We start from the raw sequence: 45,011 nt of genomic DNA on the forward strand, positions 1-45,011 counted from the left end.
CGGTAGAGCATCGCTGCCGGCAGAATGCGTTTGAGGATCACGCCGATCCTGGCCGGCACCGTTACCACATAATGCGGTCGCGGGCGCCGCGACAGAAGCGCATGGCGCAAGGCCACATGAACCACCTCCGGCCCGGGCTTCAGCCGTGATGTGCTGCCGCCGGCCCGCAGGCGCTGCAACTGCGCCTCGTAGGCGAGGCGGTGCACGGAATTCTCATGGTCGATATTCCTGAGAAACCACACAAGGCCGTTGCTGGCGATCTTCGATGTCACCGGCCCCGGCTCGATCAGCGAGACATGGATGCCGCTGCCCTGGAGTTCCTGACGCATGCACAGCATCAGCCCTTCGATCGCGTGCTTGGATGCCGAATAGGCGCCGCGAAAGCGCAGCGGCGCCAAGCCGAGGATCGAGGAGCAATGGACGAGACGGCCATGTCCCTGGCGGCGCATCACCGGCACGACACGACGGGTGAGGTCATGCCAGCCGAAGACATTCGCCTCGAATTGCTCCCTGAGTGCTGCGACCGGCAAGTCCTCGACGGCGCCGGGCTGTGCGTAGGCGCCGTTGTTGAACAGGGCATCGAGCCGTCCGTCCGTCCGCTCCAGCACCGACGCCACCAGCGTCTCGATCGATACGGGTTCGCGGTAGTCCAGATAGAAGGCCTCGATGCCATCGGCTTCGAGTGCAGCGATATCCTCTGGCTGACGCGCCGTCGCGAAGACCCGCCAGCCTTCCGCCTTCAGCGCCCGGGCGCAATAGGCGCCTATCCCGGAAGAAGCACCGGTGACGATGATGGTGCGCGACGCTTCTCCAGGAGGAAGCGTGGTTTGACCTAGGCTTGCCATTTGCCGCAATCCCTTCCCATATTCGCGGCGTCGAGACAATCGAAGGGAACGCGGTTCTTGTTGCGGAAGATCGTAGCCCTCAAACGCGTGCTCTATGACGCGCTCGGCCATTTCAACGCAGACGATGGCTGGGCGATGGCCAGTCATCTGGCGATCACGGCGCTGATGGCGCTTTTCCCTTTTCTGATTTTCGCCACGACACTGGCCAGCTTTTTCGGCGCACAGGCTTTTGCCGACACGGCCGTGCATCTCGTCTTCGATACCTGGCCCGAGCAGATCGCCAAGCCGATCGCGCGCGAAGTGCTCAATGTGCTTACCGTGCGGCGCACCGACCTGTTGACCTATGGCGTGCTGCTCGCCGCCTTCTTCGCCTCGAACGGCATCGAGGCGCTGCGCACCTCGCTCAACCGCGCCTACCGCGTCTCCGAAACGCGCGGCATCATCTATCGCCGGGTGCAGAGCATCGTCTTCGTGCTGATCGCCACGGCGGGTTTTCTGGTGATCAGCGTGCTCGTGGTCTTCGCGCCCTTGCTGGCGCGGCTGGCCGAGACCAATTTCGAATGGATAAAACCCTATATGGGCACGATCACGCTGTGGCGTTACATCATCGCCTCCGTCGTCATCGTCGGTGGCCTGTTCGCGGTGCATTACTGGCTGCCTGCGGGCAAGCGCCGCTTCGTCTCGATCATACCGGGCATCATTTTCACGCTGATTGCCTGGCTTATCGGGTCGACCATCTTCGCCGCCTATCTCGACCGTTTCTCGTCCTATGTGACGACCTATGCCGGCCTTGCCTCGATCATGATCGCGGTCGTCTTCCTCTACATCGTCTCGGCGATCTTCATCCTCGGTGGTGAGCTCAATGCCGCGATCAGCCGCTATCTGGAGGCACGCGCCCGAGTTGGCTGAGCGGTTGCCAGCCCGACGCCGAGCGTCGCGATCGCCATGCCGACGATCTGAACCAGGCTCAACTGCTCGTCGAACAATATCCAGGCGATGACCGCGGTGACGGCCGGGACCAGATAGAACAGCGAAGCGACTTTCGACATCTCGCCGTCGCGGATCATCACCATCAAGAGGAAGATGGCACCGATCGACAGAACCAGCACCAGCCATGCCATGGCAAAGATCAGCTCGCCATTGATGACGACGGTGCGTGTCTCGAAGGCGAGCGAGGCCAAGGCCATGACCGATGCACCGCCGACATATTGCCATTTGGTGGCCGCCACGAGATCGCCGCCGGAGGCGAAACGCTTCTGCCAGATCGTGCCGGCGCTCATTCCAAGCACCGAGACAAGCGCGGCAGCAAGCGTCTCAGTCGTCACGCCGCCGCCGAGTGCGCCGAGCTTCGGCCAGAGCACGATGACCACACCGACCAGGCCGATGCCGAGACCGGCCCAATGGCGCGGCAGGATGGCTTCGCCGAGGAATCTGCCGGCGAGCACCGCCGTGATCAGCGGCTGCAGCCCGACGATCAGGGCGGAAAGCCCGGCCGGCATGCCCTTGTGGATGGCCCAGAAGACGCCGCCGAGATAGACGCCATGCATCAGGATGCCCGCGCCCGTGGCGTGCAGCGCCTCGGCGCGGGTGGCTCTCTTCGAGCCGAGCACGATCATCAGAACGGCCAGCAGGATCGCCGCCAGCACGAAGCGCGCGGCGAGGAAGGTGAAGGGCTCCGCCCATGGCATGGCGTAACGCGCGCCAATGAAGCCGGTCGCCCACAGGACGACGAAAGAGGCGGGGATGAACCGCTTGATGCTGTGCATTTTCGGAAGGCTGCCGGTGTGGTCGGTGAGGGGTTGAGTGTCGCGATTGCTGTAAAGTGGTTCAACCTGGCAAGCAAAACCAAACGGTTGATCCATAGGCTCATTCGAATTGAAGAGGCGCTCGTATTTGTGAGCGTGTGCGCTGATCTACATCCCAATCAGCCGCCTGACATCGGCCGGAGATGTGCCGGCCTCGCGCAAGGCGGCAAGGCCGGTATCCGCAAAACTCTTCGACAGCTTTCGTCCGTCCGGGCCGAGGACGAGGCGATGGTGGAAGTAGCTTGGTTGCGGCAGGCCGAGAACCTCCTGGAGCAGGCGCTGCACGCCGGTGGCGGAATAGAGGTCCTGGCCGCGCACCACATGGCTGATGCCTTGCAGCGCGTCGTCGACGACGACGGCGAGATGATAGCTTGTCGGGATTTCACGGCGCGCCACGATCACGTCGCCCCAGTCCTGCGGTCGGGCGTCTACCGCGCGTGTTGCGGAAAGCCTCTCATTCGAAAATTCCAGCCATGACAGATCCGTGCCGATGCGCGCCATCGCAGCGCCAACGTCCAGCCGCCAGGCGAAAGGCGCATTCTCGGCGATCCGTCGCTTGCGTTCCCTGGTCGGCAATGCCTTGTCGATGGCGGGATAGAGCGGCACGCCGTCCGGGTCCCGCGGCCAGTCACGACCACGCTTTTCGCTGTCGGCAATGAAGGCTCTGATATCACCACGGCTCATGAAGGCGGGGTAGACGAGCTCTTCGCGAATCAGCCGATCGAGCACCACCTGATAGTCCGCGAAATGCTCGGACTGACGGCGCACCGGTTCTTCCCAGCCAAGCCCGAGCCATTTGAGATCGCGAAAAATGCCAGCCTCGAATTCCGGCGTGCAGCGCGTCGTGTCGATATCCTCGATGCGCAGCAACAGGCGTCCCCCCGTTGCCCTCGCCAATTTCTGATTGAGCAGCGCCGAATAGGCATGGCCAAGATGCAGTTCGCCATTCGGGCTCGGCGCGAAGCGGAATGTCAGGAGTGTCATCCTTGGGCGGCAATCGGGTTGTGCGGCGCTTTCGCCAGTTGCTATTTTGAGCCTGATTACGAATTGCCATTTTGCGCTGGGAACAAGCAAGCATGCAACGCATCGCCACGCTCGACGACATCTCACAAGGGCTTGACGCGCTTTGCCTGCTCGACCCGCGCCTCACAAAGGTGCGCGGCATGGCCGGCGAGGTGCCGCTTCGGCTCTCCGAGCCGGGGTTCAGAAGCCTTGCCTCGATCATCGTCTCGCAGCAGGTTTCCCGTGCCAGCGCCGACGCTATCTTCGGGCGGCTGACAAAACTCGTCGATCCGCTGACGCCACAAGCGATCCTTGCTGCGGACGAAGCCATTTTTCGCGAGGCCGGACTGTCGCGGCCAAAGCAGCGCGGCCTGATCGCCGTCGCCCAGGCGGTGGTCGATGGCCTCGACCTCGATCATCTCTGCTTGCTCGATGCCGCGGAGGCGATCACAGCCATGACCAAAGTGTCGGGCATCGGCCCGTGGACGGCGGAAGTCTATCTTTTGTTCGCCGCCGGCCACCCCGATGTCTTCCCGGCACGCGACGTTGCCCTGCAGAGCGCGGTCGGTCACGCGCTCGGCATCGACCCGCGTCCGCCCGAGAAAAGACTGATCCAGCTCGCCGAATCATGGAGCCCGTGGCGAGGTGTCGCATCGCGGCTTTTTTGGGCCTATTATCGCGAATTGAAGGGCAGGGACGCTGCACCCCCTGCCTAAATCCGCAAAAAAGCATGAAAATCATCCAGTTTTGGCACTTCGTTTGATCGACAAGCCGCTTCACATCCCTGTCATGTCGGGCTTACAGTATCCGCGCCGACCGGTTGTAGAGCCAAGGAGGTCAATGACGTGACGGTTGCCGTGTCTCCGGATGGGCTTCCAGCGCTGGTGCTGAACGCGGATTACCGTCCGCTCAGCTATTACCCCCTGTCGCTCTGGTCGTGGCAGGATGCCATCAAGGCGGTGTTCCTCGAGCGGGTGAATATCGTCGCCGAATACGAGCACGCCGTGTCGTCGCCGACCTTCTCGATGAAGCTGCCGAGCGTCGTCAGCCTGAAGGCCTATGTGAAGCCATCGCGGCATCCGGCCTTCACCCGCTTCAACGTCTTCCTGCGGGACCGCTTCCAGTGCCAGTATTGCGGCACGCCGGAGGATCTGACCTTCGACCACGTCATTCCCCGCCATCGCGGCGGCGCGACGACGTGGGAGAACGTCGTCGCCGCCTGCTCACCCTGCAATCTGAGGAAGGGCGGCATGATGCCGGCGCATGCCAAGATGTGGCCGCTGCAGAAGCCGTTTCAGCCGACGGTGCATGATCTGCACAACAATGGCCGCCTGTTCCCGCCCAACCATCTGCATGAAAGCTGGATGGATTATCTATACTGGGATGTCGAACTCGAACCTTGAGATCGTTCGATAATTCGGGAGGCTGGCCGCCTGAAGCGATTTTCTGCGCTTCCGATGCTCACGGACCCAAATGTCCGCTGCGCTTCGGTTCTCGACAATCACTCCATACGACTCAGCTTGCCGAATTCTTGGATGATCTCGCGCCGCGCTAGATTAATCCCGGGCAAAGGCTCCGCGGAACGCTATGACCGCCAGGACAAAGCTGGCGATGGCGTTCCAGCCGGCCAGTGACAGGCCAAGAATGCGCAGTGCCGCCTTGTCGCAGGAGGGCGGCACGAATTTGTCGAGCGCGTCGAGCACGCCCTTGCCGCCGGTGTCCACCGGTCCGGCAGCCGCCGCACAATCGGTCGGTCCCGGCCACCACGCCCATTCGACGCCGGAATGATAGACGCCGAGATAGACGCCGTAGACCATCAGCAGGCCGCCGACGGCCAGCAGGCCGCGTGTCAGCCAGGTAGGCCAGCGCAGCGCCGACGACAGCACTGCAAGCAGCATCAGCGGCACGCCGATGTAGTAAGGGGTGCGTTGCTCCAGGCAGAGCTTGCAGGGGATGTAGCCGCCGAGATGCTGGAAGGCCAGCGCCGAGCCGACGGTGGCGGCCATGGCGACGGCGAGAAACAAGGCCGTCCGCGTGCGCTGGCGTCCAGTGTCGGCATTCACGGTCGCTGTCATCGATCTACCGTCCATTCTCGCTCAGAGCAAAGGATGGTTCAATTTGAACATCCTTGCTCTAGAAGGCGTATTTGACGACGATATAGAGCGAAATCAGGGCGGCGGCAGCGGCGCCCGCGATCAGGCCAAGGCGCTTTTCGATGAACTCGCGGATCGGTTCGCCATAGCGGCGCAGCAGCCAGGCGAGAAAAAGGAAGCGGGCGCCGCGCGCCACGATCGCCAGCACGATGAACAGCAGGAGATTGACGCCGATCACGCCGGACAGGATCGTCACCACCTTGATCGGCGGCAGATGGGCGAGGCCGGAGGTGATCAGCATCAGGATGATGAAGCCGATGCCCGACGAGACGCGCAGCGCCTCGAAATCGTCATACTTGCCGTAGAATTCGAGGATCGGCCGCGCCACCGTGTCGTAGGCATAGTGGCCGATGTACCAGCCGGCGATGCCGCCCAGAACGGATGCCAGGGTGGCGATCAGCGCGTAGCGATAGGCGCGATCGGGCCGCGACAGCGCCATTGGCAGGTACAGCACGTCGGCCGGCACCAGGAACACCGAGCTTTCGACGAAAGCAATGAAGGCCAGCCACCATTCGGCGGATTTCTTTGCCGCCAGCGACAAGGTCCAGTCGTAAAGTCCGCGAAGCATTGGCACTCCTAATGCACGTCGCCCAAAATGCTCAGCGGTTTTGGGGTAACAATGCATAAAAACAAAGACCAAAAGCGCGCCACATGAATCTCTCCAGACGCGACGCGCTTTAATGCGCCGCCTGTCTAGAAAGATTTTTCGCGCCGCACAATGGCCGCAGCTTCACGAAATCGAAAGGCTGTGGTCGAGCGAAGGCCGCATGCCGGGAATTGGCCAGTTGACGAACAGGCCTCCGACCGTATAGTCCGCGCCCATCCAGGCCGCCCGGCCTGAGCCCCTATGGCGGAATTGGTAGACGCGCTCGACTCAAAATCGAGTTCCGCAAGGAGTGCTGGTTCGATCCCGGCTAGGGGCACCACCTTCCCATCCGAGGCACCTTGAAAGCTCGGTTGGATGTCATCCCAGCGCACCTGGGATAGCCACAGTCGAGGCCCGGGCCGATTCTCCCTGTCAACATCGGAATTCGTAGGCTAGGTCGCGATTACATCGGCCCCGGCACCATCTTGGTCGGCTGCTCCGGCATCGGAAACGCGTAATTTTCGCATTTCACGTCGGGGTTCGTCGGGCTGAACATTCCGAGCGGGTTGTCCTTGAACAGCCAGGCGTGAAGATCGTAATGATGGAACTCCGCCGGAATAAGCGGATAGTGCCCCTCCATCGGCCCCTGGAACGTCTGTCCAAAGAGTTTCGGCGGCTCTTTTGTGTCAGGCGTCAGCGGTACAAGCCATTCCACGGCCACCAGGCGCAAGCCGCCGTCGACCGGCTCATAGATAAGGACATTGGGGCGCGTCGGATCTGGTGTCGGACTGACGCTCGCGACGTTGACGAAATGAATGCCCATCGCGCCCTTCGGGTAATCCATAGCCCCAGCCACTTTTTCGCCGCTGTAATAAACGCATCCGACCGTCGACAGATAGAGGTCGCGGATGGCGGCCTTGTAGTCTTCGTACTTGGTTAGCGATTCTTTGAGAGCATCGATCTCGGCCTTGTCGGGCTCGGCGGCCTGAGCTGCGGCCGCGGTCAGACAGCCGCCAACAAGGCCGATCAAAGCGAGAACACTGCGACGCCTGAAGTGAGTTGCTTTCGTCATGCATTCCTCCCAGTTTTTTTGTTGGCCGTGCAGACCGAGGCGGCAATGATGCTGGTTGCGCAGCCGCGATTATCGCCGATGCTAATCCTTTCCGCTGGTTGGGAGAATTAACCCTCATGACCTAGGCCCTCAGCACAGTGGATTTGACAGCTCGGGCCGATCGGCCGCGAACGTCCACAGTCCCGCTCTGCGGCGAATTTCAGGGGTAGATCGCAAACCTTTGAGATTGGCCGAAACACCCCTCTTCGTTTCCCAAGGCGGAGCAAGGAGCGAAGCGACGCGGCGCAGACCCTGGGATCCATGCCGCTACCTAGCGGCAGTGCTCCTGCGGACCAGAACCGAACGCTCCTCCACCCCGTTCCGGTCGTGTTGGAAGGGTAGCTCGCACGTTGCGGATACAAGCGCCGTCCCGAGCCGCTGCATTCTTCGGCTAAGGAAACGGCATGGATCCTAGGGTCTGCGCGACGTCGCTTCGCTCCTGCTCCGCCCTGGGATGACGAAGGCATGGTGGCTCATAGCTAATCGCAAGCCTGGAGATTGGCGGCTGCAGGCCTACCGCCGGCCCAGCAAGCTCTTCATCCGGTTGCGCAGGATGCGCGCCATGTTGCGGGTTTCGCGGTAGAGGTGAAGCTGCGACGCCGCCTGGCGGGTGAGGCGGTCGGCGTCCGGCGTCAGGCCGATGACCAGAGTGCCGATCGGCCGGCGCTCCATCCATAGCCGGCTCATCACCGGATGGTCGGGCACGGCGCAGGAATCGGTCATCATGATGTTGGGATCGTCGAGATGCTGCCTGGTCACCTCGATCATCAGGAGCGTGCCCGGCGAATAGGCGGCGAGCGTCTCGTCATAGGCCGTCTTCCAGGTGTAGGCGACGCCGGCCTCGACGAAGACGACCAGGCAAGCGATGGTGCGGCCGTCGAGCGTCAGCGAATGGATGCGGCACAGATCCTGTTCGGCCAGCCGGTGCACGGCTTCGCGGGCAAAGGCGGCACGGTAGCGGTCGATGGCCATGGCGGTACGCTCGCGGCCCTTCCAGCCGGCAGCCTCGAGCGTCAGGAAACGTTCGATGGCATGGCGGATCTCGTCGGGTCCGCGCGCCACGAGATGCTCCAGCTGGCCCAGATCAGCAAGGCGGCGCTTCAGGCGGCGGAACTCGCGATAGTGGTGCGAGCGCAGCGAGGCCTTCAGATACTCATCGCCGTCGAGCTCGCTTTCGAGCATCGGGCGTTCGGCCTTGCCGGTGGTGACCAGCGTAAGGCCACGCGTCTCGGCGACCGTGGCCAGCAGGCTGGCCACCGGGCCGTCGAGCCGGATGTCGGGCAGGACAAAGACTTTCGGCAGCTTGAGGTGCGGCCGCGACAGCATCGAGAAGAAATCCTCGACGACGCCGACGGGATCGTCACGGTCGACCAGCGGCGTGCCGATCGGGCCGAACGGGCTCGACCATGTGCGCATGACCCGCACGCCGAGCGGCACCGCCGGCCGCTCCACCGAGAACGGCACCAGCAAGCGCAGCCGGTTGCGGTATTCGTCGCCGTCACGGATGACCGCCAGCCGCACCTCGCGGTCTTCCAGCCTCGGCATGGCGGGCGCCAGGAAGCGCGGGTTAAAGAAGACGTTGGGCTCGATCGTGCGGGTGCAGAGGTAGTCGAGCTCCTCGACCAGATCGAAGCCGGCGGAGGCGGGGTAAATGGCCAGTTTGCGCTCGGGCCGGTCGTTGGCCAAGAGTTCGATATGGGCGGGATCGGCTTCGCGGGCCAGCCCCGCGAGGCCGATCACCATGGCGCTGGCCGGGCCGCCGCTGGTTTCCTCGAGCAACGGGACAGCGGCCATCACGCGGCTCCTTCGGCGGCTACGAAAATGGCCATGACGATGCCGAGCTTGCGCCAGACCGTGAAAGACAGCGCGCCGGCCTCGAAGATCATGGCGAAGGCGGTGGCCATTGCCGCGCCCCACAGGCCGAAAAGCGGGATCAGCACCAAATTGAGACCGATGTTGAGGGCCAGCGTCATGGCGTACACGGCGGCGCAGATATTCTGGTTGCCGCTCATGGTGAGTAGGCTTTCGCAGGGGCCGACGGCGGCGCGGGCGACGACGCCGAACACCAGCAGGAACAACAGCGGATAGCCGGCGCTGAATTCAGGCCCGAACAAGCTCAGCATCGGCTCGCCAAGCACCAGCACCATCAGCGCCATGAACAGCGAAGGCCAGAAGGTCCAAGACACCGTTTCGCGGGCGAAGGCGGCGAGCTTTTCCGGCTCGCCATGGGTGAATTGCGCATAGCGCTGGGCGACGCCCGCCTTGACCGCGAAATAGACGAAATGCACCAGCGCCAGCGTCTTGACCGTGGCGAAATAGACGGCGACGTCGTTGGGGCTCATATAGGCGCCGACCATCAGCACGTCGGCATTGGTGAGCAGGAAGAAGAAGCCTTCAACCAGGAAGATCGGCAGCGACACGAGGAACCATTGCGCGAAATGCACTTTCCTCGGCCCGGCCGGGATATTCCTGTCCATGCGCGCCGTGACGCCGATGAGTTGACCGAGCGTGGTGGCGTAGGCGGCGGCAATCGAGGCGAAGATCGCGGTCCTGGCGTCGGGCGCAAAGCCCACCAGAAGCATCAGCGCCATGAGCGCCAGGATCAGCACCGGCCGCACCAGATAGGTCGGCGCCAGCGCAAACAGCGCCCATGAGTTGGCCCGCGCCAGCCCCTGCAGCAGATCGGACATCGCGATCATCGGCATGCAGATGAGGCCGAGGATGAACGGCACGACATAGTAGTTTTCGATGAAGGGCGAGAGCAGCCAGACGCCGAGCGCGCCGAGGCCGGCGATCGCCGTCGAGGCAACCAGCACGAACAGGCGGCTGGTCAGCACGATGCCGCGCAGCTCGGCCAGCATGTTGCGCTCGCGATATTCGGGAATGAAGCGGATGACCGAGGTGTGGAAGCCGAGGCAGGCGACATTGCCGAGGATGACCATCGTCACCCAGACGAGGACGAAGATGCCGTATTCGAACGAGCCCATCCAGCGTGCCATCAGCACCTGGCTGACGAAGGCGATGACGGCGCTGACGATGCGGATGGAAAAGGCGATGAGCGACATGCGGCCGGCCTCGCCGCGCTCGTCGGCGGTGAACAGCACGGCGTCGATGCGGCCAAGCAGCGGCTTTACGCGCAGCGCAAGGCGCTGCGGCAGGAACCGCCCGGCTGTCGTCGCCGCGGAAAAGCGCACCCACTACTCTCCGTTTTCCGCTTCTTTTCAGCGTATGCGTCTAGCGAAGACAGATTAAGAAACGGTTGGGTTGGGTCGCGGCGCGCGGCGCGCATCAGTCATCCTTGCCATGTCCGTTTTGGCCCGCCCCTACTTCCACGACCAAGCCGCCGCATTTGAGCACGTAGAAGGCATATTTGCGGGCGTATTCACGCTCCTCTTTGCGCCGTTTGGCGGCGAGCCTTTGATGGACCAAATAGCCGTAATTTGCAGGCGCTGTAATCGCTTATAACGAAAAAGGCCTCAGCCCTTTTGGGCGCGGGGCTTTTTCTTTGTCTTCGGTGCTGTGGCACGTTTTGGCGTTTTCCATTCGTTCTGCGTCTTCTTCACCACGGCCTGTGGGTCTGGAATCGCGAACGCGGCCTTCAATGCCTGCTCTGTGGAAAGCGGTGATAACCATACCGTATTCGGCTTCATTGCACTCTATTCCTTACGTCAATTGACGCCGTTGCCATACACCCATGAACGGGCGTATAACCGTGTAAAGCACGATTCGGACCCGTACCCCGGAGGATAACATGCCGACGACCGAGAATGCCGCCATCGCTTCGATGACTGCCCTTGTGGCCGAAATCGAAACCCGTCTGCTGAAAGATAGTCCCGACTACCGGGCTATGCTTGCGCTGAAAAAGGCCATCGCCGAGGTTTCTGGGCCAGTCATGCACTTGCGGCCCACCACTGAGCGCGCCGTCGCCCCGGCGCCGCCCGTTGCTTATGCCAGTGGTCGGGTCCCTTCGCAGCCCGATGCGGTCGCGGAAGTGCTCGATCAGTACGGACCGCTCCCGACCAGCGACATCCTGGCAATGGTTCTCGAGATGGGCGTTACTGTCGGCGGCACGGACAAGTTGATCAATCTGTCGTCGGCGATCTCGAAGTCCGGCAGATTCCGGTCCTTCCGCCTCAATGGCGTTCCGCACTGGTATTTCAAAGACCGCGAATTGCCGGTGGTTCGCACTATGCCGCCGACATGGGAGGCGATGGCAAACCAGAATCTCGGCGGAAAGACGGGCGTTGCCGCGCCCGCCGCCGAAGATAGCTCTAGTTCGGAAGGAGGTGAAAACGGCGATGCCGCCGCCTAAGAGTTGACCAGAGCGCCTCGAAAAATATCCGACTTGCGCATCTGGGTACCCGAGGGTCGGGGCGGACAAGTTGGGTGTGATGACCCTTCTTGTCCGCTGGGTAAACCCTTCTCCCTTTATGGCCGAATGGTGAAATTGGTAAACACGCCGGGTTTGGAACTCGGTGAGCGGTCCCTGAGAAGACCATGCGCTCTTGCGGGTTCGAGGCCCGTTTCGGCCACCACTCTTTTTACAACTATTTGATTTAGCGGTCAAATTTTTGCGCCAACTTCTGTAGTCAGAGTAAAATTTTGATTCAGATCAAAGAGTTAGCGCCTTTGCGGTACATCATCCGCCGACCGAACGCGGTGCCGATCGCGCCTAAAGTGCGACTACCGTCCGAATCGCGCCGCGTGTGCCAGCGATAATCGAACTCACTCAAATAGCGGCCAAGGTGTTTGGCGCTGACTTGATGGAATGCGCCGAAGATCCCGCGCTTGAAAAGCGAATGGTACGACTCGGCAAAACTGGTATGGATGAACCAACTCCGCACATATTCCTTGGAGTGGTCAACGCTGTGGTGCGAGTAGAAATGACCATTCAACTGCCGCCTACGAACTTCTCGTCCAGCTCCACAACGCCCCGGTCCTTGCCGAGCATTGAGGCAAATGGTTCTTGCATCATGGCATACCGTACGCGACGGCAAACGAACCATGCGGCCTTGTAGGAAATGTCGAGTTCGCGCTTCAACTGGTTAGCGCTGACACCCTTCTTGGAAGAACACATAATGAATAACGCATATACCCATTTCCCTAGGGAAACATGGGAGCCTTCGAAGATGCTCTTGGTGGTCACACTGAACTTCTTGCGGCAGTCAGAGCATTTCCATTGACGCCGATCCGGGTTCGGCCCTTCAACTCGTAAACTGTCCCATGGTCGCAATGGGCGCATGTTACGCCGGACGGCCAACGCAGATCGCGAATGAAATCACCGGCCTTGAGTTCGTCGGTGAGAAGCGGTGCCAAGTCTTTGATGGATTTTATTCTGCAGATTACATAGCACGGTTATGGTCCACGCAAGGTTATAATCGCCCGTTTGGCCGTTGATTGTTCAATGTGAAGCCAAAGAAGAAACCCGCCCTACGGCTTGGTAGTTGGTTTGACTGTCGCCAGAGCCTTCCCAAATGCCCTAATGGCCTCGTCTGGTGCCCCCTGTATCATTGCCTTCGCCAGAGCGGCGAAGCTGTCGGGTCTAATTTCAAGATCAAAATAGGCCGTGCCCCGTCCTACGGTTCGGCTGAAGGCAATGGTCACTCCGTAGCTGGCGTGGATAGTCGCCGCCGGTCCGGGCCAACTGCGCTTGCTGCGTTCTTCGTGGTGTCTCTGCCTGCTTATTAGGATTGTAATGCTGCCCTCCCTCACTTTTGAGGCCAGCATATCACATGCTTTGGTTTGTCAAATATAATCGCCAATCAACTCGACCTTTTTGGCGCCGAAGAACAGTCCGAGCTGTTCGACGAAGATGCGCCGACCGTTTACTATCATGGCGATCCGGACCGGGTACACGCGCGATTGCACAGGCTTATCGCCGAGGCACGCGGCGCGGAAACGCTGCCTTGGGATCAGGACAGCACTCGGCTCTACCGCAAGATCGTGCCACAGATGGTGCTTTGGCTGCCGGAGGAAGAAGCCGCGCAGTTGAGGTTCGAGTTCGAGGCCGAATTGGAGCGGATGAAGGCGGCGTAGACACGAATACGCCGGCGGGACAGCGCCCCCCTCCGCCCCTCCCGGCCATCTCCCCCACAAGTGGGGAGATTGGCTAATCGTCGACGCCAGCGCTGCCCCTCATCCGCCCTTTGGGCACCTTCTCCCCGTGAACGGGGAGAAGGAAAGCTGCGCCTTACGCGAACGCCCCGTGGCAATGCTTGTACTTTTTCCCCGAACCACACGGGCAGGCCTCGTTGCGGCCGACCTTGCCCCAGGTGGCGGGGTTGTTCGGGTCGCGGTTTTCGGGGGCGACGATGGCGTGGGTCTCCTGGCGAACCAGAAGCCCGGTCTCGCCGCCGTTAAAATCGTCCTCGCCGGTGGTGCCGTCGATATGGCTGCCGAACATGTCGGGCGCCTCGGGCGGTGGCGCTTCGGCGGCCTGGCGGACCAGCTCGACGCGCATCAGCTGTGCGGTGACGGCCTGGCGCAGATTGCCCAGCATTGCCTGGAACAGCTCGAACGCCTCACCCTTGTATTCCTGCAGCGGGTCGCGCTGGGCATAGCCGCGGAAGCCGACCACCGAGCGCAGATGGTCGAGGTTGACGATGTGCTCGCGCCACAGATGGTCGAGCGTCTGCAGCACCACGGAGCGCTCGACATAGGTCATCACGTCGGGGCCGAAACGCTCGGCGCGCTCCTTGGCGGCATTCTCGGCGGCCTGGGCAATGCGTTCGCGGATGTCGTCCTCGGCAATGCCCTCTTCCTTGACCCAGTCCTCGATCGGCAAATCGAGATTGAGGAATTCGGCGACCTCGGCCTTGAGGCCGGCGACGTTCCACTGCTCGGCATAGGCGTTTTCGGGAATAGCCTTGGCGACGATCTCGTCGATGACGCCCTCGCGCATCTCGGCGATGGTCTCGGACAGGCCTTCACCGTCCATCAGCTCGAGGCGCTGCTCGAACACCACCTTGCGCTGGTCGTTGGAGACGTCATCGTACTTCAGCAGGTTCTTGCGGATGTCGAAGTTGCGCGCCTCGACCTTCTTCTGCGCCTTTTCCAGCGCCTTGTTGATCCAGGGGTGGATGATCGCCTCGTCTTCCTTGAGGCCGAGCTTCTGCAGCATGCCGTCCATGCGCTCGGAGCCGAAGATGCGCATCAGATCGTCCTGCAGCGACAGGAAGAACTTCGACCGCCCGGGATCGCCCTGGCGGCCGGAGCGGCCGCGCAACTGGTTGTCGATGCGGCGCGATTCATGGCGTTCGGTGGCGAGCACGTAGAGGCCGCCGGCGGCCAGCGCCTTTTCCTTCAGCCGCTGCACGTCGTCGCGGATTTCCTTTTCCTTGGCTTCGCGCTCGGGACCGGCTGGCATGTCGCCAAGCTCCTCGGCGATGCGCATGTCGGCATTGCCGCCAAGCTGGATGTCGGTGCCGCGGCCGGCCATGTTGGTGGCAATGGTGATGACGCCGGGTTTGCCGGCCTGGGCGACGATCGCCGCTTCGCGCTCGTGGTGGCGGGCGTTCAGCACCTCGAAATCTTTGAAGCCTTCCTTGCGCAGGCGCTCGGCCAGTTGCTCGGATTTTTCGATGGAGGTCGTGCCGACCAGCGTTGGCTGGCCCTTGGCGCTCGCCTCCCTGATCTCCTTGACGATCGCCTTGTACTTCTCCTCGACCGTCCGGTAGACCTCGTCGTCCTCGTCAATGCGGACGACCGGCAGGTTGGTCGGGATCTCGGTGACTTCGAGGCCGTAGATGTTGCCGAACTCCTCGGCCTCGGTCAGCGCCGTGCCGGTCATGCCGGCGAGCTTCTTGTAGAGGCGGAAATAGTTCTGGAAGGTGACGGAGGCGAGCGTCTGGTTCTCCGGCTGGATCGCCACGTGCTCCTTGGCTTCGAGCGCCTGGTGCAGGCCTTCCGAATAGCGGCGGCCCGGCATCATGCGGCCGGTGAATTCGTCGATGATGACGATCTCGCCGTTGCGCACGATATAGTCCTTGTCCCTCTGGAACAGCTGGTGCGCCTTCAGCGCGTTGTTGACGTGATGGACGATGGCGACGTTCTCGACGTCGTAGAGCGACTCGCCCTTGAGCAGGCCGGCGTCGCGCAGAAGGTTTTCCAGCTTCTCGGTGCCCTCCTCGGTGAAGATCGAGGTCTTCTGCTTCTCGTCGATCTCATAGTCGGCCGGCTCGAGCTTCAGCATGAAAGCGTCGATGGTGTTGTACATTTCCGAGCGGTCCTCGAGCGGACCGGAAATGATCAGCGGCGTGCGCGCCTCGTCGACCAGGATCGAATCGACCTCGTCGACGATCGCGTAGCTGTGGCCGCGCTGGACCATCTGAGCGCGCTCGAATTTCATGTTGTCGCGCAGATAGTCGAAGCCGAGCTCGTTGTTGGTGGCGTAAGTGACGTCGGCGGCGTAGGCGGCGCTGCGTTCCTCGTCGGACAAGCCATGGACGATGACGCCGACGGTCAGGCCGAGGAATTTATAGACGCGGCCCATCCATTCGGAGTCGCGCGTGGCCAGATAGTCGTTGACGGTGACGACATGGACGCCTTTGCCGGCGAGCGCGTTGAGATAGACGGGCAGCGTGGCGACCAGCGTCTTGCCCTCGCCGGTGCGCATCTCGGCGATGCCGCCATTGTGCAGCACCATGCCGCCGATCAGCTGCACGTCGAACGGGCGCATGCCGAGCACGCGACGCGCTGCCTCGCGCACGGTGGCGAAGGCCGGCACCAGCAGATCATCGAGGGAGGCGCCGTTGGCGACGTCCTGGCGGAATTTTTCCGTGCGGGCCGTCAGCTCGGCGTCGGAGAGCGCCCGCATCTCGTTTTCCATGGCGTTGATCGCCTCGACGCGCGGCCGGGTCGATTTGACCCGACGATCGTTGGAGGAGCCGAAAACCTTACGGGCGAGACCGCCAAAACTGACCATTCAATGGCCCTTTCGATAGCATTCCAAGTCGTTGCGACGGGTGCCGGCCGGCCCCATCAAATCCACGTGAAACGCGGACAAACGCAAGTAGCGCCCGGAAAACGGTTCTGGACGCAAAGTCGTTGGACAGATAAGAGGGGGCTCAATCGATGTCAACGCCGCGCTCGCCCTGTCGACCGCGCCAAATTCCGCCACAATCTGGCTGGTCTTGAAGCCATCCCGCTCTAGCTATCCCCCATTGGAGTTAATCGTATGTCCTTATTGTTCCGCCGCGCGTCGCTCGCCAGCCTCGGCCTGGCATTCGGGCTGTCGGCCCTGTCGCTGTCGCCGCTGATGGCGCAGGACACCGCCCCCGCCCAACCGGCCGCCCCCGCCCAGCCGGCCGCGCCGGTCGATCCGAACGCCGTGGTCGCCACGATCAACGGCCAGACGCTGACCGAGGCAGACCTTGCGCTTGCCGAAGGCGAGCTGTCGCAGCAGTTCGCGCAGATGCCGCCCGAACAGCGCCGCGCGGCCGCGCTGTCGGCGGCGATCGAAATCAAGGTCATGGCAACCCAAGCGGTCACCACCGGCCTCGACAAGGATCCCGACTTCCAGCGCCGCATGGCGTTCCTGCAGCAGCGCGCCCTGCATGGCGAAATGGTCGAGAAGGATGTCGTCGACAAGGTCACGGATGCCGAGGTTCGCGCCCGCTACGACCAGGAAATCGCCAACACACCGCCGACCAACGAAGTGCATGCCCGTCACATCCTCGTGAAGACGAAGGAAGAGGCTGATGCGATCATCAAGCAGCTCGACGGCGGCGCCGATTTTCAGAAGCTCGCCAACGAGCACACCAGCGATCCGAGCGGCAAGACCAGCGGCGGCGATCTCGGCTGGTTCGGACCCGGCCAGATGGTGCCGGAATTCGACAAGGCGGCCTCCGCGCTGGCGGTCGGCAAATACACCGAGCAGCCGGTGCAAACGCAGTTCGGCTGGCACGTCATCAAGGTCGAGGACAAGCGGACCAAGCAGCCGCCGGCTTTCGACGCTGTCAAGGATCAGGCCCGTCAGGCGGTCATCCGCGACAAGTATATCGCGCTGGTCAAGACGCTGCGCGCCGACGCCAAAGTCGAGATTCCGGACGAAAAGCTGAAGAAGACGGTCGACGCGCTGGAAAACACCAAGTAGTCCAACGTGAGGCTAGGGTAAGCAGGGCCGTCGGTTTAGGGTTGAGTTGCCCGCCACCTTATGGGGCGTTGGCGTCAGGTCTTCCCTTCTCCCCTTGTGGGAGAAGGTGGCCGAGCGAAGCTCGGTCGGATGAGGGGTGTTCCAGCTTGGCACCAACAGCGCTCCGTCCAACACCCCTCAACCGTCTTGGCGCTGCGCGCCAATCCACCTTCTCCCACAAGGGGAGAAGGAAAGGAGCGCGGCGCCGAGATCGCTTTACCTATAGTGCGTCGACGCCTTGAATGCCGCCGGATCGCCGGCGGCGAGTGCGCCGGCGAATTCCGGGATCCGCACCAGAAGCATCATTGCCCAGAACAGCGGCCAGTCCGTCCATCGGCAGAACTCATTGCCCACGGCTTGCGCGGTCTGGCGGTTTTCCTTGAACGATGTCGCCACGGCGCGAACGGCCAGGCCGAGCCTTGAAAAGCGACGCTTCCTGCGCAGCAGCATCCGCGCGAACTGGTAGCCCTTGTTGCGCCGGACATCCCAGATGAACCCTAGTCCCTCATAGGCGTGGATCGAGACGGCTTGAGCGGCAAGCTCCATCGCCACGCCATCCCTCAGCATAGCGTGCTGGCGCAGATGCGAGCTGATGAAGGGTCCATGGTCGGCCTCGAAACGATATTGCTCAAGCACCGACCGTCGATAAAGCGCGCCATTGTTGCTGGCATGAATGATCTGGCCAAGTCTGTTGCGGCGCTCGATGAAGCCGCGGTCGAGCAGCGACATCACCCTTTTCATCATGCTCTCTTCGCCGTAGCTGGTCCGTCCTGAAACCGCGTCGAGCTTCGGGTTTTTCTCGACGGTCTCGTTCAACGCCGCCAACCATCCCGGACCGGGCAGGCAATCGGCCTCGACCACCGCAACGAGGTCATGGCGGCAATATGACAGCGCAGCGTCCTTCAGTTGCGAGGATTCGTCGCTGTCATGCGTGGCCACGATCACCGACGGGCAGAGATATGCCTTGCCGGCAAGCTCGGCCTCGATTGCGGAGGCATGTTCATTTTTTGAGGTAGGCCCGCTTTCTGAAGCAGGGCCGCTGGGCAGCATGATGACAATCTCGGCCGGCACGCCGCGCGTGTCCTGCGCGTAGGCGCGCAGCGAGCGCCGCAATTCCGCGTCGCCGTCGGCCGTCAGATAGTCTGACACGATGATCAGGCTGACGGGCAGCACTGGAGATGTTCTTTCAAGCAAGCCGCCGATCCCCCTGTCAACGCTTGTGAGCGATGCCTTGTATCACATAGCGGACCGCTTTGCGTATGGTCGTTTCGTCTTCGTCGAGGCGATTGGTCAAAAGATGCGTCCAGGCAAAGGAGGCGACCAGGTCGGCGACGAGCATGGGATCGACGTCGGCCGCCACTTCGCCTCTTGCCTTGGCGCGTTCGATCATCCGGCCGGTATGCGCGTGACGTCCTTTCGTGTATTCGACTAGGACGGCGGCAACAGTCGCATCCGACTGCGCCTCGGCGATCAGCGACCTGAAGACGCTGCCTGACGATGTTTCACGCCAGTGTGACAACAGGTTCTTCAGGAAGCCGACAAGATCATCCTCGAGGTTTCCCGTATCGGGATTCTCGACGCGCTTGAGCCGCTGATAGACGTCGAAGAGCAAAGCGGCCTTGCTCGGCCACCAGCGATAGATCGTGGGCTTTCCAGCACGCGCCCGCCGCGCCACCGCTTCGATCGAGAAGCCGGAATAACCGGCCTCGACCAGCACCGCCTCGGCGGCGTCGAGAATGGCGTCGGCGCTGTCGGGGTTACGCCGCGCGCCAATTGACTTGCGAGCCTGATCTGCGTCGTCACCCATCTGCCATTTCCCTTGCCGGCAAGTTTCCCCTCAGCATTCATATACGACCGCTTGACGAAACGAAACGGTTCGTTTTATATAACGGAACGTTTCGTAACGATAAGGAAGAGAGCAATGACCTCGACTGCTGCCGCCAGCCGCTTCTCGCGCCCTCGCTTTGCACTGCTGGTGCTTGCCGGCGTCTATCCGCTGATCACAGCCATCCTCTATGCGGTGTTCCCGCTGACCGAAGAGTGGGAAATCTGGCAGCGTACGCTGGTCATCGCCCCGTTGACGGTCTCGATCATGATCTGGGGGCTCATTCCGGGCGTGCAGAAGACGTTCCGAGGGTTCCTCAATCCTGCCCAATAAAGCAGACGAGCCGCCGGCAGTTTAGCGCCGCCCGCAACGGTCGGGAAAACGCCCTTGCGCCGGCGGCCGCTATCGGGCAAACCGGCGTTCCCTTGCGTTTTTCCCGCCCGAGGTCTTCATGTCAGCCACGATTTCGCCGCTCGCGCCGAAGAAATATCCCAAAATGCCTGATATCGAGGGCGCCCGCATCGCCACAGCCGAGGCCGGGATAAAGTACAAGAACCGTACCGACCTGCTGACCATGGTTTTCGATGCCGGCACCACGGTCGCCGGCGTGTTCACCAAGTCGAAATGCCCGTCGGCGCCGGTCGATTTCTGCCGGCAGAATCTTGGGCAGGGCAAGGCGCGCGTCCTAGTCGTCAATTCCGGCAACGCCAATGCCTTCACCGGCAAGAAGGGCCGAGCCTCCACGGCAATGACCGGCGAGGCTGCAGCCAAGGCAGCAAGCTGCGCGCCGGACGAGGTGTTTCTGGCCTCGACCGGCGTCATCGGCGAGCCGCTGGATGCCGGCAAGTTCAGCCATTTGCTCGCCGGACTGGTCAAGGACGGCAGATCGGATCTGTGGACCGAAGCCGCCAAGGCGATCATGACCACCGACACCTATCCGAAACTGGCGACCGCGACGGTGAAGCTCGGCGACGCCGACGTCACCATCAACGGCATCGCCAAGGGCGCCGGAATGATCGCGCCCGACATGGCGACGATGCTCTCCTTCATCGCCACCGACGCGCCGATCGCAGCGCCCGTGCTGCAGGATCTTTTGGCGCGCGGCACCGCCAAGACCTTCAATGCGGTCACGGTCGACAGCGACACCTCGACCAGCGACACGCTGCTGATGTTCGCCACCGGCACGGCCGCCAGGCGCGGCGCGCCTGATATCACGGATGCAGGGGATGCACGCCTCGGCGCCTTCCGCCGCGCGCTCGGCAAGGTGCTGAAATCGCTGGCGCTGCAAGTGGTGCGCGACGGCGAGGGCGCCCGCAAGCAGGTCGAGGTCACCGTCACCGGCGCAAAATCGGCCCGCTCTGCCAAGCGCATCGCGCTGTCGATCGCCAATTCGCCGCTGGTCAAGACGGCAGTCGCCGGCGAGGACGCCAATTGGGGCCGCGTCGTCATGGCCGTTGGCAAGGCCGGCGAACCGGCCGACCGCGACCTTCTGTCGATCTGGTTCGGCGATATCAGGCTGGCGCATCAGGGCGAGCGCGATGCCGCCTACTCCGAGGAGGCGACATCGGCCTATATGAAGCGCGACGAGATCCGCATCCATGCCGATATCGGCATCGGCCGCGGCAAGGCGACGGTGTGGACTTGCGATCTCACCAAGGAGTATGTCGCCATCAACGGCGATTATCGGAGCTGATGGCGTTGGTTTCCAGACATCCGGCAAGCGTGCTTGCCATCGTGCGGCGCTACGAGGCGGCCGGCTTTCGCGCCTGGCCGGCGGCGGCCGTCCATTATGACGGCACCTGGGTGGTGCGGCTGACGGCGGGCCACCCGGCCAAGCGGCTGAATTCGGTCAACCCGCTCGATCCGGGCGACATCCAGCACATTGCCGAGCGCATCGGCCGCGCCAGCCGCCGTTTCGACGCCTATGGCCGGCCGCTGACCTTTCGCATATCGCCGCTCTCGGGGCCGGTTCTTTCCAAACATCTCGACAGCGAAGGCTGGAGCACATTCGACGAATCGCTGGTCATGCGGCTGCCGCTCGCGGACGCCCAGCTCGATGCCGCCATGGACCAGATTCCGCTGAAGGACATCAGCCGCTTCATCGGGGCGTCGCTCAAGGTGAGCGGCTCGGATGTGTCGCTGCGGCCGGGCCTGTCGGAGATCATCGGCGCCATCCAGCCGGAAGCCGGGCTGTTCGCGCTCGAAGAGGGCACCGAGCCGCTGGCGACGCTGATCTGCGTCCATGATGGCGATCTTGCCGGACTGTTCGAAATCGCCACCGACAAATCGGTGCGCAACAAGGGCCATGGCCGCCACCTCATCCTCTCGGCGCTGAAATGGGCACGGCTGCGCGGCGCCCGGGAAGCCTGGCTGCAGGTCGAGGCCGACAATGCGCCGGCGCTGGCGCTCTATCGTTCGCTCGGCTTCGATGAAGTCTATCGTTACCACTACCGCCGGCCGCCCGGCGCATGACCGGCGCGAATCCTGCCGGCAAGCGCCTGCTCCTGGTCGCAGCCTGCGCGCTGGTCGATGCCGACGGCCGCGTGCTTCTGGCGCAGCGGCCCGAAGGCAAGCAACTCGCCGGCCTGTGGGAGTTTCCGGGCGGCAAGGTCGAGCCCGGCGAGACGCCGGAAGAATGCCTCATCCGGGAGTTGTACGAGGAGATCGGCATCGAAACCGATATTCCCTGCCTGGCGCCATTCACCTTCGCCAGCCACTCCTACGATGATTTTCACCTGCTGATGCCGCTGTTCGTCTGCCGTCGCTTCCGCGGCATCGCGCAGCCGAAGGAGGGGCAGGTGCTGAAATGGGTGCGGCCGCGCCAGATGCGCGATTTTCCGATGCCGCCGGCCGACGCGCCGCTGATCCAGTTCCTCATCGATCTTCTGTGATTGTGCCGTCACTGCCCGATTTAGGCAGCGTTAATGGAAGATTTATCTTGCCGTGAAAAATTGACGGCATGGAAATCGAGGGAAGGCCATGTTCAGGCCTTCGCCGGAGAGCGACTGCATGAGCCTCGACAGGGACTGGGATTCGATCCGGCCCGACCGCAGTGAAAGCGCTGTCCATGTCGGCATGGGCATATTGCGGATCACGCTGCTGTTCGGCTCGGCCGCGGTGGCGCTGGCCTTGATCGCGACGCCATTCCTCGACAGCCGGACGCGATTGCAGTCCACCCGCGACGATTTTGCCGGCGGCCTCGACAGGATGAGCACGGGCTCGATTGGAAGCACGGGCTCGATCGCCCATACCTACACACTGCGCAGGAGCGTGCTGCAGCCGTTGCCCAGTTCGGTCTGCGTGATACGCGACAATGGCAAGCGCAGCGGCGACTGCTGACATCCTTTAAAGCGTCGTTTCATCGCCTGTTAAGCCTGTGCCATTAACCTTTCTTAACAGGTCGGCACTAGGGTTCCGGCAGGCGGGATCGACGGCCATGAAAACATTGTTGCAACGGTTTTTGGAAGACGAGACCGGCGCGACGGTCATAGAATACGGCGTCATCGTGACCGTGCTGTCGCTCGCCATCGTTGCCGGGGCCGGTCAGGTGTTCGATGCCCTCAAATGGCTGTTCAGCGACAACAACAGCAGGCTTGTGAACGCTTTCGCGCAGTGATCACGACCGGGCACCCGCATCCGAAGATCCGGTCAGTGCCCTTCGGGATTTTCCAGTATGGTCTTCAGCGAGATTTTCGCCGAGCCGGGCTTCAGCGGCTTTTGCTGCGAGGCGTCGGGCGCCCAGCCTGACATCCAGACGATCGGGAAACTCGCCCTGACGCGGCCATCGGCATCCGAAAATCGCTCGGCATAGATTTCGGCGGCGCGGGCAAACAGCCTTCGCGTCCCAGGTCGCCTGCTACGGTCGATGAGCGCGCTGGTCTCGCCCATCGCCCGCAGGTCCGCCATAACGCCGAACAGGGAATCGTAGCGCACCGTCACCGTCTCGACGTCGGCGACGGGCAAAGCCAGGCCGGCGCGTTGCAGAAGCGCCCCGGCGTCGCGCACGTCGGTGAACGGGATGACGCGCGGGCTGGCGCCGCCATAAAGCTCGGTCTCGGCGGCGAGCAGGCTTTCGCGCAGCTCGGAAAGCGTGCCGGCGCCGGCAAAAGCGCCGAGGAAAAGACCGTCCGGCTTCAGCGCGCGGCGGATCTGCACCAGCATGCCGGGAATGTCGTTCATTGCCTGAAGGGACAAAAGAGACACGGCGAGGTCGAGGCTTTCCGGCTCGAACGGCACGGTCTCCAGCGGCGCCACCAATCCCGCGGCATTGTCCAGGAACGCCGCATCCGCCTCCACGCGCGCGATGTCCGTCACTTTGCCGCTTGTCGCGAGCACGTCGACGGCCGCCGGCGTCTGGCAAAACAGCACGGCCGCTCTGTCAAATTTACGCTCCACGGCGCCCAGCCGGTCGGCAAGCTCTTCGGCTGCCCGCCACATCAGGAAATCCGCACCCGCAGCCGGACGGGCAAGGGCCCGGCGCTTGTGCGTCAGCCAGAGAGAGGTGTCGACTATGGGCTGCAACGGCTGGTTCCTGGTTTCCGCTCTCTGATATAGGGTGGCGGAGAACCAATCACGTGGCCGATCCAATGCCAGATATCAAGAGTATCGCCCGAAAGGCATTGGACTGGCCGGCGCGCATCCTGTTTCCGCCGGTTTGCGCCGGCTGCCGCCGGCATGTCTCGCAGCCCGGCGTGCTGTGCGGCGCCTGCTGGCCGAAGCTCAGGCTCCTGGAACGGCCTTGGTGCCCGGTGATGGGCACACCGTTCATCCATCACATGGGCGAGGGGTTCCTGTCGGCCGAGGCGATCGCCGACCCGCCGCCCTTCGAGCGCGCGCGGGCCGCGGTCGCTTACTCCGGTGTCGCCCGCCAGATGGTGCAAGGGTTGAAATACCAGGATCGCACCGATCTGGCGCCGTGGATGGCGCGCTGGATGCTGCGCGCCGGCGCCGAACTGATCGCGGAAGCCGATGTGGTCGTGCCGGTGCCGCTGCACTGGCGGCGCTTTTTCAGGCGTCAGTTCAACCAGTCGGCGGAGCTGGCAAGGGCGGTATCGCAGCTTGGCAGCCTGCCTTTCGCGCCCTCAGCGGTCAGGCGCGTCAAGCTTACTCGTCAGCAGGTCGGGCTGGAGCGGCGGGAACGCGAGGAGAATGTGCGTGCCGCATTTCGCGTGCCCGAGGAGGCCGAGATCGAGATTGCCGGCCGCCGGGTGCTCTTGATCGACGATGTCTATACCACCGGCGCCACTGTCCGCGCGGTTGCCAAGGCGCTGAAGAAGGGCGGTGCCGGGACCGTCGACGTGCTGACCTTTGCGCGCGTGCTGCCGGGGGACTTTCGGGCCGACGAGTCCGCGACTATATAAGATTTTGAGACAAGGCAGGATTGCTGACCGATGGTCGACGTGACGATCTATACACGGGTGATGTGCGGCTATTGCGCGGCGGCCAAGCGGCTGCTCGAGCGCAAGGGCGTCGCCTACACCGAGCACGACGCCTCCTTCTCGCCGGAACTGCGCCAGGAAATGATCTCCCGCGCGAACGGCCGCTCGACCTTTCCGCAGATATTCATCGGCGATACGCATGTCGGCGGCTCCGACGATCTCCACGAACTGGAGGCGGAGGGTCGGCTGGACCGTCTGCTCGCCAATGGCTCGACGATTTAAGGACATGACGATGGGTGCTTTCAAGGCGGCGGCGATCCAGATGCGTTCGGGCACCAGCCCCGAGCACAACGCGGTCGATCTCGAGCGGCTGGTGCGCGAGGCGGCAAGCCAGGGCGCGACCTATATCCAGTCACCGGAAATGACCGGTGCCCTGGTCCGCGACAAACAGGCGCGGGCCGCCTCTTTCACGTCCGAGGACAAGGACATTATCGTCTCGACGTCGCGCAAGCTGGCGAAAGAGCTTGGCGTCTACTTGCATATAGGCTCGACCGCCATCCTGCGCGCCGACGGCAAGCTCGCCAATCGCGCGCTTCTGTTCGGGCCGGATGGCGCGACATTAGCCACCTACGACAAGATCCACATGTTCGACGTCGATCTCGACAATGGCGAGAGCTGGCGCGAATCCGCCGCCTACGAGCCGGGCACCGAGGCCATCGTTACCGAGGTCGATGGCGCGAGGCTGGGTTTCGCCGTCTGCTACGATCTGCGCTTTCCGCAGCTCTTCCGCGCCGAGGCACTGGCCGGCGCCGACCTGCTTTCGGTGCCCGCCGCCTTCACCCGCCAGACCGGCGAAGCGCACTGGCATGTGCTGCTCAGGGCACGCGCCATCGAGAACGGCGCCTATGTCGTCGCCGCGGCGCAAGGCGGACTGCACGAGGACGGCCGCGAGACCTATGGCCATTCGCTGATCGTCGATCCCTGGGGCCGTATCGTCGCCGAGGCGGCGCATGACGAGCCCGCCGTGATCGTCGCCGAGATCGACCCAGCGCAGTCGGTCGCCGCGCGCAAGAAGATCCCGAACCTGAAAAATGCGCGGGATTTTGCCGTCAACGGCGGATCGGCCGAGGCGCTGCCGCTTAGGGGTGCAGCATCTTGATCCGCTTTTCCCTGATCTGCGAACACGAGCACGAATTCGAGGGTTGGTTTCGCAGTAATGACGATTTCGACACCCAGAAGAAACGTGGCTTCGTCGATTGTCCGAGTTGCGGCTCGCACAAGGTCGAGAAGGCGTTGATGGCGCCGGCCGTCTCCACCGGGCGCAAACAGGAAAAAATCGCGCTCGCCATGGGCGAGGCCCAGAAGCAGGCGCTGGCGCAACTGAAAGCCATGGCCGAGAAGGTGCGCGAGAACGCCGATTATGTCGGCGACAAGTTTGCCGAGGAAGCGCGCAAGATCCATTTCGGCGAGAGCGATCCGCGCGGCATCTATGGCGAGGCGACGCTGGAGGAGGCGAAGAGCCTGATAGAGGACGGCGTCGAATTCATGCCGATTCCGAGTTTTCCCGACGAGCGGAACTGACAGGTTATCTCACGCTCGCTATCAACTTCTCAAGCAGGCGAGCAAGCATCTCCTGCTCCTGGCGCGTCAAACCGGAAAGTATCTCGTGCTCGTTGGCGACGTGGGCGGCGACCGCCTCATCGATCAATGTCAGGCCCTTGTCGGTCAGCTGGACGACAATTCCGCGCCGATCGTTGGGATGCGGCCCGCGCATGATCAATCCTAACTTTTCGAGCCGATCGAGCCGGTTGGTCATGGCGCCCGACGTCACCATCGTCGCTTCATAGAGAGCAGTTGGCGTCAGCGCATAAGGGGGCCCGGAACGGCGCAGCGTCGCCAGCACATCGAATTCCCCGGTCTGCAAACCGAAACGGGCAAACAGCGGAGCGAGGCGTTCTCGTGCTATCAGCGACGAGGCCTCGTTCAATCGTCCAAGCACGGCCATCGGCGAAACATCCAAATCCGGCCGTTCCCTTTTCCACTGCTCGATGGCGTTCGCTGCGCGATCCATCTATCTCACCATTAAATATCTTGACGTTAAGAATCTTTGTATTATCTTATCTGAAGATGCAGTGCCGGCCAAGAGCCGCAAATAGGCGAAAGGGCTACGAAATGAAATTTCTCTGGGATTCGGCGCTCGGCCTATTGATCGTCACCGGCGGGCTGCTCGGCCTGACGCTGCCGTTCGGCAAGATCGCGACGGCAGCTGGCGTTTCCGCCATGGTCTGGGCCCTCGTCATATCGCTCGGCGCCGGCGGCGTGCTTCTGTGCGCCTTGCTGCTGCGCGGGCAGCGCATCCGGCTTACCCCGCACAGACTGCGCTACTTCTTCGTCACCGCGGCAGTGTCCTACGCCTTCCCCAATCTCTTGATGTTCTCGGCCATTCCGCATCTCGGTGCCGGCTATACCGGCATCATGTTCACGCTGTCGCCGGTGATCACGCTGGTGTTTTCGATCCTGCTCGGCGTTCGCCGTCCCAACCTGCTTGGTGTTGTCGGCATTGCCGTCGGCTTCGTCGGTGCTGTCATGGTGGCGATGACGCGCGGCGAGGCCGGACAGCCGGCCGAATTTTTCTGGGTAGCGATAGGGCTGCTCATCCCGGTCAGCCTTGCCGCCGGCAACATCTACCGCACCGTCGACTGGCCCGAAGGGACCGGACCGATCGAGCTTGCCGTCGGCAGCCATCTGGCAGCGGCTGCGCTGCTTTTGGGCGGTATCCTCATGCAGCAAGGCGGGGGGTCGCTCGCCCTGCTCGGCGGCGTGCCGCTGGTGGTCGTCGGGCAGATCGCGTCGGCCGCGGCGATGTTCGCCTTCTTCTTCCGCCTGCAGGCGGTCGGCGGCCCGGTCTATCTTAGCCAGATCGGCTATGTCGCGGCTGCGGTCGGGTTGTTTGCCGGGACGATCGTTTTGGGCGAGCACTATCAATTGCTGACCTGGGCGGGTGCTGTCATCATCACCGCCGGCGTCTTCATCACCACCAAAGCGCAAAGCCAGATCACCACAAAGGCGCAGAACCAGACGGGTGAAAAGGTGGCGGCGTGAGAAGGTTCAGGCATTTCGTGACAAAGTTCAGGCGGGTGCCTTCTCCGCCAGCACCATGTAGTTGACGTCCATGTCTTTCGACCGCTGCCAGCGGTCGGCGAGCGGATTGTAGGCGACGCCGGTGCGGTCGATGATGCTCAGACCAGCGCCGGCAAGCGCCTTTTCCAGCTCGTCTGGCCGCACCAGCTTACCGAACTGGTGGGTGCCGCGCGGCAACCAGCGCAGCACATATTCGGCGCCGATGATGGCCAGGCCCAGCGCCTTCAGCGTGCGGTTGATGGTAGCGACGAACATGATACCGCCGGGCTTGACCATCTCGCCGCATTTGGCGACGAACAGGTCGATGTCGGCGACGTGCTCGACCACTTCCATATTGAGGATGACGTCGAATTTCTCGCCGGCGTCGGCCAGATCCTCCGCCGTCGTGGCACGGTAATCCACCGTCACCCCGACCTCCGCCGCATGCAGCTTGGCCACTTCGATGTTGGTGGCGGATGCATCGGCGCCGACCACCTCGGCGCCAAGCCGCGCCATCGGCTCGCACAACAGCCCGCCGCCGCAGCCGATGTCGAGGAAGCGCAGGCCCTCGAACGGCCGCGCCGCACGCGGGTCGCGGCCGAAGCGCGTCGCCACCTGGTCGCGTATATAGGCAAGCCGGATCGGATTGAACTTGTGCAGCGGACGGAACTTGCCGTTCGGATTCCACCATTCGGCGGCAAGGGCGGAAAAGCGCTCCACTTCTCCGGCATCGATCGTCGACCGTCGGGGTTCTGGCATGGCGTGTCTCCCGCAGACTCAAAAGTTCAGAGCGCGATCGGGTGCAAAACCGGATACGACTTTTGCTGATCGCGCTCTGGTGCGCTAGGAAGTCGGTCGCGAGGCAGCGAATGTCAAGGCAGCAATTTCGCCTGTCGACAGGCCAGTGCTCATGATGCCAGGCGGCACTGACTGCGATCTGCGCCTCGTCACCCAACCGGCAACTGGCGGCATGCCTTGCGAAACCCTAAGCATTTGGCTAAGGAGGCCGCGAATTCAGCGACCGGCCCGGCCGGACGCTCCCTTTCCGCTTTTCGGCCGTCGGCCCGGCATCCAGTCAAAGGCATTTCGCTTCCATGGCGCGCATCGTGATGAAATTCGGCGGAACCTCCGTCGCCGACATCGCCCGCATCCGCAATGTGGCGCGCCACGTCAAACGCGAGGTCGATGCCGGCCATGAGGTCGCGGTGGTCGTCTCGGCGATGGCCGGCAAGACCAACGAGCTCGTGCAATGGACGCGCGAAGCCTCGCCCATGCACGATGCACGCGAATATGACGCTGTCGTTGCCTCCGGCGAGCAGGTGACTGCCGGCCTGTTGGCGATCGCGCTGCAGAACATGGGCGTCCATGCCCGTTCCTGGCAAGGCTGGCAGATCCCGATCAAGACCGACAATGCGCATGGCGCGGCGCGCATTCTCGATATCGACGGCGCGTTCCTGATCAAGCGCTTCGGCGAGGGCCAGGTGGCGGTGGTCGCGGGTTTCCAGGGCATCGGGCCGGACAACCGCATCGCGACGCTCGGCCGTGGCGGCTCCGACACCAGTGCCGTCGCCATCGCGGCGGCGGTCAAGGCTGACCGCTGCGACATCTATACCGATGTCGACGGGGTCTACACCACCGATCCGCGCATCGAGCCGAAGGCGCGGCGGCTGGCCAAGATTTCCTTCGAGGAAATGCTTGAAATGGCCTCGCTCGGCGCCAAGGTCCTGCAGGTGCGCTCGGTCGAGCTTGCCATGGTGCACAGGGTGCGTACTTTCGTGCGGTCGTCCTTCGACGATCCCGACGCGCCCGGAATGGGGGATTTGCTCAATCCGCCCGGAACGCTTATTTGCGACGAGGAAGAGATCGTGGAACAGCAGGTCGTCACCGGAATTGCCTACGCGAAGGACGAAGCGCAGATTTCGCTGCGCCGTGTCGGCGACCGGCCGGGCGTCGCCGCCGGCATTTTCGGGCCGCTGGCCGAAGCCAACATCAATGTCGACATGATCGTCCAGAACATTTCCGAGGACGGCAAGTTCACCGACATGACCTTCACCGTGCCGTCCGGCGATGTCGACAAGGCGCTTGCCGTGCTCGAGCGGCTGAAGGCCACGATCGGCTACGACGTCGTGCAGTCGGAAGCCGGCATGTCGAAGGTCTCGGTCATCGGCATCGGCATGCGTAGCCATGCGGGCGTTGCGGCCACCGCCTTCAAGGCGCTGGCCGACAAGGCGATCAACATCCGCGCGATCACGACCTCCGAGATCAAGATTTCGATCCTGATCGACGGTCCCTACACCGAACTTGCGGTTCGTACTTTGCATTCCGTCTACGGTCTGGATAAGCAGTAGCAGACTGCATCGGCCCGAAAATCGGAGTCGATTCTCGGAAAGCACGATGCAGCAGATCGAAAGTCTTAGAGCGTCCTTTGTGCGTCCAATTGGATGCATGGCGCTCTAATTGAGTTGTTGCGTGAGCGCCGGCCGCGGGAGAAACTGCGGCGGGCAGAATGTCCATTGGAGAACAAGCCGCGATGCGTGATACGGCCAGCGGCCCGCGCGTTTTGCTGAAACGGCTCCGCGAGCTCATGCAGGAGCCGCTGGAGCCGCAGGAGCGGCTCGACCGTATCGTGCGCGACATCGCCTCCAACATGGTCGCCGAAGTGTGCTCGCTTTATGTGCTACGCGCCGATTCGGTGCTCGAACTCTATGCCACCGAGGGCTTGAACCCGAAAGCCGTCCATTTGGCGCAGCTCAGGCTGGGGGAAGGCCTCGTCGGCACGATCGCGGCCTCAGCACGGCCGCTCAATCTCTCCAACGCGCAGGAACATCCCGCCTTCGCCTATCTGCCGGAGACAGGGGAAGAGATCTATAATTCCTTCCTTGGTGTGCCGGTGCTCAGGGCAGGGCGCACGCTCGGTGTGCTGGTCGTCCAGAACAAGACCATGCGCCACTATCGCGACGACGAGGTCGAGGCGCTGGAAACGACGGCGATGGTGATCGCCGAGATGATTGCCACCGGCGACCTTGCCCGGCTGACCCGGCCCGGGCTCGAACTCGACCTGCGCCGCCCGGTGAGCTTTACCGGCCTGTCCTTCAACGAGGGCGTCGGGCTTGGTCATGTCGTGCTGCACGAGCCGCGCATCGTCGTCACCAATCTGTTCAACGAGGACAGCGAAGAGGAGATCAAGCGGCTCGATGCTTCCCTCGGTTCGCTCAGGCTCTCCATCGACGACATGCTGGAACGCCGCGAAGTCGCCTTCGAGGGCGAGCATCGCCAGGTGCTCGAAGCTTATCGCATGTTCGCCAACGACAGCGGCTGGGTGCGCCGGCTGGAAGAGGCGATCCGCAACGGCCTGACGGCAGAAGCGGCGGTGGAAAAAGTGCAGAGCGACATGCGTGCCCGCATGCTGCACATGACCGATCCGTATCTGCGCGAGCGGATGAGCGATTTCGACGATCTGGCCAACCGGTTGCTGCGCCAGTTGATGGGGCGCGGGCCGGACGATGTCGCGGCCTCGCTGCCGAAGGACGCTATCATCGTAGCCCGCTCGATGGGCGCCGCCGAACTGCTCGATTATCCCAGAGACAAGCTGCGCGGCGTGGTGCTGGAGGACGGCGCGGCGACCAGCCATGTCGTCATCGTGGCGCGGGCTATGGGCATACCGGTCGCCGGCCAGATGAAGGGCGCCGTTTCCATGGCGGAAAACGGCGACGCCATCATTGTCGACGGCGAAGAAGGCGCGATCCATCTGCGCCCTCAGCCCGACCTCGAAGCCGCCTATGCCGAAAAGGTCCGCTTCCGGGCGCGGCGGCAGGAGGTCTACCGCGAACTGCGCAAGAAGCCGTCGGTGACCAAGGATGGCGTCCAGGTCGACCTTTTGATGAATGCGGGCCTGGCCGTCGATCTGCCGCAGCTTGCCGAGGCGGGCGCCGCCGGCATCGGCCTGTTCCGCACCGAGCTGCAATTCATGGTCGCTTCGACCTTTCCGCGTGCGGAAGCCCAGGAACGGCTCTATCGAGATGTGCTCGACGCGGCGCGGGGCAAGCCGGTGACCTTCCGCACCATCGATATCGGCGGCGACAAGGTGCTGCCCTACTTCAAGGACACGATCCAGGAAGAGAATCCGGCGCTCGGCTGGCGCGCCATCCGCTTGACGCTCGACCGGCCGGGCCTGTTGCGCACCCAGATCCGCGCGCTTCTGAAGGCCTGCGGCGGGCGTGAACTGAAGCTGATGCTGCCAATGGTGACGGAACTCGGCGAGATCGCGCAGGCGCGCGAAATCGTCGACCGCGAGGTGCGGCATCTGTCGCGTTTTGCCCATCATTTGCCGACCAGCCTGAAGCTCGGAGCCATGCTGGAAGTGCCTTCGCTGCTGTTCCAGCTCGACGAGCTGATGAAGGCCGTCGATTTCGTCTCGGTCGGCTCGAACGATCTGTTCCAGTTCGTCATGGCGGTCGATCGCGGCAACACGCAGCTCTCCGACCGTTTCGACACGCTGTCGACGCCATTCCTGCGCGTTCTGAAACAGGTCGCCGACGCCGGGGTGCGCAATAATACCCCGGTGACCTTGTGCGGCGAGCTGGCCGGCAAGCCGATCTCGGCGATGGCGCTGATCGGCCTTGGCTACCGTTCGATCTCGATGTCGCCGGCTTCGATCGGTCCGGTCAAGGCGATGCTGACGGAACTGCCACTGGCCGAGCTGCAAGCGTTTTTCGACGACAATCTCATGGCGCCGTCCCAGAAGTTGCCGATGCGGGCGCTGCTGCAAGCCTTTGCCGACGACCGCTCTATACCGCTATAGCATTCGCCATGATCAACCTGCCCCGCGACCGTATGGATCAAGTCGTCAAGCGTTTCGACGTGCTCGAAGCGCAGATGTCGGCCGGGCCGGCGGCGGACGCCTATGTCAAGATGGCGTCGGAATATGCCGACATCCAGGAGATGGTGGCAAAGATCAGGGCGCTGCGCACCGCCGAGCACGAACAGGCCGATCTGGAGGCGATGCTCGCCGACAAAAGCACAGATGCCGAAATGCGGGCATTGGCCGAGGCCGATCTGCCCGAGGTCAGGCAACGCATCGAAGCGTTGCAGAAGGACATCCAGATCCTGCTTCTGCCCAAGGATGCCGCCGACGACAAGAACGCCATCCTCGAAATCCGCGCGGGCACCGGCGGCGATGAGGCGGCTCTCTTTGCCGGCGACCTGTTTCGCATGTACGAACGCTACGCTGCGGCACGCGGCTGGCGTTTCGAGACGGCGTCGGCAAGCGAGGGCGAGGTCGGCGGCTACAAGGAAATCATCGCCACCATTTCAGGCAAGGGGGTCTTTGCCCATCTGAAATTCGAGTCCGGCGTGCATCGCGTGCAGCGCGTGCCGGCGACCGAGGCCGGCGGGCGCATCCACACCTCGGCGGCGACGGTTGCCGTGCTGCCCGAAGCGGAAGAGGTCGACATCGACATCAGGGCCGAAGACATCCGCATCGACACGATGCGCGCCTCGGGTTCGGGCGGCCAGCACGTCAATACCACCGATTCGGCGGTGCGCATCACCCATCTGCCGACCGGCATCATGGTGGTGCAGGCGGAGAAGTCGCAGCACCAGAACCGAGCGAAAGCCATGCAGATCCTGCGCGCCAGGCTTTACGACCTTGAGCGCGGCAAGGCTGACGAGGAGCGCTCCGAATCGCGCAAATCGCAGGTCGGTTCGGGCGATCGCTCGGAGCGCATCCGCACCTATAATTTCCCGCAAGGCCGCGTCACCGACCATCGCATCAATCTGACGCTCTACAAGCTCGACCGCGTTATGATGGGCGAACTCGACGAGATCATCGACGCGCTGATGGCCGATCACCAGTCGAAGCTGCTCGCCGATATCGGCCTCGATGGCTGACAATCTGCCTGGTACACTCGGGCCACTGCTGAAAGCGGCGCGGGCCCGCCTTGCCGCGGCCGCAGTCGCCGATCCGGCGCTGGATGCCAGGCTGATCGTCGAACATCTTTCCGGCACCACCCGCACACAAGCCATCGCCGATCCCGAATGCAGGGTCGATGCCGGCGCGATTGCCGCGATCGATGCAGCCTTGAGACGGCGCATCGCCGGCGAGCCGGTGCATCGCATCCTCGGCCATCGCGAATTCTACGGCTTGCGCCTGTCGCTGTCAGCGGAAACGCTGGAGCCGCGACCAGATACCGAAACGCTGGTCGAAGCGATGCTGCCCTTCGTGAAGACCACAGCCGCACGGCAAGGCGAATGCCGCATCCTCGATCTCGGCACCGGCACCGGCGCCATCGCGCTGGCGCTGCTCAGCGCCGTTCCGGCGGCGGTCGCTATTGGGGTCGACATTTCGCAAGACGCGCTGGCGACCGCCATGCGCAATGCCGAGGAATTGGGGTTGGCCGGCCGGTTTCAGGTGCTCAAATCCGACTGGTTCGAAAAAGTTTTTGGCCGATACCATGTAATTGCCGCCAACCCTCCCTATATAGCGTCCATAGACATCGAAAATCTGCAGGACGAAGTCCGCGATTTTGATCCACGCCGAGCCCTTGATGGCGGCGTGGACGGTCTTAGTCCCTACAGGATCATTGCCGCCGAGGCGGCAGGTTTTTTGGAAGCCGAAGGCAGGATTGCGGTCGAGATCGGCCACACGCAACGCAAAGAGGTCACTGACATATTCTCCGCAGCCGGCTATGCGCCGGCGGGGGTATTCTGGGATCTTGGCGGAAACGACAGGGTTCTGATCTTTGAACTGACAAAGCCGTGATGCAGTGCGAAAAAACGCTTGGCAATGCCGGGGAATGCGGCTAGGGTCGCCTTAACCGGATGAGACGAAGCAGGCAGTGCTCTTAGCGATTCGGTTTCCTTGGAAATAGCTGCCTTCTTGCGCAAACGACGCCCAAGCTTCGTGCGGGAATCGTCCGATAAGTGATGTAACCGGAACAGGATGACACGTGGCGCCAACGCAATCGATGCGGGCGAACGCCGGTGAAGAGACGAAACGGCTGGCTGCATGAGCGCCTCCGTTCGTGAAGAGTTTTCGAAAATTTCAAAATGAAGAGAGTCGAATGAGGCCACAACAGCAGAACAGGCGCATGCGCGGTCGCAACAACAGCGGCGGCGGCGGTAACAACAATAATAACAACAACCGCAAGGGCCCAAATCCCCTGACGCGCAACTACGAGAGCAACGGTCCGGACGTGAAGATCCGCGGATCGGCTCAGCAAATCGCCGAAAAATACGCAACCCTTGCCCGTGACGCGCAAAGCTCCGGCGACCGGGTGATGGCGGAAAACTATCTCCAGCACGCCGAGCACTACAATCGCATCATCGCTGCCGCACAGGCGCAGATACCGATCCAGAGCGCTCAGCAGAATCGCGACGATTTTGACGATGACGGCGACGAAGATCGCGACGAGTTCGACAATGCCGGCAACAGCAACGTCGGTGAGACGGCGGCTCCGGTGGTCAACCATGGTGCCGGCCCGCAGCCGGTCATCGACGGCACGCCAGCCGAGTTGGCGTTCAACCAGGAAAACGGCCGTGACAATCGCGACAACGGTGGGCGCGACAACGGTGGGCGCGACAACGGTGGACGCGACAACAGTGGCGGCCGCCATCGTGACCGCCGCCCCAATGGCGGCTACGGCCAGAACGGCCAGCGCGGCGAATATGGTGCGCGCGGCGAGCAGGGCGGACAGCGCAGCGACCAGAACCGGCGCAACGAGACGCCGGTACAGAATGAAACGCCCGTGCAGGCGCAAGCTGTGTCTCCGGTTGAGCCTGTTTCTGTGGCCGAACCCGCGCCGCAGTTCGAAAACTTTTCGCCGGCGGCTCTCGCTGCCCAGGCCGAGATGAACGAAGCAGCCACTGAAAGCGGCGCTGCCCGCCGCCCCAGGCGTCCGCGCCGTCCGCGCGTCAATGCTAACCAGGTGGATGGCGGCAACGACAATGCTGGCGCCGATAATGGGAATGCAGCGCCGGCGGAAGACGCCGGTGGCGAGCCCGCCATCGTCGACGTCAACAACTGATCGAGCAAGGCTTTCAGACATTCTTGGACGGCGGAGAGAAATCTCCGCCGTTTTTGTTTGTGCGCCCGTGGAATATTATGCGTTCGCCATTACCGGACGTCTTGAGGGGCCGTGGCTTGCGCACCATATCTCGCGTGAACAGGACCCGGCTCGAACGGGCGGGTCCGTCACCGCAATCTGATCCGGTGCCGCAAAGCGGGCCGGTGACGGAAGGAGACAGATATGAATCTTGAAAAATACTCCGAGCGCGTGCGCGGCTTCATCCAGTCTGCGCAAACAATGGCGCTCTCGCGCAACCACCAGCAGTTCACCCCCGAACATATATTGAAAGTGCTCGTCGACGACGACGAGGGCTTGGCCGCGTCGTTGATCGAGCGCGCCGGCGGCAGCGTTCGCGACGCCAAGCTTGGCGTCGAGACAGCACTTGAGGCAATGCCCAAGGTGGAAGGCGGCAACGGCCAGCTTTATCTGGCGCAGCCGCTGGCCAAAGTGTTCTCGACCGCCGAGGAACTGGCCAAGAAGGCCGGCGACAGTTTCGTCACGGTTGAGCGGCTGCTGACGGCGCTGGCGGTCGAGAAATCCGCCAAGACCGCCGATATCCTGACCAAAGCCGGCGTGACCCCACAGGCACTGAACCAGGTGATCAACGAGGTCCGCAAGGGCCGCACCGCCGACTCGGCGAGCGCCGAGCAGGGATATGATGCGCTGAAGAAGTACGCGCGCGACCTCACCGCCGACGGCCGCGCCGGCAAGCTTGACCCCGTCATCGGCCGCGACGACGAGATCCGCCGCACCATCCAGGTGCTGTCGCGCCGCACCAAGAACAATCCGGTGCTGATCGGTGAACCCGGCGTCGGCAAGACGGCGATCGCCGAAGGGCTGGCGTTGCGCATCGTCAATGGCGACGTGCCGGAATCGCTCAAGGACAAGCAGTTGATGGCGCTCGACATGGGGTCGTTGATCGCCGGTGCAAAATATCGCGGCGAATTCGAGGAGCGGCTGAAGGCGGTGCTTTCGGAAGTCACCGCTGCCGCTGGCGGCATCATCCTGTTTATCGATGAGATGCACACGCTGGTCGGCGCCGGCAAGGCGGATGGCGCCATGGATGCGTCGAACCTGTTGAAGCCGGCGCTGGCACGCGGCGAACTGCATTGCGTCGGCGCGACGACGCTCGATGAGTACCGCAAGCATGTCGAGAAGGACGCAGCCCTTGCCCGCCGCTTCCAGCCGGTCTTCGTCAATGAGCCGACTGTTGAAGACACCGTCTCCATCCTGCGCGGCCTGAAGGAAAAATACGAGCAGCACCACAAGGTGCGCATCTCGGATTCGGCGCTGGTCGCGGCAGCGTCGCTGTCCAACCGCTATATCGCCGACCGATTTCTGCCGGACAAGGCGATCGACCTTGTCGACGAGGCCGCGTCGCGGCTGCGGATGCAGGTCGATTCGAAGCCCGAAGCGCTGGACGAGATCGACCGCCGTATCATGCAGCTCAAGATCGAGCGTGAGGCGCTGAAAGTCGAGAAGGACGACGCGTCGAAGGACCGGCTCGCCCGCCTCGAAAAGGATCTTTCCGCTCTGGAGGAGGAATCGACCGAACTGACCTCGAAGTGGCAGGCCGAGAAGCAGAAGCTCGGGCTCGCCGCCGACCTGAAGAAACAGCTCGACGAGGCACGCAACGAGCTCGCCATTGCCCAGCGCAAGGGTGAATTCCAGCGCGCCGGCGAGCTGGCCTATGGCAAGATCCCGGAACTCGAGAAGAAGCTGACGCAGGCCGAGGCGCAAGACGGCAAGGTCGGCATGGTCGAGGAAGTGGTCACTCCCGATCATGTCGCCCATATCGTGTCGCGCTGGACCGGCATTCCGGTCGACAAGATGCTGCAGGGCGAGCGCGACAAGCTGTTGCGCATGGAAGATGAGATCGGCAAGCGAGTCGTCGGCCAGGGCGAAGCGGTGCAGGCCGTGTCGAAAGCCGTGCGCCGTGCCCGCGCCGGCCTGCAGGACCCGAACCGGCCGATCGGCTCGTTCATGTTTCTCGGACCGACGGGCGTCGGCAAGACCGAGCTGACCAAGGCGCTCGCCAGCTTCCTGTTCGACGACGAGAGCGCGATGGTGCGTATCGACATGTCGGAATTCATGGAGAAGCACTCGGTCGCCCGGCTGATCGGCGCGCCTCCCGGCTATGTCGGCTACGAGGAAGGCGGCGCGCTGACCGAAGCGGTGCGGCGCCGGCCCTACCAGGTCGTGCTGTTCGACGAGATCGAGAAGGCGCATCCCGACGTGTTCAACGTGCTGCTGCAGGTGCTCGATGACGGCCGGCTGACCGACGGGCAGGGCCGCACGGTCGATTTCCGCAACACGCTGATCATCATGACATCGAACCTCGGCGCCGAATATCTGGTCAATCTCGGCGAGAACCAGGACGTCGATGTCGTGCGCGACGAGGTGATGAGCGTCGTCAGGGCGTCGTTCCGGCCGGAGTTCCTCAACCGCGTCGACGAGGTGATCCTGTTCCACCGGCTGCGCCGGCAGGATATGGGCCGCATCGTCGAGATCCAGCTCAAGCGGCTGGAAAACCTACTCGTCGATCGCAAGATCACGCTTTCGCTGGACCAGGATGCGGTCGATTGGCTGGCGGCCAAGGGCTACGACCCGGCCTATGGCGCGCGGCCGCTGAAGCGGGTGATGCAGAAGGAGTTGCAGGACCCGCTGGCGGAAAAGATCCTGCTCGGCGACATCCTCGACGGCTCGACCGTCAAGGTCACCGCCGGTTCCGACCGGTTGAATTTCCGGTCGAAGCCGACGGTCGTGGCGACCGAGGCGGCGGCCTGACTTCGAGTCTGCTTGCATAAAATGGCGGGGGCGCAGATGACGCTGGATGACTACAACAGCTTCTGCGCCTCGTTGCCTGCAACGAGCCATGTCGTCCAGTGGGGCGGCGCCCATGTCTGGAAGGTCGGAGCCAAGGTCTTTGCGATCGGCGGTTGGAGCGAGGGGAAGGAGCCGTTCGTCACCTTCAAATGCTCCGACATCGCCTATGACATCTTGAAGGAACAGCCGGGCCTTCGGCCCGCGCCCTATCTCGCGTCACGCGGCATGAAATGGATCCAGCGCCAGACAAGCCAAAGCATGGACGATGACGCGCTGAAGGACTATCTGCGCGAAAGCCATCGCCTTGTCGTCCTCAAGCTGACCAAACAGGCGCGCAAGGAATTGGGGCTCGCCGCCAGCTAGTGTTCTTACTCAGACCGCCAGAAATCCGCCATCTTCATGCCCGGTTCATGTTGGAACCTTATGGTCGCCAACTGATTTGCTGGCGAAGGGGTTGATCTATCGCGTCGGCCCGAAAATCTAATTCGATTTTCAAAAAAGCGCGATGCGGAGATTAAAGTGTTAGAGCGTCCTTTGCGCGTCCGGAAGGACGCGCGGCGCTCTAAAGAGACAACGCCGGGCGGCGGCAATTACGGACCGGAGAATTTGGCCAACATGTTCCGCACGATCTTCACCCTTTCGGCGCTCGCCGCCGGGCTGCTTTCTTCGAGCGCAATGGCCGCGCCGACGGAAGGCATCGCGCCGCGACCTGCCCGTGCGGCCGATGCCGGTGGCGTGCTGGTCGCCCAGAACGGCGATTTCGACGTCTATTACGACGCCAGGGGAAACCGCGTCATCGTCGATGCGGAAACCGGCAAGGTCCTTGCCATCCAGCCGCCCCAGACCAGGTTCGATCGCCGTGCGCTGCGCCAAGAGCGCTTGCGCAATCTCGGACCGGTCGAGGACGACCGCTATTATCTCGATGATCCGGAAGACACGGCGCGCCTGCGCCGCAGGCAATTGGAAGAGGAAGGCCTGATCGTCGCGCCGCCGCCGGTCGATGAATACGATCCCTATAGCGACAATTCGATGGAAGCTTTTCCCGAAGCCCCGCGGGATGACGGCAGCTATGGCAATAATTATCCGGAAGCGCCGCAGCCGGCAAAGCCGCGCACCGTCAAACGCCAGCCGCTCGACGAGGCTTCGCTCGAGCCGACGGCGCCGGGCGACCAGGCGGCACTGCCGCCAAAGATCGGCGGCAAAACGGCGGTCGACCCGTCGCTCTCGCTCGGTGCACGCCAGGAGGTTGCCGCGTTGCAAGTGCTGCTCGACCGCGCCGGCGCTTCGCCCGGCGTCGTCGACGGGCGCTTCGGCTCGAATGTCGACAAGGCGCTCGCCGCCTATAACGAGATCACCGGCAGCAATCTGAGGTCCACCGATGTGGTCGGCATCCAGGCGGCCCTTGAGCAATCCGGCGGCGATGCCTTCGCCTCCTATAACATCACGCCCGAAGATGCGGCCGGCCCCTATGTTGCCTCGGTGCCGGAAGACTACAGCCAGAAGGCGCAGCTCGACCGGCTGAGCTATGTCTCCGTGACCGAAGCGCTGGCCGAGCGGTTCCACATGGACGAGAACTATCTGAAGGCGCTCAATCCGGAAGCCAATTTCAACCGTCCTGGCACGATCATCAAGGTCGTCAATTTCGGCAGACTGGTGGCGAAGCCGGTGGCAAGCATCATCGCTGACAAGGGCAAGAAGCAGGTCCGCGCCTATGACGCGTCGGGCAAGCTAATCGCGGCCTATCCAGCCACCATCGGCTCGGCGGACACGCCTTCACCCACCGGCACGCATGCGGTGTCGCGGGTCGCTCTCGACCCGAACTACACCTACAACCCGAACATCAATTTCAAGCAGGGCGAAAACAACAAGATACTGACCATCCCGCCGGGCCCGAACGGCCCCGTCGGCTCGGTCTGGATCGCGCTGGACAAGCCGACCTACGGTATTCACGGCACACCCGACCCCTCCAAGATCGGCAAGACCGAAAGCCATGGCTGCGTGCGGCTGACCAATTGGGACGCACGCGAACTGGCAAAAATCGTGTCGCCGGGCGTCACGGTGGAGTTCATCGACTGAGCGCCATATCCCAAATCCTTCGCACGACAAGGAACCGCGGACGGGCGACTTAGAGGTCTCGATCCTGTTCTGGTTTCAACGACAGCAAGCCTCTGGCCGGTTGTTGCGGGCGCGTAGGAAGTCTAAGCAGGCTTCATGCGTTCTCCATGCGAAGTCGGCGCCGACGCCGCCCCCCTGGTCAGGCCGCTCCCGGCCGATACGTTTTGCCCGCAATCGCGGCGCAGGTTCGTGCTGATCGCGGCGATCCTGGCTTCCGCGCTCGGCTTCATCGACGGTTCGATCCTGGCTATCGCCACGCCGGCGATCCGCTTCGACCTCGGCGCCAGTTTCGCCGAGGCGCAGTGGATTTCCAACTCCTATGCGCTGACGCTTTCGGCGCTCATCCTTGTCGGCGGCGCCGCCGGCGACCGTTTTGGCCTGCGGCATGCTTTCGTGGCAGGCATCGCGCTGTTCATTGCCGCCTCGCTTGCCTGCGCGGTGGCGCCGAATCCGCCAGTGCTCATTGCGTTCCGCGCCGTTCAGGGCATCGGTGCTGCCATCATGGTGCCGGGCAGCCTCGCCATTATCGCCAAGGCCTATCCGAAGAAGGAGCGCGGCAGGGCGATCGGCATCTGGGCGGCGGCCTCGGCGCTGACGACGGCGCTTGGCCCGGTGCTGGGCGGCGTTGTCTTGTCGGCCTTCGGCGACGGCATCTGGCGGGTGATCTTCGCGGTCAATCTGCCGCTTGGACTTGTCTCGATCTATCTCCTGCTCGCCAAGGTCCCGGCCGACGCTCCGACGGAAAAGCGCAGCCTCGATCTCGGCGGCGCTGCCCTCGCCACATTGGCGTTCGGGGCGCTTGCCTATGGCTTGACCTCGATGAGCGCAGAGGGCGAGGGGCAAATGTCCGGCCCGAGCATTGCCGCCGGCGCGGTGCTGCTCATAGTGTTCATTGTCTTCGAGCGCCGGCAGAGCGAGCCGATGATCGATCTCTCGCTGTTTCGGGTCGGCGCTTTCGCCGGCGCCAATGTGGCGACCTTCTTCCTCTATTTCGCGCTGTCGGCCAATCTGTTCTACCTGCCGATGCTGCTCATCGCCGGATGGGGGCTGAGCGCGGCCGAGGTCGGCTTCATCTTCCTGCCGCTGTCGGTCTTGATCGCGCTGTTGTCGGGGCCGATCGGCCAGTGGTCCGACCGGATCGGTCCGCGTTTTCCGATCGCCAGCGGCAGTCTTGTCGTCGCTGTCGCCTTTGCCGGGCTTGCCTTGCTGGCCTATGCCGGGATCCACAGTTTCTGGTGGGGAGTGTTTCCGCTGATGGCGCTGATGGGGCTCGGCATGGCGCTGGTCGTGTCGCCGCTGTCGACGGCGATCATGACGGCGGTCGAGGACAAGGATACGGGTGCCGCGTCGGGAATCAACAATGCCGTCTCGCGCATTGGCGGCCTGATCGCGGTGGCGGCGATGGGATCACTGGCGGCCTGGGTCTATGCGGCAGCGCTGAACATCGGTTCCGCATCCGGCGTTCCGGGTTTCGGCGAACCGGCGCCGGCGGGCCTGGCACCGGACCTCGATGCAGCAAGGCTTGCCGCCAGCGACGCAGCGTTCGCGGCCGTCGCCTTGGTGACCGCGCTGCTTTGCCTGCTCTCGGCGATCGTGGCGTGGACGACTGTTTCCGGCGAGCGACTGCCCTGGTCGCGTCGAGTTGAGAATCCGCAAAGCTGAGAAGCCCAGAAAGGCTCCAAGGTCGCTCAGCCTTCGATCTTGGCGCTCGCGACCTTCAGCGAATCACTGTCTTCCTGCTTGAGCAGGTCATCAATGCGCCCGCGCTCACGCTTGAAGGCGACGAGGTCGTCGCCCTTCAGCACCTTGCCGACCGGCAGGCGAACACGCATCGGGTCGACCTTGGTGCCGTTGACGATCAGCTCGTAATGGAGATGCGGACCGGTGGCGAGGCCGGTCTGGCCGAGAAAGCCGATGGTCTGGCCTTGGCGGACGCGCACGCCCGGCGCGATGCCTTTGGCAAAAGCGCTCTGGTGATTGTAGGAGGTCTCGTAGCCATTGGCGTGGCGGATGATGATCTGCTTGCCATAGCCGCCGGCCCAGCCGGCCTTCTCGACGACACCGTTGCCGGCGGCAATGATCGGCGTGCCGATGGCGGCCGACCAATCGACGCCGGTATGCATGCGCACATAGCCGAGGATCGGATGCCTGCGGGCACCGAAGCCGGAACGGAATTTTCCTGCCGGCAGGGGATTGCGCAGCAGGAATTGCTGGGCGCTGCGGCCGTCCTCGTCGAAATAGTCGGTGCTGCCGTCCTGCATCTGAAACCGGTAGAAATTGCGCGTCGTGCCGCTGAAGTTCGCCGAGACATAGAGCAGCTCGGATTCGTCGGAAGCCTGGTCGTCGCCGTCCGGCTGCGAGAACAGCACCTCGATGCGATCCGACGGGTTGAGCCGCGATTGGAAATCGACACCGGACGCCAGGAGCTTGATCAGCCGCTTGGTCATCGCCTTGGACATGCCGTAGGAGTAGGCGGCGCGGTAGATGCCATCATAGACGTTCGGCAGATTGCCGCGCACCACCGGTGCGGGCGAATCGTCGAATGCGGTCAGCAATTCGGGATTGGGCTCCGGCTCCTGCGCCGGCACATATTGGCCGTGATCGTCGAGCGCGATGGTGACAATATGCTGGGTCCGGTCGTAGATGCCGGTGCGAACGACCTTGGCGGCGTCGCCATGGATCTCGAGCCCGACGCGCAGCACGGTTCCCGCCTTGAGCGCTGTCGCATTCAGCAATTTGGCGATCGCCTCGGCCATGCCGGTGGCGTCCTCGCCCGTATAGCCCGAATCGGCGAAGGCCTCGACTATGTCGCGGTCTCGGGTGAAAGGGATGATTTCCTCGGCGAAGGCCGGCGCCTGATCATCGGGGGCAGCGCGCAGCGACACCGAGACGTTTTCAGGAACGATCTTGACGTCGTAGGAACCGGCCATGCTCTCGGCGAACGCATCGCCGAATCGCTGCGGGTCGACATAATGCAGCGATGCAACCTGCACGGCGCCGTCGCTCAGGCCCGTGCCGGCCTCGCGCACCACCTTTTCCACCTCGTCGGCGGACAAGTCACTCTTTTCGTCGAAGGCGGCGGTCTCGATCGGGAAATCGACCGTCTTCAGGCTCATCTCGCTTTCGACCTTGGCGCCATAGATCTGGCCGGCGGCGGCGGTCGCCGGCTGGCCGGCATTGTCGTCGCGGTCGTCGCCAAACACCTGCATCGGGTTGAAAGGCGGATAGGCGCGGCTGGTCGTGTGCGCGGCGGCAAGCGCCATCTTGATCTGCACGAAAGGCATGGTGTGGATGACGTCGCGGTCGCCGACCTTGGTCACCATCGACACTTCCATGCGCCGACGGTCCTTGGCCTTGGCGATCTGGCGCGGGGCCACCAGCCTGGTGGTCTTGGCGACCTCGCCGGAATCGTCGCCCCTAGCAAGGCTGATCAGTTCGGCGATCTCGGGTGGCGTTGCCAATTGCTGACGGCCGTCAAGGGCCGCGAACAGCGCCACGCCCATCAGCACGCTCGACGTCACGCCGGTCAGAAAAGTGCCCGACAGCCAGCGCGCCGAAATCTCGCGCCGGTCGGGCGGGCCACTGCGACCGTCCGCAATCAGCGGCGGCTCGTTGCCGAGTTCGGCTATGACATTTTCCGTATCTGGCATCCAGAAAGGCTGCTTCTTCCCCGGGCGGGACGGCTTGTCGCTTTTGTTGTGGCCATGACATTTGCCTGTCACGGCGGGCGAAGTCAACGAAGCGCCTGGCCTCGGCCGAAATCCCCAATCACACTTCTCTCTTAGTGGCTCTCTTACAGTCTCTTATAAGCGGCGCCGCGCGGGTGGTGCGCACGCCTGCTTTGTTGGCCTTGGTGTCAAGCCGTAATGCGGCGGCAATAGGGCTCCGGCATGGTGGTCGGCTTTGTTATTCCCGTGCCGCCGCGGAAGTCGGCTACCGAAAATCTTTTGTCGCAAAAAATTCAAGAAAGATTGAAATGGTTGTTGACAGTTTGGACGGGCGCCGACTATATACGCCTCACCAACGAGGGCGGCGCGCCGCTGGCGA

45 protein-coding genes and 2 tRNA genes (1 of these 47 running past the window's edge) are annotated in these 45,011 nt (G+C 63.0%); 28 read left to right on the plus strand and 19 right to left on the minus strand.

Going from position 1 to position 45,011, the window contains the following annotated elements:
* Nucleotides 1-845, minus strand: partial view of an SDR family oxidoreductase gene (locus tag CIT25_RS18500; RefSeq protein WP_095485992.1) — the 5' portion only. Its footprint begins 22 nt before the window's first position; only the first 845 of its 867 coding nucleotides appear in the window; it begins with the start codon at nt 843-845; its stop codon lies beyond the left edge, outside the window.
* Between the two features lie 57 nt (nt 846-902).
* On the opposite strand from CIT25_RS18500, the gene CIT25_RS18505 reads away from it, so the two are divergent.
* On the plus strand, nt 903-1,754 hold the full coding sequence (locus CIT25_RS18505) for a YihY/virulence factor BrkB family protein (RefSeq protein WP_095485993.1): 852 nt from the start codon (nt 903-905) through the stop codon (nt 1,752-1,754).
* On the opposite strand, the gene CIT25_RS18510 is transcribed toward CIT25_RS18505, so the two are convergent.
* Both CIT25_RS18510 and gluQRS read right to left on the minus strand, forming a co-directional pair.
* The gene (locus tag CIT25_RS18510) at nt 1,724-2,611 is read right to left on the minus strand and encodes a DMT family transporter (RefSeq protein WP_095486033.1); all 888 of its coding nucleotides are present in this window, start codon (nt 2,609-2,611) and stop codon (nt 1,724-1,726) included. The genes CIT25_RS18505 and CIT25_RS18510 overlap by 31 nt on opposite strands.
* A gap of 147 nt (nt 2,612-2,758) precedes the next feature.
* Complete coding sequence (gluQRS, locus tag CIT25_RS18515) at nt 2,759-3,634, minus strand: tRNA glutamyl-Q(34) synthetase GluQRS (protein WP_095485994.1); 876 nt, start codon at nt 3,632-3,634, stop codon at nt 2,759-2,761.
* 92 nt (nt 3,635-3,726) lie between these two features.
* Here gluQRS and CIT25_RS18520 point away from each other — a divergent pair, with 92 nt between their 5' ends.
* Nucleotides 3,727-4,368, plus strand: a complete 642-nt coding sequence (locus CIT25_RS18520; RefSeq protein WP_095485995.1) for a DNA-3-methyladenine glycosylase family protein — start codon at nt 3,727-3,729, stop codon at nt 4,366-4,368.
* A gap of 129 nt (nt 4,369-4,497) precedes the next feature.
* Nucleotides 4,498-5,055, plus strand: a complete 558-nt coding sequence (locus CIT25_RS18525; RefSeq protein ID WP_095485996.1) for an HNH endonuclease — start codon at nt 4,498-4,500, stop codon at nt 5,053-5,055.
* A gap of 153 nt (nt 5,056-5,208) precedes the next feature.
* Here CIT25_RS18525 and CIT25_RS18530 read toward each other — a convergent pair whose 3' ends face one another.
* A complete protein-coding gene (locus CIT25_RS18530) occupies nt 5,209-5,727 on the minus strand; it encodes a disulfide bond formation protein B (protein ID WP_095485997.1) in 519 nt (172 codons plus the stop codon).
* Nucleotides 5,728-5,785: 58 nt separating this feature from the next.
* Nucleotides 5,786-6,373: a YqaA family protein gene (locus CIT25_RS18535; protein ID WP_095485998.1), complete on the minus strand. Its 588-nt coding sequence runs from the start codon at nt 6,371-6,373 to the stop codon at nt 5,786-5,788.
* A gap of 273 nt (nt 6,374-6,646) precedes the next feature.
* Here CIT25_RS18535 and CIT25_RS18540 point away from each other — a divergent pair.
* Nucleotides 6,647-6,731: transfer RNA gene (locus CIT25_RS18540), tRNA-Leu, on the plus strand.
* Between the two features lie 123 nt (nt 6,732-6,854).
* Here CIT25_RS18540 and CIT25_RS18545 read toward each other — a convergent pair.
* From CIT25_RS18545 to CIT25_RS36315, 4 genes are all read right to left on the minus strand, one after another.
* Nucleotides 6,855-7,463 (minus strand): hypothetical protein, encoded by a 609-nt coding sequence (locus tag CIT25_RS18545; protein ID WP_095485999.1) that lies wholly within the window; start codon nt 7,461-7,463, stop codon nt 6,855-6,857.
* A gap of 552 nt (nt 7,464-8,015) precedes the next feature.
* A complete protein-coding gene (locus tag CIT25_RS18550; protein WP_095486000.1) occupies nt 8,016-9,296 on the minus strand; it encodes a GNAT family N-acetyltransferase in 1,281 nt (426 codons plus the stop codon).
* Nucleotides 9,296-10,696 (minus strand): oligosaccharide flippase family protein, encoded by a 1,401-nt coding sequence (locus CIT25_RS18555; RefSeq protein ID WP_095486001.1) that lies wholly within the window; start codon nt 10,694-10,696, stop codon nt 9,296-9,298. Before CIT25_RS18555 ends, CIT25_RS18550 begins: the two co-directional genes overlap by 1 nt.
* A 282-nt stretch (nt 10,697-10,978) precedes the next feature.
* On the minus strand, nt 10,979-11,152 hold the full coding sequence (locus CIT25_RS36315; RefSeq protein ID WP_158302587.1) for a hypothetical protein: 174 nt from the start codon (nt 11,150-11,152) through the stop codon (nt 10,979-10,981).
* A 101-nt stretch (nt 11,153-11,253) separates the two neighbouring features.
* Here CIT25_RS36315 and CIT25_RS18560 point away from each other — a divergent pair, with 101 nt between their 5' ends.
* Both CIT25_RS18560 and CIT25_RS18565 read left to right on the plus strand, forming a co-directional pair.
* A complete protein-coding gene (locus CIT25_RS18560; protein WP_095486002.1) occupies nt 11,254-11,814 on the plus strand; it encodes a hypothetical protein in 561 nt (186 codons plus the stop codon).
* A gap of 120 nt (nt 11,815-11,934) precedes the next feature.
* Nucleotides 11,935-12,037 (plus strand) — tRNA-Pro (locus CIT25_RS18565).
* A gap of 72 nt (nt 12,038-12,109) precedes the next feature.
* Here CIT25_RS18565 and CIT25_RS18570 read toward each other — a convergent pair.
* The 3 genes from CIT25_RS18570 to CIT25_RS38475 are packed head-to-tail and all read right to left on the minus strand — an operon-like array spanning nt 12,110 to nt 12,818.
* Entirely contained in the window at nt 12,110-12,397 is a 288-nt protein-coding gene (locus CIT25_RS18570) for a transposase (RefSeq protein WP_158302588.1), read from the minus strand.
* Complete coding sequence (locus CIT25_RS36320; protein ID WP_158302589.1) at nt 12,394-12,648, minus strand: hypothetical protein; 255 nt, start codon at nt 12,646-12,648, stop codon at nt 12,394-12,396. Before CIT25_RS36320 ends, CIT25_RS18570 begins: the two co-directional genes overlap by 4 nt.
* Nucleotides 12,645-12,818 (minus strand): transposase, encoded by a 174-nt coding sequence (locus CIT25_RS38475; protein WP_158302590.1) that lies wholly within the window; start codon nt 12,816-12,818, stop codon nt 12,645-12,647. Before CIT25_RS38475 ends, CIT25_RS36320 begins: the two co-directional genes overlap by 4 nt.
* 426 nt (nt 12,819-13,244) lie before the next feature.
* Between CIT25_RS38475 and CIT25_RS18585 the strand changes: the two genes are divergently transcribed.
* Nucleotides 13,245-13,538 (plus strand): hypothetical protein, encoded by a 294-nt coding sequence (locus CIT25_RS18585; RefSeq protein ID WP_095486006.1) that lies wholly within the window; start codon nt 13,245-13,247, stop codon nt 13,536-13,538.
* Between the two features lie 154 nt (nt 13,539-13,692).
* Here the strand turns inward: CIT25_RS18585 and secA are convergent, their stop codons facing one another.
* Complete coding sequence (secA, locus tag CIT25_RS18590; protein ID WP_095486007.1) at nt 13,693-16,425, minus strand: preprotein translocase subunit SecA; 2,733 nt, start codon at nt 16,423-16,425, stop codon at nt 13,693-13,695.
* A 252-nt stretch (nt 16,426-16,677) separates the two neighbouring features.
* Between secA and CIT25_RS18595 the strand changes: the two genes are divergently transcribed.
* Nucleotides 16,678-17,595: a peptidylprolyl isomerase gene (locus tag CIT25_RS18595; RefSeq protein ID WP_095486008.1), complete on the plus strand. Its 918-nt coding sequence runs from the start codon at nt 16,678-16,680 to the stop codon at nt 17,593-17,595.
* Nucleotides 17,596-17,850: 255 nt separating this feature from the next.
* Here CIT25_RS18595 and CIT25_RS18600 read toward each other — a convergent pair whose 3' ends face one another.
* Nucleotides 17,851-18,828 (minus strand): glycosyltransferase, encoded by a 978-nt coding sequence (locus CIT25_RS18600; protein WP_245329898.1) that lies wholly within the window; start codon nt 18,826-18,828, stop codon nt 17,851-17,853.
* 16 nt (nt 18,829-18,844) lie between these two features.
* Entirely contained in the window at nt 18,845-19,441 is a 597-nt protein-coding gene (locus CIT25_RS18605) for a TetR/AcrR family transcriptional regulator (RefSeq protein ID WP_095486010.1), read from the minus strand.
* Nucleotides 19,442-19,555: 114 nt separating this feature from the next.
* Between CIT25_RS18605 and CIT25_RS18610 the strand changes: the two genes are divergently transcribed.
* The 6 genes from CIT25_RS18610 to CIT25_RS18635 all read left to right on the plus strand — a co-directional run bounded on the left by CIT25_RS18610 (nt 19,556) and on the right by CIT25_RS18635 (nt 23,075).
* On the plus strand, nt 19,556-19,792 hold the full coding sequence (locus CIT25_RS18610) for a putative antibiotic biosynthesis monooxygenase (protein WP_095486011.1): 237 nt from the start codon (nt 19,556-19,558) through the stop codon (nt 19,790-19,792).
* Between the two features lie 118 nt (nt 19,793-19,910).
* The gene (argJ, locus tag CIT25_RS18615; protein ID WP_095486012.1) at nt 19,911-21,152 is read left to right on the plus strand and encodes a bifunctional glutamate N-acetyltransferase/amino-acid acetyltransferase ArgJ; all 1,242 of its coding nucleotides are present in this window, start codon (nt 19,911-19,913) and stop codon (nt 21,150-21,152) included.
* A complete protein-coding gene (locus tag CIT25_RS18620) occupies nt 21,152-21,931 on the plus strand; it encodes a GNAT family N-acetyltransferase (RefSeq protein ID WP_206072960.1) in 780 nt (259 codons plus the stop codon). The genes argJ and CIT25_RS18620 overlap by 1 nt, the downstream gene beginning before the upstream one ends.
* Nucleotides 21,928-22,350, plus strand: a complete 423-nt coding sequence (locus tag CIT25_RS18625) for a (deoxy)nucleoside triphosphate pyrophosphohydrolase (protein ID WP_095486013.1) — start codon at nt 21,928-21,930, stop codon at nt 22,348-22,350. Before CIT25_RS18620 ends, CIT25_RS18625 begins: the two co-directional genes overlap by 4 nt.
* Nucleotides 22,351-22,468: 118 nt before the next feature.
* Nucleotides 22,469-22,798, plus strand: a complete 330-nt coding sequence (locus CIT25_RS18630; protein ID WP_095486035.1) for a hypothetical protein — start codon at nt 22,469-22,471, stop codon at nt 22,796-22,798.
* Nucleotides 22,799-22,895: 97 nt separating this feature from the next.
* Nucleotides 22,896-23,075 carry a Flp family type IVb pilin gene (locus CIT25_RS18635; RefSeq protein ID WP_095486014.1) on the plus strand — a complete coding sequence of 60 codons (180 nt, stop codon included), beginning with the start codon at nt 22,896-22,898 and terminating at the stop codon, nt 23,073-23,075.
* Nucleotides 23,076-23,107: 32 nt separating this feature from the next.
* Here the strand turns inward: CIT25_RS18635 and CIT25_RS18640 are convergent, their stop codons facing one another.
* Nucleotides 23,108-23,980 (minus strand): methyltransferase domain-containing protein, encoded by an 873-nt coding sequence (locus CIT25_RS18640; RefSeq protein ID WP_095486015.1) that lies wholly within the window; start codon nt 23,978-23,980, stop codon nt 23,108-23,110.
* A gap of 53 nt (nt 23,981-24,033) precedes the next feature.
* Between CIT25_RS18640 and CIT25_RS18645 the strand changes: the two genes are divergently transcribed.
* From CIT25_RS18645 to CIT25_RS18660, 4 genes are read left to right on the plus strand one after another with little or no spacing between them, the layout of a single operon-like run.
* Nucleotides 24,034-24,819 carry a ComF family protein gene (locus CIT25_RS18645; RefSeq protein ID WP_095486016.1) on the plus strand — a complete coding sequence of 262 codons (786 nt, stop codon included), beginning with the start codon at nt 24,034-24,036 and terminating at the stop codon, nt 24,817-24,819.
* Between the two features lie 30 nt (nt 24,820-24,849).
* On the plus strand, nt 24,850-25,119 hold the full coding sequence (gene grxC, locus CIT25_RS18650) for a glutaredoxin 3 (protein ID WP_095486017.1): 270 nt from the start codon (nt 24,850-24,852) through the stop codon (nt 25,117-25,119).
* A 10-nt stretch (nt 25,120-25,129) separates the two neighbouring features.
* Nucleotides 25,130-25,996, plus strand: a complete 867-nt coding sequence (locus CIT25_RS18655; protein ID WP_095486036.1) for a carbon-nitrogen hydrolase family protein — start codon at nt 25,130-25,132, stop codon at nt 25,994-25,996.
* Nucleotides 25,993-26,418, plus strand: a complete 426-nt coding sequence (locus tag CIT25_RS18660) for a DUF1178 family protein (protein WP_095486018.1) — start codon at nt 25,993-25,995, stop codon at nt 26,416-26,418. The genes CIT25_RS18655 and CIT25_RS18660 overlap by 4 nt, the downstream gene beginning before the upstream one ends.
* Before the next feature lie 4 nt (nt 26,419-26,422).
* On the opposite strand, the gene CIT25_RS18665 is transcribed toward CIT25_RS18660, so the two are convergent.
* Nucleotides 26,423-26,908 carry a MarR family winged helix-turn-helix transcriptional regulator gene (locus CIT25_RS18665; RefSeq protein ID WP_095486019.1) on the minus strand — a complete coding sequence of 162 codons (486 nt, stop codon included), beginning with the start codon at nt 26,906-26,908 and terminating at the stop codon, nt 26,423-26,425.
* 101 nt (nt 26,909-27,009) lie between these two features.
* On the opposite strand from CIT25_RS18665, the gene CIT25_RS18670 reads away from it, so the two are divergent.
* A complete protein-coding gene (locus CIT25_RS18670; RefSeq protein ID WP_095486020.1) occupies nt 27,010-27,939 on the plus strand; it encodes a DMT family transporter in 930 nt (309 codons plus the stop codon).
* A 27-nt stretch (nt 27,940-27,966) separates the two neighbouring features.
* Here CIT25_RS18670 and ubiG read toward each other — a convergent pair whose 3' ends face one another.
* Nucleotides 27,967-28,716, minus strand: coding sequence for a bifunctional 2-polyprenyl-6-hydroxyphenol methylase/3-demethylubiquinol 3-O-methyltransferase UbiG (gene ubiG, locus CIT25_RS18675; RefSeq protein ID WP_095486021.1), 750 nt, complete (start codon nt 28,714-28,716; stop codon nt 27,967-27,969).
* A gap of 335 nt (nt 28,717-29,051) precedes the next feature.
* Here ubiG and CIT25_RS18680 point away from each other — a divergent pair, with 335 nt between their 5' ends.
* The 9 genes from CIT25_RS18680 (at nt 29,052) to CIT25_RS18720 (ending at nt 42,626) form a co-directional block, all read left to right on the plus strand.
* On the plus strand, nt 29,052-30,305 hold the full coding sequence (locus CIT25_RS18680; protein WP_095486022.1) for an aspartate kinase: 1,254 nt from the start codon (nt 29,052-29,054) through the stop codon (nt 30,303-30,305).
* Between the two features lie 182 nt (nt 30,306-30,487).
* Nucleotides 30,488-32,758: a phosphoenolpyruvate--protein phosphotransferase gene (ptsP, locus tag CIT25_RS18685; protein WP_095486023.1), complete on the plus strand. Its 2,271-nt coding sequence runs from the start codon at nt 30,488-30,490 to the stop codon at nt 32,756-32,758.
* A gap of 8 nt (nt 32,759-32,766) precedes the next feature.
* Nucleotides 32,767-33,846: a peptide chain release factor 1 gene (prfA, locus tag CIT25_RS18690; RefSeq protein WP_095486024.1), complete on the plus strand. Its 1,080-nt coding sequence runs from the start codon at nt 32,767-32,769 to the stop codon at nt 33,844-33,846.
* On the plus strand, nt 33,839-34,717 hold the full coding sequence (gene prmC / locus CIT25_RS18695; RefSeq protein ID WP_095486025.1) for a peptide chain release factor N(5)-glutamine methyltransferase: 879 nt from the start codon (nt 33,839-33,841) through the stop codon (nt 34,715-34,717). The genes prfA and prmC overlap by 8 nt, the downstream gene beginning before the upstream one ends.
* Before the next feature lie 301 nt (nt 34,718-35,018).
* Complete coding sequence (locus CIT25_RS18700) at nt 35,019-35,981, plus strand: DUF4167 domain-containing protein (protein WP_095486026.1); 963 nt, start codon at nt 35,019-35,021, stop codon at nt 35,979-35,981.
* Nucleotides 35,982-36,203: 222 nt separating this feature from the next.
* Nucleotides 36,204-38,810 (plus strand): ATP-dependent chaperone ClpB, encoded by a 2,607-nt coding sequence (gene clpB / locus CIT25_RS18705; RefSeq protein WP_095486027.1) that lies wholly within the window; start codon nt 36,204-36,206, stop codon nt 38,808-38,810.
* A 36-nt stretch (nt 38,811-38,846) separates the two neighbouring features.
* Nucleotides 38,847-39,212, plus strand: a complete 366-nt coding sequence (locus CIT25_RS18710) for an MmcQ/YjbR family DNA-binding protein (protein WP_095486037.1) — start codon at nt 38,847-38,849, stop codon at nt 39,210-39,212.
* Between the two features lie 252 nt (nt 39,213-39,464).
* Nucleotides 39,465-40,925: a L,D-transpeptidase family protein gene (locus tag CIT25_RS18715; RefSeq protein ID WP_095486038.1), complete on the plus strand. Its 1,461-nt coding sequence runs from the start codon at nt 39,465-39,467 to the stop codon at nt 40,923-40,925.
* A 135-nt stretch (nt 40,926-41,060) separates the two neighbouring features.
* The gene (locus CIT25_RS18720) at nt 41,061-42,626 is read left to right on the plus strand and encodes an MFS transporter (protein ID WP_095486028.1); all 1,566 of its coding nucleotides are present in this window, start codon (nt 41,061-41,063) and stop codon (nt 42,624-42,626) included.
* Between the two features lie 26 nt (nt 42,627-42,652).
* On the opposite strand, the gene CIT25_RS18725 is transcribed toward CIT25_RS18720, so the two are convergent.
* On the minus strand, nt 42,653-44,614 hold the full coding sequence (locus CIT25_RS18725; RefSeq protein ID WP_167391073.1) for a M23 family metallopeptidase: 1,962 nt from the start codon (nt 44,612-44,614) through the stop codon (nt 42,653-42,655).
* Nucleotides 44,615-45,011 lie beyond the last annotated feature (397 nt).

It is taken from the genome of Mesorhizobium mediterraneum (assembly GCF_002284565.1).
In the GTDB taxonomy this organism is placed as follows: domain Bacteria; phylum Pseudomonadota; class Alphaproteobacteria; order Rhizobiales; family Rhizobiaceae; genus Mesorhizobium; species Mesorhizobium mediterraneum.

Coding starts and splice junctions, on each gene's coding strand:
- CIT25_RS18510 (WP_095486033.1), bottom strand. CDS start 2,611: ATGCACAGCATCAAGCGGTTCATCCCCGCCTCTTTCGTCGTCCTGTGG.
- gluQRS (WP_095485994.1), bottom strand. CDS start 3,634: ATGACACTCCTGACATTCCGCTTCGCGCCGAGCCCGAATGGCGAACTG.
- CIT25_RS18520 (WP_095485995.1), top strand. CDS start 3,727: ATGCAACGCATCGCCACGCTCGACGACATCTCACAAGGGCTTGACGCG.
- CIT25_RS18530 (WP_095485997.1), bottom strand. CDS start 5,727: ATGACAGCGACCGTGAATGCCGACACTGGACGCCAGCGCACGCGGACG.
- CIT25_RS18535 (WP_095485998.1), bottom strand. CDS start 6,373: ATGCTTCGCGGACTTTACGACTGGACCTTGTCGCTGGCGGCAAAGAAA.
- CIT25_RS18545 (WP_095485999.1), bottom strand. CDS start 7,463: ATGACGAAAGCAACTCACTTCAGGCGTCGCAGTGTTCTCGCTTTGATC.
- CIT25_RS18550 (WP_095486000.1), bottom strand. CDS start 9,296: ATGGCCGCTGTCCCGTTGCTCGAGGAAACCAGCGGCGGCCCGGCCAGC.
- CIT25_RS36315 (WP_158302587.1), bottom strand. CDS start 11,152: ATGAAGCCGAATACGGTATGGTTATCACCGCTTTCCACAGAGCAGGCA.
- CIT25_RS18560 (WP_095486002.1), top strand. CDS start 11,254: ATGCCGACGACCGAGAATGCCGCCATCGCTTCGATGACTGCCCTTGTG.
- secA (WP_095486007.1), bottom strand. CDS start 16,425: ATGGTCAGTTTTGGCGGTCTCGCCCGTAAGGTTTTCGGCTCCTCCAAC.
- CIT25_RS18595 (WP_095486008.1), top strand. CDS start 16,678: ATGTCCTTATTGTTCCGCCGCGCGTCGCTCGCCAGCCTCGGCCTGGCA.
- CIT25_RS18605 (WP_095486010.1), bottom strand. CDS start 19,441: ATGGGTGACGACGCAGATCAGGCTCGCAAGTCAATTGGCGCGCGGCGT.
- CIT25_RS18610 (WP_095486011.1), top strand. CDS start 19,556: ATGACCTCGACTGCTGCCGCCAGCCGCTTCTCGCGCCCTCGCTTTGCA.
- argJ (WP_095486012.1), top strand. CDS start 19,911: ATGTCAGCCACGATTTCGCCGCTCGCGCCGAAGAAATATCCCAAAATG.
- CIT25_RS18620 (WP_206072960.1), top strand. CDS start 21,152: ATGGCGTTGGTTTCCAGACATCCGGCAAGCGTGCTTGCCATCGTGCGG.
- CIT25_RS18625 (WP_095486013.1), top strand. CDS start 21,928: ATGACCGGCGCGAATCCTGCCGGCAAGCGCCTGCTCCTGGTCGCAGCC.
- CIT25_RS18630 (WP_095486035.1), top strand. CDS start 22,469: ATGAGCCTCGACAGGGACTGGGATTCGATCCGGCCCGACCGCAGTGAA.
- CIT25_RS18635 (WP_095486014.1), top strand. CDS start 22,896: ATGAAAACATTGTTGCAACGGTTTTTGGAAGACGAGACCGGCGCGACG.
- grxC (WP_095486017.1), top strand. CDS start 24,850: ATGGTCGACGTGACGATCTATACACGGGTGATGTGCGGCTATTGCGCG.
- CIT25_RS18655 (WP_095486036.1), top strand. CDS start 25,130: ATGGGTGCTTTCAAGGCGGCGGCGATCCAGATGCGTTCGGGCACCAGC.
- CIT25_RS18665 (WP_095486019.1), bottom strand. CDS start 26,908: ATGGATCGCGCAGCGAACGCCATCGAGCAGTGGAAAAGGGAACGGCCG.
- CIT25_RS18670 (WP_095486020.1), top strand. CDS start 27,010: ATGAAATTTCTCTGGGATTCGGCGCTCGGCCTATTGATCGTCACCGGC.
- ubiG (WP_095486021.1), bottom strand. CDS start 28,716: ATGCCAGAACCCCGACGGTCGACGATCGATGCCGGAGAAGTGGAGCGC.
- CIT25_RS18680 (WP_095486022.1), top strand. CDS start 29,052: ATGGCGCGCATCGTGATGAAATTCGGCGGAACCTCCGTCGCCGACATC.
- ptsP (WP_095486023.1), top strand. CDS start 30,488: ATGCGTGATACGGCCAGCGGCCCGCGCGTTTTGCTGAAACGGCTCCGC.
- prfA (WP_095486024.1), top strand. CDS start 32,767: ATGATCAACCTGCCCCGCGACCGTATGGATCAAGTCGTCAAGCGTTTC.
- prmC (WP_095486025.1), top strand. CDS start 33,839: ATGGCTGACAATCTGCCTGGTACACTCGGGCCACTGCTGAAAGCGGCG.
- CIT25_RS18700 (WP_095486026.1), top strand. CDS start 35,019: ATGAGGCCACAACAGCAGAACAGGCGCATGCGCGGTCGCAACAACAGC.
- clpB (WP_095486027.1), top strand. CDS start 36,204: ATGAATCTTGAAAAATACTCCGAGCGCGTGCGCGGCTTCATCCAGTCT.
- CIT25_RS18710 (WP_095486037.1), top strand. CDS start 38,847: ATGACGCTGGATGACTACAACAGCTTCTGCGCCTCGTTGCCTGCAACG.
- CIT25_RS18715 (WP_095486038.1), top strand. CDS start 39,465: ATGTTCCGCACGATCTTCACCCTTTCGGCGCTCGCCGCCGGGCTGCTT.
- CIT25_RS18720 (WP_095486028.1), top strand. CDS start 41,061: ATGCGTTCTCCATGCGAAGTCGGCGCCGACGCCGCCCCCCTGGTCAGG.
- CIT25_RS18725 (WP_167391073.1), bottom strand. CDS start 44,614: ATGCCAGATACGGAAAATGTCATAGCCGAACTCGGCAACGAGCCGCCG.